Here is a 57,671-nt window from a genome sequence, read left to right as displayed (position 1 = left end):
AGGATTCAGCCAGAGGCAGCTCTTTAAAACCTGCAGCCGCAAGCTTATCCGCAGCCGCCATGATGCAGTGATAGGGAGAGACGGATGCGGCAATCAGTGTTTCCAACTCTTTGATATGGTTCATAAGGTTCCTCTTTTCTGCCCGCATATCCGGGCTCATTGCTTTTGTTAATACCATACCACAGTATACCACAGAAAAAAACGGTTTGGAATACCGGACAGCAGGGGAAATCCTGCGTTGACAGTCTGGGATGATCCGTTGTATAGTAAACGGGCAGAGATTATATGATGGGGAGAATTTGCCATGATCGCATTGAAAATTGAGGACTTAAAGCTCTTTACCTCCAGCTTGTTCGTTGGAGACGTGTTTGACCAGTTTCTTGTTAAAGAAGCTGTTATTACCACATTCAATACTTTTACCATAGATGGAGCCATACGCCCCGGTTACTATTCCGGTGAGGAGCTGGAGGAAATGAAAAACGGCCAGCTTTCCGCCTGGGCCATGGTGAAGCCCTTTTGTTTCTCCTTAATTAAGGGGAAACGGCTTCCTGTCAGCTTTCGGATCATTTTACAGATGTCACAGGAAGGAACCGGACGTTTTCTGGCTTCCCGCCAGCTTTCTTTCACACCGGAACAGGTGAAGGGGCTGTATTTAAACATCCGATATGAGGAGGATAAGCTCACCTGTGTGACAGGGACTTCGGTTTCCGTCTTCACCCTGGACAAGACCCTTGATGAGGAATGGGACCAGGCGGCAAAGGGATTTTTAAAACATCATACCATTCCATTTCTGGAAGAATAGAATTATTAGCACTCAGCTCAAATGAGTGCTGATTTTCTATTGACATTTCCATCACAGCGTATTAAAATACTTTTTACAGGCATCATTTTCTCAATGAAGACGGGTTAACCGGGCTTCATTTATGAATTATATAAATAAGAAAACGTAAGGAGTGTTTTGATATGGCAAAGACAGGAAGCTTGACAATCAACAGCGAAAATATTTTCCCGATTATTAAGAAATGGCTGTATTCTGATCATGATATTTTCTACCGGGAGCTGGTTTCCAATGGCTGTGATGCCATTACAAAGCTGAAAAAGCTGGAAATCATGGGAGAGTGGCAGAAGCCAGACGATCTGGAGTTTAAGATTGAGGTCATTACAGACTCCAATGAAAAATCCATTACATTTAAGGACAACGGCCTTGGCATGACCGCAGAAGAGGTGGAAGAGTACATCAACCAGATCGCTTTTTCCGGCGCCCAGGACTTCATTGAAAAATATAAGGACAAGGCCAATGAAGACCAGATCATCGGCCATTTCGGTCTGGGCTTTTATTCCGCATTCATGGTGGCTGACCGGGTTACTATTGATACTCTTTCCTATAAAGAAGGTGCAGTTCCGGTGCACTGGGAGTCTGACGGCGGAACAGAGTATCAGATGGAGGACGGAGACAAGGCTGAATTTGGAACTTCCATCAAGCTGTATTTAAATGAAGAAAGTCTGGAGTTCTGCAACGAATACCGCGCCAAAGAAGTTCTTGACAAATACTGTTCCTTTATGCCGGTAGCCATTTACTTATCCAGTTCTTCTTCTGAGCCTCAGTATGAGACTATTGAAAAGGAAGAGCTGACTGATAAAGACACTGTGGTGGAAACCATTGTGGAAGAGGCAAAGACCGAAGAGAAAGAGAACGAAAACGGGGAGAAGGAAGTTGTAGAGATATCCCCTGCTAAAGAAAAATATAAGATTAAAAAGCGTCCGGTTCCTGTCAATGATACCAATCCTCTGTGGAATAAGCATCCCAATGAATGCACGGAAGAAGAGTATAAAGCCTTCTACCGCAAGGTATTCCAGGATTACAAGGAGCCCCTGTTCTGGATTCATTTAAATATGGATTATCCCTTTAATCTGAAGGGAATCCTTTACTTCCCCAAGCTGAACATGAATTACGACAGCCTGGAAGGAACTATTAAGCTGTATAACAGCCAGGTGTTTATCGCGGATAACATCAAGGAAGTGATTCCTGAATTCCTGATGCTGTTAAAGGGAGTGATCGACTGTCCGGACCTGCCTCTTAACGTGTCCAGAAGCGCCCTTCAAAATGACGGCTTTGTGAAAAAGATTTCCGATTACATCACAAAGAAGGTGGCTGATAAGCTGAACGGAATGTTTAAGACAGACCGTGAAAATTATGAAAAATACTGGGATGATATCAATCCGTTTATCAAGTTCGGCTGCTTAAAGGATGAGAAGTTCGCTGAGAAGATCAATGATGCCCTCATTTTTAAGAATCTGGAAGGCAAATACTTGACCGTTTCCGACTGCCTGGAGGCGAATAAGGAAAAGCACGAAAATAAAATCTTCTATATCACCGATGAAAAAGAGCAGAGCCAGTACATCAACATGTTTAAAGAGGCAGGCCTTGATGCGGTTTATTTAACCCATAACATTGACAATCCTTTTGTGGGATATTTAGAGCAGAAGAATGAGAATGTGAAGTTCTTATGCATTAATTCCGATTTATCTGATACCTTTAAGGAAGAGGTGAGCCAGGAAGATCAGGAGGCCATGAAGGGCGATGTGGAAGCCCTGACTGAATTGTTCCGCAAGGTTTTGGGCAAGGAGCACCTTGAGGTGAAGGTGGAGAAGCTGAAAAATGAAAGCCTGTCCTCCATGATCACCGTGTCAGAGGAATCCCGCCGTATGCAGGAAATGATGAAGATGTACACCATGCCCGGAATGGACCCATCCATGTTCGGAGCAGGAGGAGAAACCCTCGTGCTCAATTACAACAACAAGCTGGTTCAGTATGTGCTGGCAAACAGAGAGGGAGTTCATACCAATTCCATCTGCGAGCAGCTTTACGATCTGGCTGCTTTAAGCCACGGTTCCCTGACTCCTGAGCGGATGACGAAATTCATCGCCAGAAGCAATGAACTGATGTTAGTGATGGCAGAAGCATAAAATCTGTAATCTTTCTATTTCAGGATATCTTTTTTATGGCTTTTGTGTTATATTAAGTACAAGAATTTGAAATAATGTGATCCCGGTCCGGGATCATGCCTACAGGAGGAAACTGGAATGAAAGAAAAAGGGTTGGGAATAAAAAAGATCATGGCAAGACTTCTTCTGGTCCTGATGGTGACCCTGTTTGCAGGTGCTGCTCCGGGAACCCTGCTGGTATCCCATGCAGAGGTGGCTGCGGCTGCAGAGGCTGCTGTTCCGGCGACACAAGGAGTTTTGGAGCATAATACCGTACTCTTTTTGACCGCCTTTTTCGTTGGACTGATTCTGCTGATCATATTTGTGGTCGTTGCAGTGGTGTCTTCGATCATGGTCACTGATGATGTGTTTTATTCTCAGGAAAACTAATCCCGTCAGAGTGATAAGGACCTGTACCTTGGAAAACTGGTACAGGTCCTTTTTTTGAGGTCATCCAATTATTCTATTGACATCTGAGTCTGGTTTCTCTATAATATATGGTAATGAATACTACATGATAAGTTTCGTGTCAGGAGGAAGAGCGGAGATATGAGCTATAAGATTATTGGGGACAGTTGTCTGGACCTTACGGCAGATTTAAGGAAAGATCCCCACTTTCAGATAATCCCCCTCACTTTACAGGTGGGAAACATTCAGGTTGTCGATGATGAGACCTTTGACCAGAAGAGCTTTTTGGAACTGGTGAAAAGCAGCAGTGAGGCTCCTAAGACAGCATGTCCTTCTCCGGAGCTGTTTAAGGAAGCTTATGAATGCGATGAAGACCAGGTATTTGTCATCACCTTATCCGAGCATTTAAGCGGAACGTATAACAGCGCGGTTCTGGGGAAAAAACTCTATGAGGAAGAACACGGAGATAACGGGAAAAAGATTGCAGTGCTGGGGTCTGATTCCGCTTCATCGGGGCAGTTAAATATTGCCCTTTACGTCCAGTCCCTTTGCCAGGCTTCTTTGCCCTTTGAAGAGATCGAAGAAAAGGCCAGGACCTTCATTAAGAATATGAAGACCTACTTTGTGCTGGAGAGTCTGGATACCCTGAGAAAGAACGGGCGTCTGACAGGGCTTCAGGCATTCTTTGCCACGGCTTTAAATATTAAGCCTGTTATGGGAGCTGACTCCGGCGTGATCGTAAAGCTGGATCAGGCCAGAGGAATCAACAAGGCTTTGGGACGGATGGTGGAGCTGGCTCTTAAGGAAGTCAAAGAAACCAGGGATAAGGTTTTGATCATCGCCCACTGCAACAATCCGGAACGGGCAGAGTATGTAAAACAGGAGATGATCCGGCAGGCTGTATTTAAAGATGTGATCATTACAGAAACCGCAGGAGTGGCGACAGTCTATGCCAATGAAGGCGGAATCATTATGACGCTTTAATGAGATTGATTATATTGATCCTTTGCGCAGGCAGGGGATGAATATAATCAATTTTTTTTGCAGGCACTTTCAAATATGCATAATAAATGCTTTACAACTATGGATAAATATGGTAAAATGTATAAAAATTGAGAGTTGACTGGGTGCAACTGTAATTCATTGTGCAGGCATAACTGGTCGTATTTATACACTTGTTCAGGCGAGGTATAAGTATGGCCAGTTTTTTTATTACAGAAAATGGGGAAGTTTATGGTCGTGAAGCAGGTATTGGGAAATAACATAGTCAGTTCATGGGATTTAAATGGGCAGGAAGTCCTCCTCATGGGAAAAGGAATCGGTTTTTCTGCAAAGCCGGGAAGCCCGGTGGATGAATCGAAGGTATCAAAAACCTTCTTTTTAAGGAACCAGGAAATGAACCAGTTCGCAGAGCTGGTAGCGAAGCTTCCGGAAGCACACATCCGCTGTGCCGGAAGGATCATTTCCCATGCAAAGGAAACCCTGGGCAAAAAACTGAATGACAATATTTATATTACTTTGACCGATCACTTAAACTTTGCCATTGAAAGAAAAAAGCAGGGAATTGAGTTTAAAAATGCATTGCTTTGGGAGATTAAGAAATTTTATCATCAGGAGTATGAGATCGGGCTGGAAGCCTTAAGGATCATAAAGGACAGGCTCAGTGTGGAGCTGTCAGAGGATGAGGCCGGATACATTGCCCTGCATCTGGTGAACGCAGAGCTGGACACCAATATGAAGGAATCCACTGAGATTCCTCAGATAATTCAGGATATCTTAAACATTGTCCGTTACCACTTTGGAATTTCCCTCGATGAAGAGACGCTGTCCTATGAACGGTTTGTGACGCATTTAAAATTTTTTGTTCACCGGGCAGTGAGAAAACGGTATTATGGGACAGAAGATATGGATTTTTGCAATATGATCTACCGGCAGTATTCGGAGGCATACCAATGCGCCTTAAAAGTGAATACATATATGGAAAAAAAGATGGATTACCGGCTCACTGATGAGGAGATCATGTACCTGACGGTCCACATCAAGAGGATTATTCAGGAAAATACAGGTGAGCAGGAATAAGGTGTGAGAAATCATTCGGGAGAAGGCCAATCCTGGAATGCATTTATAAAAGCTGCAGGTTTTATTTTATCCGGATAACGAGGTCTGCGGTAAAAAAGCACAAGGAGAATGAGCTATGGCAAGTAAATATGATGGATTAGCGAGAATTATTATCCAGAATGTAGGGGGGAAGTCCAATGTCATCAGTCTGACCCACTGCATCACCAGACTGCGTTTTAAATTAAAGGATGAATCCAAGGCGAATACAGATATTTTAAAGAGCACCGATGGAATCGTCACCGTCATGAAGAGCGGCGGACAGTACCAGGTGGTCATCGGCAACCACGTTCCCGACGTATATGCAGTGGTATGCCAGATCGGTGGATTTGGAGGAGATCAGGGGGATTCGGAAGAAGGGAAATCAGGCAAGCCTCAAAAGCTGTCAGCCGCATTGCTGGATACCATATCCGGCGTGTTCCAGCCGATTTTAAGTGTGCTTATGGCAACCGGACTGATAAAGGGATTTTTGACAATTCTGACTTTTACGGGGCTTCTCTCTCCCACAGACGGAACTTATCAGCTTCTTTTTGCAGTGGGAGACGGATTTTTTTACTATCTGCCTGTGATTCTTGGATATACGTCTGCAAAGAAATTCGGGTTAAATCCCTTTACCGGCATTACCTTAGGCTGCGCCCTGGTATATCCCAAGGTCGTGGCGCTTACATCAAATGAGGTGCTCGATGTCCTGTTTGCAGGCAGCATTTTTGAGTCCAGTGTCTATGCCACGTTTCTGAAAATGCCAGTCATCATGCCCAAAGCCGGTTATCCGTCTTCCGTAGTGCCCATTGTGCTGTCCGTTTATGTGGCATCGAAGATTGAAAAGATGTGGAAGAAAATCATTCCCGATGTGATAAAGAATTTCATGGTTCCTACCATGACTCTTTTGGTGGCGGTTCCCTTAACATTTGTCGCCGTAGGCCCTATCGCAAATTCCATTGCAGCCATCATCGGTTTTCTTACCCAGGCGGCTTACAATGCCAGCCCCATGCTGGAGGGCCTTATCTTAGGCGCAATCTGGCAGGTGCTCGTCATCTTCGGTCTTCATTGGGGACTCATTCCGGTTTATATTAACAATTTGAGCACCCAGGGCTTTGACAGCTTCCTCCAGCCCTATTTTGCAGCTTCTTTCGCCCAGACCGCGGTGGTTCTTGCCATGATGTTAAAGACAAAGGATAAGAACTTAAAAAGCCTCTGTATTCCGGCTTCCATTTCCGGTCTCTTTGGTGTTACGGAGCCGGCTATTTACGGTATTTCTCTTCCCAAGAAAACGCCGTTCATCATTTCCTGTATCGGAGGAGCCATAGGAGGAGCTATTATTGGATTTGGAAACGTAAAGAAATATTCCTCCGGCGCTCTGGGGATTTTCGGGTTTGTGACCTTTATCAATCCGGAAAATAACGATGCCTCCAGCGTTCCATGGGTAGCAGCAGGTGTTATTGCTGCCTGTGCCATAGCCTTTGTCATATGCTTTATGCTGTATCGCGATACAGAAAAGGAAGAGGTAAAAAGCTTAAAACCTGCCAATGCAGGCGTCAGAAAAATAACACTCGTAAGCCCTTTGAAGGGAAAAATCGTGCAGTTGGGTGAGGTGGAAGACGCCGCCTTTTCCTCCGGTGTATTGGGACAGGGAATTGCTGTTTTGCCGGAAGAAGGCGTTTTATATGCGCCGACAGACGGAACGATCACCGCTCTTTTCCCCACAGGCCATGCAATCGGAATGGTGAGCGAGGAGGGGGCAGAGGTGCTGATCCATGTGGGTATGGATACGGTGCAGTTGGAAGGAAAGGGATTTACAGTATTGACTGCGGTGGGTGACCGCGTGAAAAAGGGTCAGGAACTGCTGAAATTTGATCTGGAACTGATTCAGGAAGCCGGATATTCCCTGGTAACACCTGTGCTGGTCTCCAATTCCGCCGCATATACGGATGTGATCGCCACAGACGATGAGCAGGTTCGTGTGGGGGATACGCTGATTACCATACTTTAAGAACATAAACGGCATTGTGATTGAGAGAAGAAAGGATGAGAAAGATGAGAGAAAACTTTTTGTGGGGAGGGGCAACTGCCGCCAATCAGTGTGAAGGGGGCTGGAAGGAAGGAAACCGCGGGATGGGAAGCGTGGATGTGATTCCGTGGGGAGAAAGCCGTTTTCCTGTTATGCTGGGAAACATGGACTACAGGCAGCTTCCGGAAGATTCCTATTACCCTTCCAGAGAAGCCATTGATATGTACGGCCGTTATAGGGAAGATATCGCCTTATTTGCAGAAATGGGCTTTAAATGCTACCGTTTTTCCTTTTCCTGGTCCCGTATTTTCCCGACAGGTGAGGAAGATACACCGAATGAAGAAGGGCTGAAGTTCTATGAGGACTTCATTGATGAGCTTTTGAAATATGGGATTGAACCGGTTGTAACCATCTGTCATTTCGATGTGCCTCTGGCCCTGGTTGAAAAGTACGGTTCCTGGAAGAACCGGAAGGTCATTGACTGTTTTATGAAGTACTGTGAAGCGATTTTTAACCGTTTCCGGGATAAGGTGACGTACTGGATCACATTTAATGAAATCAATATGCTTCTTCATGCCCCCTTTATGGGAGCCGGAATCCTTTTTGAAGAGGGAGAGGATAAGAGGCAGGTGAAATATCAGGCGGCCCATAATGAGCTGGTGGCCTCTGCCATGGCAACCGGACTGGGTCACCGAATCAATCCGGATTTCAAATTTGGCTGTATGCTGGCTGCGGGAAACTTCTATCCCTATAGCTGCAATCCTGAGGATGTCTGGGAAAGCCTGGGAAAAGACCGGGAAAATTATTTCTTTATCGATGTGCAGGCCAGGGGAGAATATCCCGCTTATGCTAAGAAGATGTTTGAAAGGGAGGGCATAACCCTTGAGACCGGAGCTGATGATGATAAGATTTTAAAGGAAAACACGGTGGACTTCATATCTTTCAGCTATTATTCTTCCCGGTGTGCCAGCACATCAGAGGAAGTCATCGCAAAATCCACATCAGGCAATGTGGTGAAGACCATCCGCAACCCTTATTTAAAGGCGTCGGAATGGGGCTGGCAGATCGATCCTCTTGGGCTTAGAATCACTTTGAATATCTTATATGACCGGTATCAGAAGCCGCTGTTTATCGTGGAAAACGGCCTCGGTGCGGTGGATCAGGTGGAAGAGGATGGAAGCATTTCCGATGACTACCGGATCGCATATCTGGAGGACCATATCAGGGAAATGATGAAAGCCGTGGATGTGGATGGCGTAGACTTACTTGGATATACCCCCTGGGGCTGTATTGACTTAGTCAGCGCTTCCACTGGAGAGATGAAGAAACGGTACGGCTTTATATACGTGGATAAGGACAACCAGGGAGACGGAACCTTAAACCGCAGCAGGAAAAAATCTTTTGAGTGGTATAAAAATGTCATTGCCACCAATGGCGGAATTTTAAAATAAAAGAAATCCAATGGAAGGAATTCTGATTTCTGCAAGAGAATTGATGACGGTTTGACAAATAATGGGAACCATTGTAAGATAAAGAATGAAAACAAATTTCCAGGTATGTGGAAAATGTAATGAAAAATGAAAACCCATGTTAAAGTTATCAACAATCAGGAGAGATTTATGAAGAAAACCGGTGGATTAATGAAAATTCTGGTTTTTCTTCCCCTGTTGCTGCTTATTTTTCTCATCGGATGGGTGGGGAGCAGTGAGTGGAAGGGAAACCAGGGGGGAAAAGAAACGACAGGCCAGGAAATCCCTGGGGAAACCCTGGCAGTGACCAGGGAAGAGACTCAAGGAGAAACAGAGGTTCTCACACTTGATACAGAGACATCTGAGGCGGAAACAGAACAGGCTTTGCCCGTTCAACTGCTTTTTGCAGGGGATGTATTACTTTCTTCTCATGTAACTAATGCCTATGATAAGGCAGGAGGTATGAATGGAGTTCTGGATGACGGTTTTCGGGGAGAAATCAGCCGGGCAGACATCTTTATGGTCAATCAGGAGTTCCCTTTCAGCGACAGGGGATCGGCGGCACCGGATAAACAGTTCACCTTCCGGCTGCCTCCTTCCAGAGTTTCCATGATGAATGAGCTGGAAGTTGATATTGTGACTCTGGCTAATAATCATTCTCTGGACTTTGGAACCGATGCTCTTGTGGATACGTGCAGCGTGTTAGATGCAGCAGGAATCCGGTACGCAGGCGCAGGCCCTGATATGGACCGGGCCAGACAGCTGCAGACCATGGAAGTGAAAGGAAAGACCATAGGATTTCTGGCGGCCTCCAGAGTTTATCCGGACCCGGCGTGGGTGGCTAACAGCAAAAAGCCCGGCATGGTGAGCGGATATGATCCCACCATACTGCTGGAGGAAATTGAGAAAGCAGAGGGGATCTGCGATTATCTCGTTGTTTACCTTCATTGGGGAATTGAGAGGGATGAGAAGCCCCAGGAATACCAGCGAGCCTTGGGAAAGAAGATGATTGACGCAGGCGCAGACCTGGTAATAGGAAGCCATCCCCATGTGCTGCAGGGAATTGAGTATTACAACGGAAAGCCTATTTGCTACAGCCTCGGAAACTTCATATTTGGAAGCAGCATTCCAAAGACAGCTCTTTTGCGGGCTGAAGTGGACTTTGAACAGGGAACCACGGCTTTATCCCTGATTCCCGGAACTTCTGAAAAGGGCTATACCAGAAAGCTGGAACAGCCGGAGGAAATACGGAAGTTCTATCAGTATTTCCAGGGAATATCCTTTGGCATTGAAGTGGATGAAAACGGTATGGTATATCATAGAGAATAAAATCAGACGAGGTATCTGTCACCCTGGCAGATGCCTCGTTCTTTTAAACGCTTTGACAGGGTATTTAAGACCAGTTTTTTGTTGCTGCTCCATAGGGGTGCTAAAAGCATGTTCTTAGGGCCGTCTCCGCTGATCCGGTGAACGACTGTTTCCGGCGCAAGCAGGGCGATGCAGTCAATGACCAGATCTGTGTATTCCTCCAGGGAATAGACGGGAACCAGCCCTTTTTGGTATTCCTCTGCCAGATCGGTGTGCTCCAGAATATGAAGAAGCTGAAGCTTGATCCCATCGATGCCATGTTTCCCCAGATGAGCCAGATATTCCACGGTTTCTAAGACCATGTCTCTGGTTTCTCCGGGAAGGCCCAGGATGACATGGGCGATGACGGTGAGTCCGGCTTCTTTTAAATTTTTATAAGCGTCCTCAAAAACGGAAAGGGGATAGCCCCTGCGGATATAATCAGCGGTGGACTGGTGGATGGTCTGTAAGCCCAGCTCCACCCAGACCGGCTTGATCCGGTTTAACTCTTTTAATAGAAGGAGGACATCAGGAGGAAGGCAGTCCGGGCGGGTGGCAATGGAGAGAATTGCCACGTCAGGCTGGCTGATCACGCCGGTGAACAATTCCTTCAAATAGGAAACCGGGGCATAGGTGTTGGTATAGGATTGGAAGTAAGCGATAAAACGGCAGTTTTCGTCCTTTATCTTGCTTTGAACACGCATTCTTGCGGACTGGAGCTGTTCTGCCACAGAGCGGTCCGGTGACAGGGCTTCGGCAAATTCTCCCGATCCGCCGCCGCTGCAGAAAATACAGCCTCCCTCTCCCAAGGTTCCATCCCGGTTTGGGCAGGTCATGCCTCCGTCAAGAGCCAGCTTATAAACCTTATGTCCGTATTGTTTTTTCATCTCATAGTCAAGAGAGTGGTAAGGCTTCTCGTTCCAGAACATGATTTTCTCCCTGTTTTTTGATTGTTTCATTATACGAAAGCCTTGTCCCGGCTGTCAAATGAAAAATTATATTATATATTGTGGAATCTTCAGAATTTGTGATATACTTCCTATAGCAGTAATGAAAGAAAGAGAAAAGGAGCATGTATCATGAAAGGAAATGACATCATCCGTTTACTGGAATCTGAAAAATCCCTAAGCCTTCTGGCTGCTTTATATGGGGAAGAAGCTGTTAAGGAAAATGTAGAACGTTATCAGAACCTTGTTATAAATTTTCATAAGGAATTTCCTGAGGAAGAGGTGGTATTGTTTTCCTCTCCCGGACGTACGGAAATCAGCGGAAACCATACGGATCACAACCACGGAAAGGTGCTGGCAGGCAGCATCAACCTGGACTGTGTGGGTGCGGCAGCAAAAAATAACAGCAGGAAAGTTAACATCATCAGCGAAACCTTTCATCAGAGCTTTCTCGTGGATTTAGATGATCTGGCTCCAAGTGATAAAAAGTCAGGAACCGTTGATCTGGTAAAAGGGCTTTTAAAGGGCTTTTTGGAAGCCGGTTATGAGATCGGAGGCTTTAACGCATATGTGACCAGCAGCGTGATCAGCGCCGCAGGGGTCAGCTCCTCCGCTTCCTTTGAGATGCTTTTATGCTCCATTTTAAATACATTTTTTAACGGCGGGCGCATGGATACGGTAGCTTATGCCCATATTGGAAAGTATGCTGAAAATATGTACTGGGACAAGGCTTCCGGACTTTTGGACCAGATGGCCTGCGCGGTGGGCGGACTGATCACCATTGACTTTAAGGACCCGGCATCTCCGGTGGTGGAACAGATTGATTTTGATTTCGCTTCCCAGAAACACAGCCTGATCATTGTCAATACAGGAAAGGGCCATGCGGATTTAAGCGCGGATTATTCTTCTGTTCCGGAGGAAATGAAAAAGGTTGCAGAATTTTTTGGAAAAGAGGTCTGCGCCCAGATCACCGAGCAGGAGGTTATTGATAACTTAAGCAAGGTCAGGGAATTTGCAGGGGACCGTTCCGTTCTTCGTGCCCTTCATTTCTTTGAGGAAAATAAAAGGGTGGAGGCAGAAGTGGCTGCCCTAAAGGAAAACCGGTTTGAGGACTTTTTAAAGAACATCACAGCTTCCGGAAATTCTTCCTGGAAATGGCTGCAAAACTGTTTTACCAACACCAGTTATCAGGAACAGGGAATTTCCGTTGCCCTGGCTCTGACGGAATTATTCTTAGAGGAAAAAGGAAAGGGTGCATGCAGAATCCACGGCGGAGGATTTGCAGGCGTTATCATGACGCTGCTGCCGGAGGAACTGACGGGGGAATACATTTCTTACATAGAAAAGGCACTGGGAAAGGGCAATGCTTACCGTATGAGCATCAGGCCTTACGGAGCCATCTGCTTTAGTGAACTGGTGAATCAATAATAATTGTAAAACTGTTCCAAATGGGGTAAAATAAAGATAAGAAATGATGAGCAGAAAAATGCAGAAAAAGGAGAGAAGTATCATGAGCGAGAAGAAAAATCTGGTCATTGCAATTGGACGTCAGTACGGCAGCGGAGGCCGTCTGGTGGGAAAGGCACTTGCTGAAGAATTAGGGATTCATTTTTATGATGAGGAAATTCTGACCATTACCTCAGAGCAGAGCGCAGTTGGGGAGGTATTTTTCCGCCTTGCCGATGAAAAGGCAGGAGGCAATTTGCTTTATAAGATCGTAAGCGGCTTAAAGCCACAGCTTGGAAAGCCTTCCATGGATGCGGACATTGTAAAGCCGGAAAATTTATTCCGGTTTCAGTCCCAGGTCATCCGGGAGCTGGCAGCCCAGGAATCCTGTATCATAGCAGGCAGGTGTGCGGATTATATTTTGAGCCGTGACGATGTGGATTGTCCGGGGCTGATCAAGATATTTGTCTATGCGGACAATGAGACTTTGATCAGACGGACCATGGAAGTTGACAAATTGGATGAAAAAGAGGCTTCCAGGCGGGTAAAGAAGATTAACCGGGAGCGGAAAGAGTACTACCGTTATTACACAGGAAATGACTGGGAGGATTGGGATAATTATGACCTGATCATCAATACCGGAAGCATTGACTTAGAACAGACGGCAAGGCTTATTAAGGATTATGTTAAATTGAGAGGAATTGAGTTTTAGAGGTTAATGAAATCATACCGCCTGCCTTTGGAGCTATTAACCTTGAGAATGGAGATCAATAGATGAGGCAAGGAAAGAAATCCAGGCTGGCATATGTGATTTTGAGTTTAATTGGGCTGTTTATTTTGATTGCCGGTTCCTTCGCCATATTGAGGGAACAGTATAAACGCCTGAATCAGGAGCTCAGCCGGTTTATTTACGAAAGCCTGTCTTCCTATACGGAGGCCAGGCAGTATGGGATCGGCGAGCTGGCAGAAGACATTGACAGAATACTGTCCGGGCTGGCGGAAGCTGCAGAGTCTGCCGGCCTGTCAGCACAAAATGGAAAGGTTCAGGTTTATCTGGATCAGTTCAACAAAAGAAATGACGATTATCAGGTCTACTACCAGGAGATTTCACAGCTTCTGGAATGGGGAGTCATGAAAGATGCCCCTCAATTGCAGGAACGGCTTTTAAAGGGAATGGGAGGCATTTCTGATATACTGGGTTCAGAGGAATCGGGAGAAAAGAAGTTCTTCTTTGCGGCGGAGCCGGTCAGGGAAGAGGGAAACGTGACAGGAGTCTTTTTCCTGAAAGTGGATGCCGAAACCCTTATCAGCAGCCGGATGGAGAGCACGCCTTTTAAGCGGATTCATTCTCTCATTGTAAAGCCGGACGGAAGCATCCTGTACGGAAACAGCAGCTTTTATGAAAGCAGCGGGAACCTCTTTTCTTCCATCGGAACCAATGGGATTGAAGGGCAGTATGCCGAGGAGATAAAAGACAAGTTTGAGAAACAGGAGCCCTTTACAATTTCCTTTCAAGGACAGGAGAATGTCTACTATATATCCTCCTGTCCTTTGGGAATCAACCAGTGGAATCTTGTGAATTTTGTCCGGTCCCCTGACGTATTGATCCAGTCTGAACTGATTTTTGATTCTCTTTTTCGGACAGGTGCCCTGCTGGTTACCCTGACGCTTACGATCTGCACTGCCATTGCCCTTGGTTTTGTCCGGCAGAAGCAGAGGCTTCAAATGGAAGAACAGCGGTATGCGGTCCTTTCCCAGTTCACCGATACAATTCTCTTTGAATACGATTACGTTTCCGATACTGTGGAGTTCACTTCCAATGCCAGGAATAAACTGAAGCTGGACGACCTCACCATAACCGGAGTGATCAATCAGGGGCGGGGCAGCCAGCTCATTCATCCGGATGACTGGAGGAACCGGGGCAGTATTCAACTGGCCTGGAAGGCCTGGGGGAAGGATGAGATGCTCCACCGCCGTATCCGTCTGAAGTCCGTGTCAGGAGAATACCGGTGGTTTAACTGCCAGTTTCGGATTTTAAAGGATTCTTCAGGCCGCCATTGCCGTCTGGTGGGAAAGCTGGAGGATATTATGGAACAGCTTGGAAGAGAGGAACGCCTGAAAAATGAAGCCCGGAGAGACTTGCTGACAGGCATGTATAACCGGTTTGGAAAGCGCCTCATCGAGAAGGAGCTGGCTTCCCGGAAAAAGGGACTGTTCATCATGATTGATCTGGACAATTTTAAGGAGATCAATGACACCTACGGCCATGTGGCGGGGGATACAGCCCTGACCTGTGTGGCCGGAGATTTGAAACGGCTTTTCGGTGAAACCGGAGTGGTTGCCAGAATGGGAGGAGACGAGTTTGTGGTGTTCGTCCCAGAGGAATGGGATACCGAACGGATTGAGAACGCCGCAAAGGCCATTATAGAGGCTTTCCGCAACATCGAGTCAGAGGAATTCCCTGAAATCACGATTTCCGCCAGCATCGGAATTGCGGTTGCACCAAAGGATGGAGTCACCTACGGAGAGCTGTATCACGCTTCTGATAAAGCTATGTACTGGGTAAAGAATAATTCCAAAAAGGGATATGCCTTTTACCAGGATTCCAAGTGATTATCCTATAAAAACAGTAATTTTTATCACACATAAAGGAGGTACTGAATATGTCTGTTTATGATTTTAAGGTAAAGACAATGGAGGGCAGTGAAAAGAATCTGTCCGATTATTCCGGAAAGGTGCTGCTGATCGTAAATACTGCTACAGAATGCGGTTTTACACCTCAGTATGCGGATCTTCAGGCCATATATGAGGCCCACAGAGACGAGGGGCTTGAAATCCTTGATTTCCCCTGCAACCAGTTCGGAGATCAGGCGCCGGGGGCTGACGAGGAGATTCATACCTTCTGCACCGGACGCTTTGGAGTGACCTTCCCTCAGTTTTCCAAGATTGAGGTAAACGGAGGCCAGGCCATCCCGCTGTATCAGTATCTGGTTAAGCAAAAGGGCTTTGCCGGGTTTGATCCGGCCCATAAGATCACCTCTATCCTGGAAGGAATTTTAGAAAAGTCCCATCCGGATTACAAAAATGAACCTGACATCAAATGGAACTTCACCAAATTCCTGGTGGACCGTCAGGGGAATGTGGTGGAACGCTTTGAACCTACTGCGGATATGAAGATGGTGGAAGAAAAAATAAAAGAACTGCTGTAAAATACAACAGGAGGCAGCCGGAACAGCCGGATGCCTCCTGTTTTTTACTTAAATATTTCTCGGTACATAATGCCTATGATTCTATTAATAGCTTCGATAATCTCATCATGGTCAGCCGTCGTTTTATATAGGGGCTTAACTCTAAAGAAAGAATGCGAATGTTTTCGGATAGTCCAATTTGTTCTAAGCTGACAGGGCATTTAACATCTTCCAGCTTCTTCTTAACGGATTCACAGTCTGGCAGCTCTTCCAATATTTTTACGATTTCTCCGCGAAACTGCCGAAAACGGCTTATGACAACCGGAGACAGTATATTTTCGCCGTTTTCAGAAATTATCATGGTATAGAGTCCGGAGGGGCTGAAATATTTTTTTAAAAGATCATATTCAAACTCATAAGTATCTGGCAGCGTAAATGCATTTGCCTTTAAGATGGATTGCAGTGATTTATATTTTTCCAGGCAAAGGATCAGGCCCACCGAAACTTTTTCTCCATGCAGGGCATCGATATGCGGGTTGATTACGTTCATTTCCCATAAGTGAGACAAATGATGTTCTGCTCCGGAAGCTGGCCGTGAATTGCCCAGCATTTGCATGGCCATGCCGGACAGCAATAAGGCATACATCAACTGCTCCAGGCTTTCTTTGCTGCCGTTTCTTATAGCAACGGCAGAATTTTCAGCTTGTTTTACGGCCTCAAAAACCAAATCATGTATTTCCTGACAAAAGGGTTCAGAGGATACCAGGTCTGATATCTTCCAGTCAGCCAGTGCAGTGTATTTTCCTAATAAATCAGCAAACCCCGATGCTGTCAGCCGGTAAGGGGCATTGGCGAATATGTTTGTATCTGCAATTACATAGAGCGGTGACTGAGCCTGGAATGTTTTCTTTAATCCAAACCATGTCATTGCGGCGCCTGTCGATAAAAAACCGTCAACACTGGCAGCAGTGGGATAAGATAGAAACGGTATGGAAAGCTGATTGCTGACATACCGTGTTAAGTCATGAATCGTTCCGCTGCCTACAGCGACTAAAAGATCAGGCTGATTTACTAAAAGATTGTTGATTGTATCTACATTGTTATTATCTGCAATGATACAGTCATCTGTTAATTCGATTACCGGATATAGGTCAAAGAATGGGGCAAGAGCCTGCTCTGTGGCTTTCCTGGTATTTTTATCACAGATGAAAACAGGAGATTCATAATTCTTTAAAATCTTCGGTAAATATTTTGTTGCATTCTCTTCAATATAAATATTTCTCACCTGAACATGGTGCGTCATACCGCAGGAACACGGCTTGGAAAATTGATTCATATCGATTTCCATGGTTTGTTTCCCTTCTTTCAGTTAAATGACGGATTCATGGACAAGCTCAAAAGCTGTGAAATTTCAGTGATTTTTAAATAACAACTGTTTACTTCTCCGTATCCATAGGAAGCATGAATGAAAGGTATACCGGCCTTTGCTGCGGCTTCACAGTCTCCCATGGTATCGCCTATATAAAAGGCGTCTTTAATGTTGTTGCGTTTCATTAAGCTGACAATATTATCTGCTTTACATTTTCCCGTATTACCAAAGCATTCAATATCTGTTACAAGGTCTTTTAAATTATATTTGTCTATAAAAAGTTCGATGTATCCGGATTGGCAGTTGCTTACGATATAAATATTATTTCTTTCACTAAGAGCTCTGAGTGTTTCCAGCACATGAGGATAGATGATACGGTTCGCAGTAAGCTGCAAATCCCGTTCCTGACTGAGAAGGCATTTTTCAATCAGTTCATCCCTGGTGCTTTTTTCGAATTCTGAAAAGATATTATCAGCAATTGTTGAAATTGTTTTGCCAAATTCTTTTTTTAATAAATCAGAGGTGATCTCTTTTGTGTAACGCCCGTCAGCGCTCAATGTTTTATTCCAAGATGTAGCAATTATAGTTGTTGCATCCCATAGAGTGCCGTCTAAATCAAAAATAAAATGTTGATTGTTCATACATTTTCCTTTCCTTTTCCTGATAATGAGATTATAATAAATAAAGATATCCGTTTAGTCAAGAAGTGGCGTTAATGTTGAAAAACAATCACTTATGATCAGAAAAGGAGCATATATGAGCAATTTTAAAAGAGAAAATGAAATATTAGAATTGCTGAAAGAGATTAATTATGCTACGGTAGAATTTCTGGCTTCTAAGCTCTATGCAAGTCCTTCCAGCATAAGGAGAGACCTGACAAATTTAGAGAATCAAGGATATGTGAGACGTTCGCGCGGGGGAGTGACGCTGCTTGCGCAGTCTGCCGGACTTGCACCTTTTGCCCTGCGCAAACAGGAAAGCAAAAAGGAAAAGATGATTATTGCCAGAAAAGCAATCACTTTAATTAAGCCTGATTCTGCGGTTTTTTTCGACAGCTCCACAACAGCTATGAATTTTGCATTTTTAATAAAACCGGAATGGAATATTACAGCGTATACAAATAATCTTCACATGGCCCACTTATTGGCGGCTAAACATATTAAAACTTATGCAGCAGGAGGTCTGGTATCTGACAGGGATTATGTGATTACCACAGGGCCGTATGCCCTTGAGCTGCTTAAAAATATATATGTGGATCAAATGTTTTTTACTTCCTCTTCATTGAATGAAGATGGAAAGATCACTGATGTCAGTGAGAAAGAGACAGAAGTGAGGAAGTTTATGCTAAAACAGGCCAAAAAGCGAGTTTTCCTTTGCCCCTTTGAGCGTTTTGGAAAAATGTCGGAACATTTGGTCACCACTTTGGAATCTGTTGAGTGCATTGTTTCTGACCAAAAACTGCCGCAATCATTCCGGGACCGTTTTTCGCACATTCAGTTTCTTGATGCCGAAAAATAGCCTGAATATTAAAGAACAGATGAGGAGGGCACATCTTGATTAACCAGCGCCAGATAGAAATATTACTTGAATTGTTTAAGAATTCCGATGAATGCCTGACTGCTTCATACTTCGCTAAAAAAATGAATGTGAGCGTTCGGACTGTACAGGGAGATCTTCGTGTTATAAAGGATCTGTTGGCAAAAGAAAAGTGTGCCAGCCTTGAATCGGTGGTGCCAAAGGGAACTTGTCTGCATATTCACAATCAAGAAGAATTTACGGCTTTTATAAACACACTTTATCAGCAGCATGCACACGTTTCCTTAGGTTATCCTTCGGGCAGAGTCAATTATATACTGATGTATTTATTAAATCAGCAAAGAGCAGTATCTATTTCGAAAATTGCTGATGAGTTTTATATATCCACGTCTACTCTGCTGAATGATGTCAGAAAGCTTCAGGAAGTATTGGCTGAGTATGATCTTGATTTACTTAGAAACGACAACCGCATTATGATATTTGGTTCAGAAATAAATAAACGCCGTTATATCGTTGAGAAGAATATGTTTCTTGCACACAGTTCGAGAAAGGCTGGAACGAAATATATTGATGAAAAGCAGATCGCGGTAATTAAAAATATAATAACGGATGTTTTTATCAAATACAAATACATCATGGCTGATACGGATATTCAAAATTCAATTCTTATGCTGAATATCATGATTAAACGCCTTCAACAGGGCTTTTACATAAATCCCAATGAGTTGTCCATCACCGATGCTTTAGATATCGAATTAAATATTTCCGGGGCTTTATTTGACAGGTTAGCAAAACGCTTTTTGATAACTCCAACGGAGTATGAAGTTAAGTATTATGCATTGTACCTTAAAGGGAGATCAAACTGTCAAAATCCTTCGATGATAACTGTTGAAATGGATGAATTTATCGTTGATGCATTCCGGGAGATAAAAAAACGGTTTGATATAGATTTTACCGATAATATTAATCTGCGCATCGCATTGGCTCTTCATTGTGTGCCTTTAAGCATAAGGATTAAATATAATATGCAGTTGAAAAGCAGGATGCTGGACTATATCAGACAGACCTTTCCGCTCGGATATGACATTGGAATATTTTTTTCGCTGCTGCTGGAAGAACGATACGGCAGGAAGATTTCCGAGGCTGAAACATCGCTGATAGCAATACATTTTTATAGCTGCCTGCTGGAAGTAAACAACAAGACGGGTACAAAGCGGGTATTAGTCATCAGTTCTTTGAAAAACAGCATGACATTACTATTGAGGCAGACTCTGATTAAGTGGTTTTCAAATAATATGTCCGTATTGGATTTTAAACATGAGATTGAAATCACAGAGGAAATGATGGATGAATACGACGTTTTCTTAACGACTGACAAGGGGAAAATGTACGAAAAAGGCATTGCCATGTTAATTGATGCCTTTCCATCCAAGCATGATTATATGAATATCAAGCTGATTATGGATGGATTTAAAAATATTGAAGATATACTCCAGATATTCAGTCCAGACCGTTTCTTTGTTGATGCAGGTGATTCTAAATCAAGTGTATTGGAACTTCTTTGCGGTCATTCGGATGAAAAAGACGGCCTGGAGCTGCTTCATTCAGAGGTTATGAAAAGGGAGCATAGGGGGAGTACTTATTTTGGGGAAGGAATCGCTGTTCCCCATCCGATGTACGCTGTTTCCTCTGATACATTTGCGGCTGTTGCCGTGAGCAGAACTCCTTTGGAATGGGATGAGGAAAAGAATCTGGTTAATCTTGTGGTCCTGATATGCATCGGAAGAAATAATCCGCAGGCTTTTCATCTTTGGGATTACATTGCTAAGATTTTTGCGGATAATCTTTTTGCTAAAAAAATAGCAGCCGATCCGAAGTATGAGACATTTGTGGAACTTGTGAGAAATTCGCTAAAAGGCAGTATTTTGAATTAAAATGAGGTGGGGAGAGAATGATTTAATTCTCTCCCCACCTCATTTTACTGCCGTGGTTTATTCATATAGCTTAAGTTCCGCTGTTTTTACTGCTGATTGATTATTTTTGTGATACTCTGCGCTGTTTGGCTCACATTTTCAACGGACTCCAGACTGAGCTCAATCACGCTGGCAGCATTATTATTTTGCACATATGCTTTGCCGAATGTGGTTATAAACGCCTTTCTTAAATCGGAGCCATAGTTGATTTTCAACATTCCATAATTTTTCGTTTCACGAATGATTTCAAATGGTACGCCGGACCCTCCGTGCATAACCAGGGGAACTTTGCAGACAGCAGAGAGTTCTTTTAACAGCGGAATGTCTATTTTGGGTTCCATGTCCAGGCCGTGGACATTTCCTATGGATACAGCAAGCAAATCACACCCGGTGCGCTCTATGAAGTCAGCAACCAGCTTGGGGTCAGTTTTGCAGTCTGCTTCATTGACAATATCTTCTTCTTTTCCCTTTAAAGCACCTAATTCCGCTTCTACAGGTACGCCATAAAAATGGCAGTAGTCAACGGCTTTTTTTGTTGCGGCAATATTCTCTTCATATGGGAGATGGGAAGCATCGATCATAACAGAAGTAAAGCCGGCATCTACACACCTTTTTACATCTTCATAAGATTTGCCATGATCCAGATGCAATGAAATCGGTACATCGGAGTCCTTTAGAGCATCTTTTGTCAGAGCGACGATCGCTTCAGGGCTGGAAAGTCTTAAGTTGTTGGAAGAAATCTGTATGTAACCCGGCAAATTTACTGCATTGAGCCCCTTGGCAATTGCGTACGTCATTTCCAGATTTGTGGTGTTGAAAGAGGGCAGCAGGTAGTTGTGTTTCACTGCATAATCCATTAAATCAAAGCCATTTACAATCTTCATTTCGTTACCTCCTTGAATTTAAATTGGTTGATGGATGAATAATTTCATTATATCAAGGCGGATTTATGGTGAAGATCACTTATTTCCGGGGTTACTATGCAATCGGGAAAATATAAAATCAATAAAAATGCGTGCTTATTACGCAAAAAGTTATCTCAAATGAACAGTTGGCTGTGATATACTCTGTTTAAAGTTGCAACTGAACTGCATTCTAAAATATATAGGCGGAGGTTTGTATATGAAAATTATTTTAGTTTCACATGGAAGCTACTCCAAGGGGTTATTGGATAGTGTTCAAATGGTTTTAGGTCCCCAGGAAAAGCTGGTAGCTTTTGGATTGTTTCCGGAGGAGGGCCCCTCGGATTTAATCCAAAAACTGGAAGAGGAACTTAAAGTGTCAGAAGGTGACAGTATTCTTTTCATGACAGACTTGTTCCACGGCAGTCCCTTTAATTGTGTGGTTTCTCTGATGAGAGATTATGAGTTCCACCACATAACAGGGATTAATCTACCGCTTCTTATCGAAGCTCTCATGTCCAGAAACGGAGGCTTATCTGTTGAAACCGTCTGTGAGAACCTGATTGCCCTGGCACCGGAAACGATTAAGGATGTAGGAAAATTTTTTGACGAGGAGGTTTCAGAGTGAGAAATATTGTATTGGCAAGAGTTGACGATCGATTGATACACGGTGAAGTGGTATCTGTTTGGACTCCAAGCTTAAGTGTAAACCGGATTGTTATCGCAGATGACGGTGTTGCTGCTGATAAGTTTAACAGCAAGGTATTAAAGGTTTTAGCACCAGCCGGTGTGAAAGTGAATGTATACACGGTAGAGGAAGCGGGAGAAAAGATGAAGACAGAGGGCCCTGCAACTGAAAGGGTTATGGTACTCGCAAAAACACCGGTTACTTTTCTAAGAATGGCGGAGAAAGGCCTGGCTATTAAAGAGGTCAATCTTGGCGGGATGGGAATAAGAGAAGAGAGAACACCATTTATCAAAAACGTGGCCTGCAATCCGGAAGAAGTGGATTCCATCAGGAAGATGATGGAAAAAGGCGTTCGTGTGTATTATCAGCTCGTACCGGAACAGCAGATCATTGAAGCATCCGGATATGTGAAATAAATGAAAATAATGGAGGTGTTTTAGTATGTCAATGACGTTAGTTCAAGCTGTTTTTTTGGGAGTGACCTACTGGCTTGCAATTGGTAACCTGCCGTTTGTCGGGTTATGGTCACTGCAAAGGCCGCTGGTTTGCGGTCTGGTTACAGGTATTATCCTTGGTGACCCGGTACAGGGGGCGGTTATTGGAGGAACCATTAACCTGGTTTACTTAGGCTTTATGTCAGCAGGGGGCAGCATGCCGGCAGATATGGGTCTGGCAGGCATTCTGGGAACGGCTTATGCGATTGTCGGCGGACTGGATGCGGAAACAGCACTTGCGCTGGCAGTTCCCATCGGTATTCTTGGAACCATTGTCTGGTATGCGCGTATGACTGTTGACTCCGTATTTGTACATATGGCGGATCAATACATTGAGAAAGGCGAGTATCACAAGATATGGAGGGCAAATGTTCTGTTTCCTCAGATGTTTGCGTTTGTCATAACGGTTATTCCCTGCACCCTGGCAGCATATTTCGGGGCAACTTATATTGAAGGCTTCTTATCATTATTAAGCGGAAGAGTTTTAACTGTGTTTCAGATTATCGGCGGATTAATGCCGGCTCTTGGTATCGGTATTACCCTGATGTACATATTCAAGGGTGAATCAAAGGTATTCTTTTTCCTGGGATTTATTTTAGCGGTTTATTCAGGTCTTGGCTTAATGACTTTAGGCGTAATTGCGCTGATCGTGGCAATTATCTATGTTCAGGTTACTGAATCAAAAGCCCCGGTGCTGGCAGAGGAGGATGATTAATATGGCAGAGGAAAAAAAGACATTAATACCAAGAAAAGCTTTGCTGCGTTCCTGGCTGATTTGGGAATCGTTCCCCCAGACCTGCTACAACTATGAGCGGATGATGGGACAGGCGGTAGCCCATGTATTTGCCCCGATTATCAAATATTTTCACAAGGATAACCCGGAAAAACGGAAAGAAGTGATGAAACGTGAAATTGAATTCTTTAATGTTCATATTGAATTCGGTGCATGTATACTCGGCATGGCAATTGCCATGGAAGAGCAGAAGGCTATGGGAGAAGAAATTCCGCCGGAATTTATAACCAATATCAAAACGTCTCTTATGGGACCGTTAGCCGGTGTCGGTGATACGATTTGGCAGGGCGTTGTCATTCCTATACTTCTGGCAATTTGTATTGATATTACCCGCTCCGGCCAGGGAAATATATGGGGCTCTATTATTTACGCAATATTGATTGTTGCAGGCGCTCATGTTCTCAGTTATATGAACTTTATGTTCGGTTACCGGGCAGGCAGTGATGCGATTATAGATTTCCTCGAAAAAGGCACTTTGAAGAAGTTGTTAAAGGGTGCGTCGGTAATGGGCTGTATGGTTATGGGCGGACTTATCGTAAATTATGTAAAATGCATATGCGGCATTGAAGTAGTTAGTTCGACCTCTGTATTTAATTTCCAGAAAAACTTTTTTGATGTGGTGATGCCGAATATCCTGCCCCTGGGTGCAACCATGGGTGTATATACCCTGCTCAAGAAACGCTGGTCATCTATAAAAATTATTATTTTGATTATTGTGATCGGAATCATTGGAGGTTTGACGGGAATTTTAACGTTCTAGGCAGTCATTAAGAACGGAAAGGAGAAATGATGAAGGCCATTATTTTAAATGAACCCCGAAATGTGACTTATTCAGACATTGAATTGCCGGCATTAAAGGAAGATGAGGTTTTGCTTCGGGTAAAGGCTTCCGGAATCTGTACAAATGATGTGCGTGATTTCAATGGAGACTGTAATTACAGCTTTCCTCGTATTGGCGGCCATGAGTACTGCGGCGTCATTGAAGACATGGGCGCTGGAGTAACGGATCAATACTTTAAAAAGGGCCAGCGGGCGGTTGCTTACATTATTGATGACTGTAAAATGTGCTATTACTGCAAGCATGGTGAAGAAAATATCTGTGAAGGACTTCCCAGGACAAAAACTTTTCAGAATCCCGATGGACTTTCCGGATACGGCGGATTTGCAGAGTTCGTTGTGGTAAAAGCCAATGATGTCTTCGCATTTCCTGAGGAGGTTTCATTTGAGAAGATATCTTTTACAGAGCCCCTGGCTTGTGTGCTCAACAGCATTAACCGTACAGCCATAGAATTTGGAGATGATGTGGTTGTCATTGGCGGAGGCGCTATGGGGCTGCTTCATGTTATGGCTTTGAAGATGAAGGGAGCACGCGTTATTTTAAGTGAGCCATTGGCCCGGCGCCGTGAAAAGGGACTTGAACTGGGCTGTGATGATGCAATCGATCCGATGAATGAAAACGTAATTGAGGCGGTTCGAAAGCTCACCGGAGGCCGTGGAGCAACAGCCGTATTTAATACGACGGCATCTCCTAAGGTGGCAGCAGACACTGTTGAGATGACGGCGCCAGGCGGGATATGTGTAATGTTCAGTTCTCTGCATCCCAATGATCCGGTGCCTGTAAATATGGGAAGAATACATTCATACCAGATCACAATTACAGGTGCTGTCAGTCCGACAATCAAAGCTTATCATCAGTCAGTCCAGTTATTATCAAAAGGCCTTCTTGATCCAAGCCCTCTGATTGAAGCTGTCTATGATTATACTGAATTTGACAAAGCAATTGAATGTGCGGCTAAAACAGAAAGCTATAAAGTGATTATTAAATTTGGAGAACTGTAATGGGATTATATATTGGTATTGATATAGGAACTTCATCGGCCAAGATAACGGCTATTGATACGGCTGGAAAAATTGTATCAGGCTGTGACCGGGAATACCAATATTCAGAACCCCAACCAGGCTGGAAAGAAATCTGGCCAAAAGTCTGGGTGGAAGCTGTCAAATCAGGTCTGAAAGCGCTGCTTTCAGACCTGGATAGACATTCTGTGGAAGCAATTGGTATTACCGGGCAAATGCATACAACTGTTTTTCTTGATGAAAATGGGTGTTGTATTCGGCCTGCCATCATGTGGAATGATATGAGAACAAAAGACGATGTTTCGAATGTGAAAGGGATATTAACGCAGGAGGATACTGCATCGATCTTAAAGATAATTTCCACCGGCAGCCCGGCAATGAATCTTTTGTGGCTGAAAAACAATGAACCGGAAAATTTTAAAAAACTGCATAAGTTTTTAATAGGACCTGACTATCTCGTATATTATTTTACCGGGAAATACAGTACGGATTATTGCGAAGCATCTACGTCATCTCTTTATGATTTGGAAGAGCGATGCTGGTCAGAAAGTATGAGAAAAATAATTGGACTTCATGAATCCGCCTATCCTCCAGTGAAGGGGAGCCAGGAGATCGTCGGAAGTTTGCGGTCTGATTTACAGGAAGAACTGGGCCTGCCTTTTGGCGTGAAGATGATTGCCGGAACTGGTGACAACTCTGCATCGGCAATTGCCACGGGATGCTTACGGTATCAGTACCCGGTTTTATCCATTGGGACCTCAGGAGTGTTAATGGTGTCAAGGAATAAAATCGACAAAAGTATGAAAGGCAAGCGGATTTTATTTTCTTTGGATGGAAAGGAAATAAACAATCTTATTCAAGGCGTTGTTCAGTCCGCAGGCGGGAGCTATGGCTGGTATGTGAAGAAGGTCCTTGGAGTTAACAACTTTAATGACATGACAGATTCCATTGATACTTCAAAATTGGGCGAAAATAATCTTCTGTTTTATCCGCACCTGACTGGCGATAAAACAGTGTATAGTGATCCGACCCTGAGAGGTGCTTTTATAGGACTTGATACAAATCATACGAGAGAAGACCTGGCAATTGCGGTAATGGAGGGAGTTTGTTTTGCGGTAAAACAGCTTTCTGAGGCAATGCAGCTATCTGAAGAGGAGTTACATCAATTAAAGGTAACCGGCGGGGGAGCCAACAGTGAGGTCTGGATGCAGATTTTATCCGATGTGCTGAACGTTGAGATCGTCCAGCTCGACAGCAGTGAAGGGGCAGCCTATGGGGCTGCGATAATGGCTTGCAATGCTGTAAATGGGAATAATAAGAAAGAGGAACTGCAAGGGGCTGCTGAATTTAAAAACAGCATTGTTCCAAGACCGCATCATGTGGATTTATATGCCGGAAAGTATCATAAGTACCTCAGAATATATGATGCAGTAAAGATGATCTATCAGTAAGGGTGAGCGGAGTGAAAACGTGTCGTGTATGCAACAACAGATTAGGGATGATGAGATTTAAATATACGGGCGGCTGTATTTGCAGGGATTGCTATGAAGCGGCCAGCAATAATTGCACAGAAACAATCAGGGGGATGTGCCTGGAAGAAATTCAACAGCGGGTTTCTTCATATGCGGAAGCTTCTAAAGATTTGATGGGATTTGAAGTGACAAAAAGGATTGGCAATTATCTATTGATTGATGATAAGAATAAGAGGTTTTGTATCCTTAATAATCGGTTAAGATCAAAGGAATACAGCCATCCAAAACAGTTTCCCATTGAAGATGTGAAGTATTGCAGGGTAAATTGCAGTCCGGAACTGGTACAGAATAAGGCTGATGGCGATAGCTTCAACGAGGTGCCTGTTATCACCGGGTTAGGAATTGATGTATTTTTTCATTCCTCATCTAACGTTCAGCATATCAGCATTCTTTCCACTCCAGTGCGTAGAAAAAGTTTTGCTTTTAAACGGAGCAGAGCATTTATGCAAGCTATCGTTGAATATTTTGAGGCCAATGGTGTGATTTGCAAAAATATGGATTCCAGAACGTGATTCCATCTTAAAGGAGGTTCTGCATATGAAAATCCTGAATTATGTAGTTCGTACACCAACCGGTATCCATGCAAGGAATGCGTTTCTGCTGAGTAAAATAGCTGTCCGGTTTCAAAGTGAAATTCAAATTCAAAAAGGTGAACGTGCTGAAAATGTTAAAAATGTGATGTCTATCATGTCTCTTCATGTGAGGTTTAAAGACAGCATTTCAATCATTATATCTGGAAGTGATGAGGAAGAGGCATGTAAAGCGTTAACGGTATTTTGTGAGGCTAATTTATAGCTGCAATTTTCCACGCAGTATTTAAACAGGAATAACTTACCGTATTCTTCGTGCCGGGACTGGTACATTTGATAAAAACTGAAAAATAAGAATGAAGAGGCCTTCTGTGATAAAAATCAAATCACAAGGAGGCCTCTTTTTTAAATCCCTTTTCCTGGATTTTAAGGAAGGGTAAATGCATCGAGAGCTTCATTACAGGGGATATATCTTAATCGGTATCTGGCCCCTCCAAGAGTGAGGAGAGGGTGGATGATATACAGGGCTTCTTCGGGCAGTCCGCAGAAGATGCCCTGGGCCAGAATGGAAAGCCCTTCCTCCGCAGAACCGTAAAATCCTGCGTTCATGCGGATTCTTTCATCGGCTTTCTCCAGCCAGTCCTGCCAGACAAGGAGAAAACAGGCCTGCTTTTCCTGGTCCGTCCGGGGATATTTAATTTCAATGAGAGTGACCTTGTCTGCTTTCATAGTGCCAGCCTCCTTTTTGACAGGAGCATTTATTTGATGTCCTAATACATGGTATTAAAAAGGAGGCTGTAAGGTGAATCTGTCCATAGGGCGAAGAGAGGGCCCCTGGGTGATTTTGTTCGGGTTTAAAGATCAGGGTCGTCCAGTTCCAGGAAGACTTCGGCTATATAGGGGTCAAACTGTTTCCCCGCCAGTTTTTTGATTTCTTCTTTTGCCGCCTGGGGTTCCATGGCCTTCCGGTAAGGACGGTCATTTGTCATGGCATCGTAGGAATCGGCGATTGACATAATGCGGCATAAGAGAGGGATATCGGTTCCTTTTAAGCCTCTGGGATAGCCGTTTCCATCCCATCTTTCATGATGGGAAAGTATATATTCGGATACCATGGAAAGCTCAGGTGTGTTCTGTGCGATGCGGTAGCCCAATTCCGGATGGCGCCTGAGCTCCTTCCACTCTTCTTCGTCTAAGGGGCCGGGCTTTGTCAAAAGCTCTGTGCGCACCCCCACGTTTCCAATATCATGGAGCATGGCAAAGAGTGACAGCTCGTCCCTTTCTTCAAGGGTGAGATTTAACTTCTCGGCAATGGAAAGGCAGATGGCCTCCATCCTTAAGGAATGCTCGATGGTTTCTGTGCTTCTCTCATACAGGGTGGATAAGAGGGAATTCATGATGCTGTTGCGGTAAGTCTTTCCCTCCATGAGCTTTTTGTGGTACATCCGTTCTTCCGCTTTTTGAAGAACCTGATGAAAAGGAATATTTTCATCAAATTTCACGTCAATGCCAAGGGCTACGCTGATCTTAAAAGGAAGGCTGTCATTCTTTTTTAAAGTTTCTTCCAACTTCCGCACCAGCTTTTGTGCTTTTCCGGCATCTGTTTTCGGGAGCAGGACTAAAAATTCATCGCCGCCCCATCTGGCGGATACGCCCATTTCTCCTATGGTTTGCTGAAATGCTTCTGCAACTGATTTTAAAAGGAGATCTCCGGTCTTGTGGCCGAACACGTCATTGCTCACCTTTAAGCCGTTCACATCGCCCATGATGACGGCAATGGGCAGATTGTCGGGCCGGTCTATCCGCAGCAGTTCTTCTTCCATGTATCTTCGGTTGAACATTCCTGTCAGGGAATCGTGATAGCTTAAATACAAAATTCGTTCCTGCTGTGTTTTTTCCTGGCTCACATCCCGAAAGACCATGACAACGCCGTACATCTGCCCTTTTTCGTCCCGGATAGGGGCGGCGCTGTCTGCAATGGGGACAATATACCCCTGTTTGTCAAAGAGCACCGTGTGATTGGCAAGGCCTACGGTCTTTCCGGTTCTCAGCACCTCGCTGATGGGACTTGATGCGGATTCTCCGGTGGCTTCATTTCTCAAGTCAAAAATTTCATCAAAAGGCTTTTTAAATGCCTCCTCGTTCTTCCAGCCGGTGATATCGCTGGCCGCTTTATTTAAGGAGGTCACAAGTCCTTCGTTATCAGTGGTAACGACTCCGTCTCCGATGGAGTTAAATGTGACGCTTAACAGTTCCTTTTCTTTTGATAAGTCATCCTTGAATTTTTCCCGGTCTGACACATCAAATATAATGGAAAACAGTTGTTTTTTCCCCTCATAGGTGATGAGACTGGTGTATATATCCACCATTCTGATTTCCCCGCTTTTTAAACGGTGGGGGTAGAGGAAATAGCGGTCTGTTTCCGTGAGAGAGTGGATCTGGCTGTGGTGTATGGTTCCGTTGATGTTCTCCATGTTCATGGCCAGCAGCTCTTCCTTGGTATAACCGTAAAAGGAGCAGGCCTTTGGATTGGCATCCAGAATACGTCCATTCTCCCTGTCAACGATCAGCATAACGGCTGAATGAGAGGTAAACATGGAATTTAAGTTCTCTAAAAGCTGTTCCTTTTCTATTTCCAGGCGCCTTAAGTCTGTAATATCCGTGCGGGAACCTACGATGTAGGAAACCTGGCCATTTTCCTTCACGGGAGTGAGGCGCACCAGCCACCTTCTGCTTTTTCCGTTAAAAGTAGCTGTCTCTTCATAGATCAGGCTTTCGCCGGAGTCCACGCATTTCTGGTATCCGTTCTGGAGCAGGGCTCCCGTCTCGCCAAGGGCCTGGACCGGTGTTTTTCCTCTCAACTGCTGTGCGGTCAGGCCGGTTAAGTTCTGATGAGCCATATTGTTGCGGAGGTAGCGGAATTCTCCGTTCACGTAGTTGACGATAAACAGGCCATCCTGGGTGCTGTTGAAAAAGATGTCAATATCCTCGGCCAGTTTCTCGTTTTTACACTGTTCTGTCTGCAACTGCTGGTAAATGCCAGTGATATCAGTGAAAAAGGCTGTGATTTCCTTTGACCGGCCGCTGCGCCGGAGGGTTACCTGAAAGCTGCATTCACCAATATTTATGATAAAAGGCTTTTCCTTTTTAGCGTGATTCAGATTTTCATAAAAATTTTCCCAGGCAGAAGTATCGGAGACATCGTTAAGGAGCTGGGATATTTCCTGATTCAGTGACGTTTCTCTGTTCAAACCCCAGCAGTGAAAAAATGTATCATTGGCGTCCATGAGAATATATTGACGTCTGGGAGCGGTCTTTTCAACAGAAGACGCCAGGCGGGCATATCCTATGGGCATTTGCATGAAAATGCTTTCCATTCCTTCATTTTTCATGGTGAGTCCCCCTTCAAGTAAATAAGTGTGTGAAATGTAGAAATAAAAAGTTATTAATATGGAAATGATATCAAAAAATCTTTCATTATGCAATTGATCATTTTCGTTTTCTGTAAATAATTTCCAGTTTTTTGCAAGGTATATAGGTAAATTGTATTTTGTCTGCGGTTGACAGGTACTTTCCTGTTTCTGAAATCATAAAATAATGCAAATTGTTTAATTGAAAGGCAGTAAAATTATGACTCCTTGTTCAGAAGGAATGTATTCTTATACTGTTCAGGCTGGTGATACCCTATGGTTTATCTCACGGCGTTTCAATGTATCCCCAGAGGACATTGTGGCTGCCAATCCGAGCGTGAATTTAAATAGTATGTACATTGGACAAATGATCTGTGTTCCGCGGGAAGATATGATTCAGCCGACTCCCTCACGGGAAGGGCAGCCTCAGCCCCAGGTTCCATCGCAGGGACAGCCGCAGATGCCGTCGCAGGGTCAGCCGCAGATGCCGTCGCAGGGGCAGCCGCAGACTCCATCTCAGAGCCAGCCGTGGACTCCATCGCAGAGTCAGCCGCAGATGCCGTCGCAGACTCAACCGCGGACTCCATCGCAGACTCAGCCTCAGACTCCATCTCAGAGCCAGCCGTGGACTCCATCGCAGACTCAACCACAAACACAACCGTGGATGCAGCCCCAGCCATTTACATCTCCCCAGTCCCAATCCCAACGTTCCCAAATCCAGTCTCAAGCTCAGCAGCAGACACCGCCCATGGTCCGCAGAGAATCGAACAGCATCGGCATGGTCAATGCCTGTCCGGATGGAACGTATTCTTATGTGATTCAGGCAGGAGACACATTGTGGCTGCTATCACAGCGGTTTAGCACAACCGTGGATGCGATTATGTCTGCAAATCCGGGAATCAATCCTGTTAACCTGTTTATCGGGCAGGTGATCTGCATTCCTTACGGAGGCAGATATCCCTCGCGCCCCCGTCCCCAGCCAGCCCCTCAGCCCCAGCCTCAAACTCAGCCCGGACTTCAGCCTATTCCCCGATGGGTCAGCAGTGCGGAGCAGACTTTAAATAATTACTTAAGGCTTTTATGGATGCAGCATGTTTACTGGAGAAGGATGCTCATTCAAAGCATTGCGTTTTCCGCTCCTAATGAAGATGCGGTTACGAGCCGTCTTTTGAAAAACCTGGAAGATTTCGAAACCGCCCTTCGCCCATTTTACGGAGAAGAGAGCGGGGAACGGTTTGAAGACCTTTTGACAGACCGCCTTACAATCGGAAGAGAGCTTTTCAGAGACATAAAGGCAGGCGACACAAGCGCAGCAGATGCTGCGGAAAGGCGCTGGTATCAGAATGCGGATCAGATCGCAGAATTCCTGGGCAGTCTGAACCCCAACTGGTCCGTCCAGGACTGGAAGAAGATGCTCTATGATGACCTTGCGATGCTGAAAGTGGAAGCTTCCGATATGATATCCGGTGATTACAATGACGAAATCCGGGTTTTTGAAGACATTGAGCATGGAGCCATGAAAATGGCAGATGCCATGGCATGGGGAATTGTAAGACAGTTCCAGCAGTACTTTGGATTATAGCTCTAAAACAGGCGGCCCGGTCAAAGAGACATGGGCCGCCTGTTTTTGCAGGCTGTCAAATGTGCTGAGGTGGAGAAAACAGCCGTTTCGTGATAAGATAGAGGAAAGGAACGGAGGAGAACATATGGAAATAAGGGAGTACAGGGAATGTGATATACAGGAAATAACGGAGTTATTTTTCAATACAGTCCATGGGGTATGCAGCAAGGACTATACCCAGGAACAGCTTAATGCATGGGCCGGGCCGGTAAATGCAGACCAGTGGAACCGCGTGTTCCTGGAGCATTATACCCTGGTGGCGTCAGAAAACGGCACCATTGCAGGCTTTGGTGACATTGACCATACAGGATATCTGGACCACCTTTTCGTTCACAAGGACTATCAGGGCCAGGGGATTGCGACGGCTCTCTGTGACAGCCTGGAAACGCAGTTTTTGGTACATGCCATTACAACCCATGCCTCCATTACGGCAAAGCCATTTTTTGAAGCCCGCGGATACAGAGTGGTCAAAGAGCAGCAGGTCATGAGAAACGGTGTTGTGCTCACCAACTATGTGATGGAAAAACTGCTGAAAAGATAGAAAAAACGGTGTTACTATGCAGGAAATCGTAATTTTATTAATAATATTTTTTAATTTACCTTCCCTGGAAAAGGATTTTATATTATAATGTAAGTGAAAAATCCTAAAGTTTGGAGATGATACAATGGAACGTAAAGTAGGTACTGTAGTAAGAGGCATTCGCTGCCCTATTGTCAGGGAAGGAGACGATTTGTCTCAAATTGTTGTAGATAGTGTATTGGAGGCGGCTGAGCAGGAAGGCTTTTCTCTGCGTGACCGGGATATTGTTTCAGTGACAGAATCCGTGGTAGCCCGCGCTCAGGGAAATTATGCTTCGATTGATGCAATCGCAGCAGATGTAAAGCAAAAGCTTGGCGGCGAGACAATCGGTGTCATTTTCCCCATCCTTTCCCGCAACCGTTTTTCTGTCTGCTTAAAGGGTATTGCCCGCGGTGCAAAAAAGGTGATTCTTATGCTCAGCTATCCCAGCGATGAGGTGGGAAATGAACTGGTTTCTTTGGATCAGATCGATGCTGCCGGAATCAACCCTTACAGCGATGTGCTCACCCTGGAAAAATACCGGGAATTGTTCGGCGAGAACAAGCACACCTTTACAGGCGTGGATTATGTGCAGTATTATGGAGACCTTGTCCGTGCGGAAGGTGCAGAATGCGATATTATTTTTGCCAATGATTCCAGAGTGATTCTGGATTACACCAAAAATGTGCTCTGCTGCGATATCCATACCCGTGCCCGTACGAAAAAGATTCTTAAGGCTGGCGGTGCAGAGAGAGTATGCGGACTTGACGACATCCTCAACGCTTCCGTAGACGGCAGCGGCTATAATGAGCGCTTCGGACTCCTTGGCTCCAACAAATCCACCGAAGATAAGGTCAAGCTTTTCCCGCGTGAATGTACACCTCTTGTGGAGGACATCCAGAAAAAACTGCTGGAGGCAACAGGAAAGCATGTGGAAGCCATGGTTTACGGCGACGGCGCATTTAAGGACCCGGTAGGAAAGATCTGGGAGCTGGCTGATCCCTGCGTTTCTGTGGCTAATACTCCCGGACTCAATGGAACTCCTAATGAGATCAAGCTTAAATACCTGGCGGATAATGATTTTGCAGACCTTTCCGGTGAAGCGCTGCAAAAGGCTATCGAGGGACGCATCAAAGACAAGAAAGAAAATCTGGTGGGAGATATGGCATCCCAGGGGACAACCCCCCGCCGCTTAACCGACTTGATCGGCTCTCTGTGCGACTTAACCAGCGGCTCCGGTGATAAGGGAACTCCTATCATTCACATCCAGGGTTATTTTGACAACTTTACAAATTAAGCTCCTTTTATCCGGAAGCTTTTATAACTACAAAATAAAGCGCCTCTGTAAAAGGTGCTGACATAACGAAACAATAAAACGGCGGGGATATTTCCCGCCGTTTTATGCTTTCTGCTGCAAGAGCAGATGATACACAAACAAATTCATTTTTTCTTCCGGACCGGTGTCCAGACTTCACTGTAAGCGTAATCTTTTTTATGTTCATCCATTTTTGAAAAGGAAAAAGCGGGCATGTCGATGACCTCATAATCGGAATTGGGAAGCCATTCGGAATAGATTCGCGCCATGGTGTTTTGCAGCGTGAAGGGAAATGGGCCTTCATTGGGAAAAACGGCCCAGGAGCAGGCTTCTACCGGAACTTTCACCAGTTGGCCGCTTACTTCTTCTTTGGTGGTCAGCACGCCGATCAAATGGGTCAGTTCACCTTCTTCTTTCAAAAAGCCGGCGTCTGCTTCATAAGAAGCGTTGATGATCTGATGAGGTTCCATGTCTTGCAGCGCGTGCATTTCCTCTCTTTGTTCTTTTGTAATGCTCATTGCAAGCTCCACAATCGCATTGTTGACACCCTCAAACTGCATGGGAACCCGCTTGCTTACACCGGCCAGATAAAACGCCGGTTTTTCTTCAATTCTGCATTCCATCGTATTTCCTCCTTTGGTTGTGATGACAAATGAAAGCTTGGGGAAGGGCTTACTGATCCTTTTTTTGACTGCATCTGAGGGCAAAAAGCCGCTCCATTTTTTGAATGCACGGGCAAAGCCATCCATGGACCCGTAGCCGTACTTATAAGCGACGTCTGTGACCTTTTCTCCCATCAGCAAATCTTCATTGGCTTTTGACAACCGCCTGCTTTTTATATATTCACTCAATGTCATTCCTGCAAGATAAAAGAATACTGTCCGAAAATGATAATCGGAGATTCCAACATATTCAGATACTTTTTCCAGATACAGTTCGTCAGTCAAATGTTCTTCGATATACTCAATAGCCCGGTTTAGTTCCTGCAGCATATCCTTCCCTCCCTTCGCTTCTACATCATACCAAATCTGCTTTATCAATACTCGACTTTTGTATGTAAAAAATATCGGACTCCCATGGAAGCAAATGATCTTTACGGTGAGCATTTTTTGTTCAATTCATATTATCAGCATACTTTCACCAATTATATCCATAGAGAAATAACAAAAACCTGCTGTTCAGTTTCTTTAAATAACAAACACCGATACCGCCTGAAAACGGCGGAACCGGTGCTTATTACTTTATCTTATGTCACCGCCCTTGATTATTTAGGCGCTCTTTTTATAAATTCCCTATGTCCCAAACATCTAAAGCGCTTTTTTATGAATTCCCTATGCCCCAAACATCTGAGCCGCTTTTTCCATGTTATCCATGGCGGGCACATCAAAGGGACACCGTTTGTCACAGGCTTTACAGCGGATACATTCTCCTGCCTTGTGGGGCAGGACTTCATAGTGTTCCCGGACTGTTTCCGGTATATCGTTCTGGGCGATTGCCAGATTTAAAAACTTGGTGACAGCGGCGATATCGATTCCCACAGGACATGGGGCGCAGTGGCCGCAGTACATGCAGTGGCCCTTCCAACTGATCTTGGGCAGCGCAGCAAAGGCGGCTGCATAATCCTTTTCACTGTCAGGCGCATCCACATAGGAAATACTGAGCTTTAATTCTTCTAAAGTCCTGGCTCCCGACATGACCGTGGCTACGGCAGGCCGGGTCAGGGCATAATGGAGGCACTGGTAAGGTGTCAATGCCATTCCGGCAGGAGACAGTTCGGCGCTTAGAAGATCGCCGCCTCCAAATGCTTTCATCACCGTGATGGCCACTCCCAGCCTTTGACACGTCTCATACAGGGCCTGGCGGTCCGGGTCCATATTGACCAGCGGTTTTTCATAGCTTTTCGTATCCCATAGCTCTTCTATGTTTTCGCTGGCAGGCTGGAGATCGTAGCAGGGGTTGATACTGAACATGAGGACATCGATCAGACCGCTGTTTACGGCAGCCAGGGCAGCTTCCGGATTGTGGCTGGAAAGGCCGATGGAGCCGATTCTGCCCGATTCCTTCAACTTTCGGGCGTACTCCATAACAGCCCCTTCCTTGACGGATTCCCAATCAGACAGGGAATCAACATAGTGAATCATGCCGATTTCCACATGGTCGGTTTCCAACCGCTCCAACTGGTCTTCAAAGCCTTCCTTAACTTCTTTAATATCCCTGGTCCGCTTATACTGGCCGTTTTTCCAGACTGTGCAGAGATGGGCCTGGAGCAAAAATTTTTCCCTGCGGCCCCGCAAGGCCCGGCCAAGCATGGAACGCAGTACCGGGTCCGGGGTATATAAGTCAATGCAGTTGACTCCCCCTGCCTCCATGGCATCTACAAATTCTTTTATCTGCTGGTAAGGCTTATCTACAAAGCCTTCACACCCCATGCCGATTTCACTGACCTTTAGGCCCGTATTGCCCAGTTCGCGATAATTCATGAATCCATATCCTCCTCTTATTTAAACGCTTATTTCTAATCCTCAAAAAGGCTGTCTAAAAATTCTTTCACCTGTTCTTTTGTAACGCCTACTCCTGCCGCAGCATCCAGGCGGTGAGGACCGCTGATGAAAGTCGGGACTACTTCAATTCCAGTTTCTTCATAAGCGTAAGATAAGGACTGCTGCTGTTTTTCAGAATAAGTTCCGTCTTTTAAAGCGGTTTCCAGATCGGCTGGGTTGATACCGCAATTTTGTGCGCAGGAGAGAATAACAGAGATATCTTCCACGTCTTTTTGCTCCACAAACATGGCTCTGAACATATTTTTGTGGTATTCTTCCACATTTCCCTGATGCTCAATGATATAGTGCATCGCCTCAAAAGCTTTGTCGCTTCTGGGAACAGGGGAAACAGGGGAATTCAGCTTCAGACCGGCCTGAAGAACGAGAGGTCTGACTTTACGCTCCCAGGCTTCCTGGTGGTCGGAAATATCGTGGGGAGGTTCCGATTTGGGATGAGCCTCAACGGCCCTCCATTCTATTTCTATGTCATATTCCGGAATTAAATCCTCCAAATGCTTTAGCCCTGCATAGCAAAAAGGGCATATATAATCGAAAAATACTTCCACTTTCTTTTTCTCATTTTTATCCATAAGCTGGCTCCTTTCTCTTTTCCCGCAGGAAAAACAAACCTCGTTATAGTTCCGAAGATTGACGGAACTTATGCTTATTATATTATAATTTTACTTTATATACAAGCTGGCATGGAAATTCTGACAAAATAGGCAGGGGTGAAAGTATTATAAATAATAAGAAAGAAAATGCTGAAAAAATAATGGGAATTTCGTGGATATCATTTGATCCCGGCACGATAGATACATCAAAGTAAAAAAATGGAAGGTTTTATGTATAACGCTTTGTTCAGCGGGAAACCTTTGTTATTGGTTCAGTATATATTTTCTTCGGCATATAAATAAGGAGAAGGGAATAAGTACATACAGTACGAAAAAAGGGGCTTGTTCTTGGCGTCTGAATATACCTTATGAATTTTAAAATAATTTATGGAAAGGAGAGTTGATATGAAGCAGGGAAGAAGAAAATTCCGGCAGGGTCTTGCAGGTTTCCTCGCGCTTTGTCTGACTATGACATCATTTAATATGGTATCATGGGCAGATGTAGAGAGAGCATTTGATCATGAAAATGCTGTTTTTATGATAAGCGGAGAAGAACTGCGAAGTTCTGCACAGGCTGCCATCGATTCGGGCGAAACTTTTCATGCGGCTGATTTGGGCCTCGGAGATGAGGACCCATCTCTGAAACGGGAATATGAAAAGTTATTTGGCAATGGCCTTGTGTATGAATTCAATCCGGGTTACTACATGGAGGAGGAAGCCGGCGCTGACGGGGCAGAGCTTCGCATGTTTATCCGGACAGCAGACACTGATGGAGGGTATTTGCTGACAGGTGAGGAAGAGATCATTTTCCTTTATGTGAATGAATCTGACGGCAGAATCACATTCCGCTCCAATATTGACGGCTATTTGACCCAGAAAGTCAGTGTGAAGGCCTTCTCGGAAAGTGCAGCAGCCATTCCCGGAGGTCCGCAGACACAGCCGGAGACAGCACTGCCTGATGGAAATGCCGTAAATCCGGGTGAGCCGGAAGCTGGGTCTGAGACGGGGACAGGAGCTGCGGAAGAAACAAAGAATACGAATGAAACAGGAAGCGCAAAAGAGACAAAGGGTTCGGATGAAACGGGAAGTGCGGAAGGGACAAAGGGTTCGGAAGAAACCAAAGGTCCCGATGAAACAGGAAGTGTCAAAGAAACAAAGGATTCAGATGAAGCAGAAACAGGAAATGGCACTGGAACTGCCGGTGAAACAGAGGACAGCACAGAGGCAGAAGGCGGAGCAGAAACAGGGTCTGGAGGGACATCTGGTGATGAAAGTCAGACAAGCTCCCAGGAGCCTTCCGGGAATGCTGATGCGGGAAGTGATCCTTCTGATACCGGTTCGTCCAATGAAGCTGAATCAGAAGCGGATAACAGCCAGTCGGGAGATGAAGGTGCGAAAGTTCAGGCATCTATTTCAAGACATATGCTTTCCGTGCTCACTTCATCAGATACTTCCATTTTAAAAACGGCCACCCCTTCTGATTCGGAATCTGAAAACAGGGAAGAACCGGCAGGCGGTACAGTTGGGGATTCGGCAGTATCAGGAACTTCTAAAGGGAAAACCTATGGTGCGGTTTTGCTAGATGAGTCCTATTATGCAAAAGCTTATGTTACGACGTTAAACCAGCTCCATGTGGACACATCAGCGGAAGGATACCGGGTGACGTATTCTGTAGAGCCGGTTGGAACAGCATATGCACAAGGGCCGGGATTGGTAGAAGAGAATGGAACCCTTTCCTTTGGTGTAACCCCTCAGGTTGGATATGAGATCAATGCGGTGACAATTAACGGTGAGTCCGCCGTTGCAGATGAAGTGAAAGACCCGTCAGAAAATGACAAAACCCTTCACTATACCGTAACAGATGTGACAGAGGACCAGGAAATTGTAATCACCACAACGGCCACCGGAGAGCATCCGGAATTTAAGTTTGAACAGACCATGAACGGAGTCACTGTCAGTCTTTACGCTGCACCTGGAATCCTTCCGGCAGGAACGGAAGCCAGGATTACAGAGGTGACTCAAAAGGTTGAAGAAGCGGTGAAAGAAAAGGCAGCAGAAGATGGGGTCAATGATGTATTGGCATATGACATCAAGCTGTACGCTGACGGGGAAGAGCTGGATAATGGCTGGAGCAGCCACGGTTATGTCAACGTAACCTTTTCAGGAGCACCTATTGAAGAGAAGAGCCAGCATGCAGAACGCGTTGGAATCATGTATGTGGATTTGACGGTGGATGTGGCCTCTGAAGCGGTTCAGAAGATTTCTGTAAAAGATGTCAGCAGCCTGGAGGATGTCGTTGAAACCATTGCCGTAGAGGAAGGAACCCAGATCGGTCAGGTGTCCTTTGATGCGGAGCATTTCTCCGTGTATACCGTTACATTTGCTTCAAAAGCTGAATTGAAGGTACATGTAATGGACGCGAAGACGAAGCAGGAAATCGGAAAGACTGTTGGAAACTTTACACAAAGTGCGTCCAATGGGCAGCAATACACTTCTTCCAGTTTCGCCGATACAATCCTCAATAAAATGGGTGAAGATATCAAGAAGCAGTATTATTTTTCAAAGGCCACCAAAGGAAGTGACTTCAAAGGAAGTTCATTGGAAAGCTTTTATTATAATAAAGGTAAAATATATTCTGACTATTACTGGCCTTGGATATATTCAAATGAATTGACCGATATATACCTTTGGTATAATTCATACGAAGTCACTTTCAACCCCAACGGCGGAACAGGCGATACGCAGACGTTAAAAGTAAACGGAAGCTTTTCACTGCCGCAGCCATCTGCCCTGGGAATATCCAGAGACGGGCATTTGTTCGCAGGCTGGTCCACCAATCAAAAGGGCCAGGGAGAACAGGGCAATGAAGCGGAGAGAGTTTATGTGCCGGGAGTTCAGCGTTCAGTAAGTAACAGCACCACCACCTATTATGCCATTTGGATCGATGTAAATGGCCAGGACTCTGACAATACGGCATACTTCTTCATTAAAGAAGGAACTGACTTTGCCATAGAACCTGCCAGCTACGGCACAACCGGATATTATCCGAAAGAATCGGCTGAAATTCTGAAAGGAAAGCTTAGGTCTCCGGTATCCGTTAACAATAACCTGGACAATGTCAGGGCAAACTTACGGGAAGTACCGGGAAATGACGAAATCAGTGAGGTTTTAAAGGGAACCCGTATTTCCTTTAATCCCAATACCCAGCACATCCTCTGGTATGTAATCAAACTCCGAAAAACAGGCAACGGCAAGACCTACTGGAATGTAGACGGCGTTGTCCGGGATAATGGCAAATATAATCTGGTATATCTTCCAAACGGCGGCGAGGCTTCCAATCTTCCTGAGAGCAAGCCTTATACACAAGGAGAAAGTGTAACGATCCGCTATGATAAAATACCTCCTAGACTGGGGTATATGTTCCTTGGATGGGATGAAAATCCTGATGCAGGCACACCGGCATACGTGAAAGGGAATGGAAAGAAACTCAGGATGCCTGGAAATAATGTGACGTTATACGCCATATGGAAGCCCGATGATACGACGGAATTTAAAGTCAATCACTGGCTGCAGATTCCAGGAACATCAGGAACGTTACAGGAGCATTTTACAAAATCAAAAGAATCTCCTGAAACAAAATTCTCAGCAACTGAGAGCACAGTGAGTGATGAAACTTATATAAAAGAGTTTTCCGGGTACTGGTATAAAGAAGGAATTATTGATCATAAGACCAGCGAGATCGTAAGCGGAGACAGAACCACGGTATTAAATCTCTATTATCTTAAAAAGAATGCAGTCACAGTAACTGCAAAGTCCTTGTCCAGAGCTTATAATGGCCAGCCTTTAACCGGTGAATCCGTTGGATACGAGGTGACAGGAATAGGCAGTGAAGAGCAGATAGAAGTGGCACTGTCCGGGTCTGTTCAGGATGTTGGAACAACGCCCAATGCAATAGAAAATATTGTAATCCGGGATAAGAGCGGAAACGATATTACCGGCAGATATGAAGTGGCACGCAATAACGGAACATTATCCGTAACGCCTGCTACGGTCACCATAACAGCAAATGACCAGCAAAGGCCCTATGGAACAGGAAACAGCGCGCTGACCTTCCAGCCCCCTTCCGGTTTTATAGGACCGGACACACTGGAAACCTTAGGCGTTGCAGTGAGTCTGACAACAGAAGCTGATGAGACCAGCAAAGTGGATGTATATCCAATCAACTTTGTATCCCCTGTTTATTCAAAAGGAAATTATGTGTTTGACTATAAGCCGGGAAACTTGACGGTAAATAAGGCGGCGGCCAAGGTCATTGCCAATGATGTGACTAAGGAATATGGAAAAGGCATTCCGCCTCTGATTTACCGCATAGAAGGCTTTAAGAATGATGAAAGACCGGATAATCTGGGACTTGGCATAATGCTTCTAACGAATGCAAACAAGACCAGCCCCCCAGGCGGAGATTATTCTATCACATTTGAAAGCCAGCCGCAAGCGGTCAACTACAGCATTGAATACGTCCCTGGAAAGCTGACCGTAACCTCCAGCAAAGCCAGAATCACCATTGCAGCATCAGGAGCAGTTAAGGTATACGATGGAAACGAACTGACCAATTCAGACTTTAAGTACAGCGGAACTCTGGCAGAAGGTGACCGCATTGTGAGCGTCACCATGACAGAAGATTCCAGAATCACAGATGCAGGAACGAAGAAGAACCGCATTGCCTCCTACCAGATTGTAAATACCGCAGGTGAGAACGTAACAGAACATTACGAAAATGTGAGAACCATTGACGGACTTCTGGTCGTAACAAAGGCTCCCGCAGTCATCATGGCCAAATCCACCTCCAGGGTATACGGAGCCTCCAACCCTGAGCTGGGATATACTGCCGCAGGTTTTGCAAAAGAAGAACGCTTATCCGATCTGGGAATTGAGCCAAGGCTGAAAACAACAGCTAAGAAAGACAGCCCGGCCGGCTTCTATCCCATTACGTTTGATAAGCCTGTATTGATCACAAAAAATTATGTGATTGCCTATATTCCCGGAACCCTGGTTGTAACGAAGAACGACTCGGAAGTTGTGATCATGGCTGGAAGCGAAAGCAGGATATATGACGGAACAGCCTTGACAAATAATGAGTTTCAGGTCATGGGAAGCCTTGCAGAAGAAGACTACGTCGACAGCGTGGAGATGACAGAAGATTCTGTCATAACAAATGCAGGAACCCAGAAAAACAAAATCAAGTCAGTGATCATCAAAAATAAAGCAGGCAAAGATGTGACGAAAAATTACAGCCGTCTGACTCTTGTGCCTGGAAATCTGGCTGTGAGCAAAGCTCAGTTGACAGTGACGGCTATTGACAAGGCGAAAGCCTATGGGGAGGAAAATCCGACTCTGAAATATGAGGTAACAGGATATCCTGAACACGGAGTTCCCCTTGAGGAAAAGATAACGCTTGACACAGCAGCCACCAGAAACAGCCCTCCGGGAACGTATGATATCACATTCATAGACCCTCCGTCAGTGACAGATAACTATACGATCGCCTATGTAAAGGGAATACTGACTGTTGGAATGGCCGAAGAAGAAATCGTATTCACGGCTTCTGATGCAGAAAAGGTCTATGACGGAACAGAGCTCAGTAAAGCTGAATACAGCGTAACAGGAAGCCTTAAGCCCAAAGACCGCATCGTTAAGGTGGTTATGACTGAGGATTCCAAGATAACGAATGCAGGGACCCAGCCCAACAGGATATCCTACGTTGTCATTGAAAATGAAAATGGCGACAACGTGACAGAGGGTTACCGGATGGCTGTAAAAGACGGAACTTTGACCGTCAGCAAAGCGTCCATCACAGTAACCGCCGCTGACAAATCAAAGACTCAGGGAAATGCCAATCCTGCACTGACCTATGTCATCGAAGGGCTGGTAAATGGAGAGACAGCAGAAGCGCTTGGATTAAAACCGCAGTTGATGACCGGCGCTGACCGGACCAGTGTGGCAGGAAACTATGCCATCACGTTTATGGACCCCGTTTTATCCCTGGATAATTATCAGGTTATTTATAAAGACGGAGTATTGACAGTAAACCGAAGGCCTTCTGGCGGAAGCACCGGAGGGTCGGGAGGAGGCGGAAGCTCACCTGCATCAGACAGACCATTTGTACCGGGAGGCCCCGGCGCTCTGGTAGTCATAGAACCCAACCAGATTCCGCTGGCCACCTTGCCGGAGGAAGGAGAGGCCGAATATCAGACCCCGCTGGCAGGCCTTCCAAAAACCGGTGATAGAAATGTGATGCCAAATCTTGCGGCAATTATAACCGGAGTTTTATTAGCGGCGTACGCAATGATTACCGGAAAGAGAAAAGAAGAAAAGTGATGACCTGACAAGAAACGGCCCTGTTGAAACAGTATCAGCAGAGCCGTTTTTCTCGTTTTCGGATCACATCTGCGGCAGTGTCAGACAGACATTACTCCATATAGGGGATTATTGAGGATTATTATGAACTTATACAATAAAATAAGGAGAAAAGTTCGGCGCCATATGATATAATAACTGAAAATGGACTTCTATGAGAGAAGCCGGAATCAGGAGGTGTTGAATTTGGAACACATCACAATTCATATGTTCCGCAAGTTTTCCATTTACTATCAGGGAAGGGAAATAACCCGTCCGCTTTCCAAGTCGCCGAAAAGCATTTCTCTGCTTAAGTATTTGATTTTAAATAAGGACACTCCTGTATCCATCAACAAGCTGATCGAGGTGTTTTGGAATGAGGAAAGCGGTTCTAACCCGGAGAATGCCTTAAAAACCCTGATCAGCCGGACCCGCAAGGCTCTTTCCAGGGAAGACCCCAAGCTGAGGGACTGCATTGTTACAGAACAGGGCACATACCAGTGGAAGCCGCCGGTTTCCTGCGAAATTGATGTATTCGCTTTTGAGGAGCTGTGCCAGGGGCTTTTGACACACTCCTGCGAAGGGCCGGAATGCAGAAACAAGTTCGGGCAGATTCTCCAGTTATACCGGGGGAACCTGGAAACTTCCTCTTCGGAAGAATGGCTGAGAGGATGGAGCATGTATTACCAGGAGATGTATTTGAAGCTGGTATTCCGTTTTATCGATTATCTCAAAGCCGGAGGAAATTATGAAGGGGTCATTAACATCTGCCGGAGCGCCTTAAATGTCGATCCCTTTGATGAAAACCTGAATCTGGAGCTGATGTATGCCTTAAAGGAGACCAGCCAGAACAATGCTGCCATGATCCACTACCGCCATGCAGCCAATATGTATGATAAGTATTTAGGGCTTGAGCCGACTGAAAAAATGCTGGAATTCTACGCCCTCCTGACCAAGTCCGATGCAGGCCTTAAGGACAATATGGATACCATCAAAAGCAACCTGCTGGCCCAAAACCCCGATGACAAGGCTTTTGTCTGCGATTATTACATATTTAAGGACATTTACCAGATTCAGATACGGAATGCAGAGCGCTGGGGCATGCAGATGTTTCTGGCTATGGCCATGGTGGAACACACGGAGCTTGGAGAGTCGTTCTCCCCTCTGGTTCTGGACCATATCATGCAGGATTTGCTCAAGGTCCTCATTTCCAACTTGAGAAAAGGCGATATTATCACCCGTTACAGCCCTTCCCAATTTGCCGTTCTTTTGCAGATGTCTTCTGAACTGGACGGAGATATGGTCACAGAACGCATCCGTAAGAAGTTCCAGGAGATCAATTCCAACCTCTGTGCCAGGCTGGTTTTCCAGATAGACCCTGTCATAGAAGAGAAGCTGATGCAGTCTCATTGGCCTTGAATATATGAAAATAAAACATCAATACAAACACCGGAATAACGGTGAAATAAATTGACAAATTATTCCAAATGAGATAAATTTATAGTATAGAAACACGTTTGTGATCCGATTGTTTCTCATATCCAGGCACCTTTTTAGCCGGAAAAATAACTGCATGAGGTGATTGACATGAATATTCGTACCATTCTGCTGACCGGAGCAGGTTTACTTTTGCTGGGTTTGGGAGCTGTCGGCGTTTTCCTGCCGGTGCTGCCGACCACCCCTTTTGTGCTGGCCGGAGTAGGCTGTCTCAGCGGTACGCCCAAGCTTCGGGCCAGGGTTTTGCAGATTTCCTTTTTTCGCGAATATTTTGAAAACTATCAGAAACGGCAGGGATTGTCTGCCAAGACAGTGGTGAAAAGCCTGGTCTATCTGTGGGGGATGCTGATTATCTCCATGGCCGTGTCCGGAAAGATATGGGTGATCTGCCTGCTTCCGGTAATCGGCATTTGTGTGACCTGGCATATCCTGTACATGGCAAAGCCCAGGAAAAAAGAGAAAAAATAGGCTCTGGATAAGTTGGTGTGTGTATCTGCAAACGGTTTACATATGAAAATATGAAGCCCGCAAATCAAAAAGAAGGGAGAGTAACGATGGAAGAGTACAAGAAATTGACAAATGAGGTTGGGGCTCCTGTTGCTGACAATGAGAATGCTATTACTGCCGGTCCCCGCGGTCCGGTGGTGATGCAGGATGTCTGGATGATGGAAAAGATGGCTCATTTTAACCGTGAAGTCATTCCGGAGCGGCGTATGCATGCCAAGGGATGGGGGGCTTACGGAAACTTCACTGTTACCGGCGATATTTCACAGTATACCAGGGCAAAGGTGCTGCAGCCCGGCAATAAGACGGATGTGTTTGTCCGCTTCTCCACAGTTGCAGGAGAGAGGGGAGCGGCTGACTGTGAACGTGATATCCGCGGCTTTGCCTGCAAGTTTTACACCGAAGAAGGAAACTGGGACTTAGTAGGCAACAACACCCCCACCTTTTTCATCCGTGACGTACATAACTTCGCTGATTTAAACCGTGCTGTTAAGAGAGACCCCCGCACCGGACGCCGCAGCGCCCAGAATAACTGGGATTACTGGACCTTGCTGCCGGAGACATTCCATCAGCGCACCATCGTTATGTCTGACCGGGGAATTCCGGCATCCTTCCGGAACATGCACGTTTTCGGCGAGCATACTTTCAGCTTTTACAACGATAAAAATGAACGGGTATGGTGTAAATTCCACTTCCACACCCAGCAGGGAATCAAGTGCCTGACAAATGATGAGGCTGCCAGGATCAACGGAATGGACCGTGAGTATCATGGAAAGGATTTATTTGACGCCATTGAAAAGGGAGATTACCCGCGCTGGACCTTGTATGTACAGATCATGACTGAGGAACAGGCCAGAAATCACTATGAGAACCCCTTTGATATCACCAAGATCTGGCGTCACAAGGAGTTCCCGTTGATCGAGGTAGGTGTTTTGGAGCTCAACCGGAACCCGGAAAACTATTTTGCAGAGGTAGAGCAGTCCGCCTTTACGCCGGCCCATGTGGTTCCCGGCATCGGCTTTTCACCGGACCGCTTCCTTCAGGGAAGACTCTTTTCCTACGGCGATGCACAGCGCTACCGTCTGGGCGTGAACCATAACCATATCCCGGTAAACCGTGCCCGTGTGGAAGTCAATGAGTATCACCGTGACGGAGCCATGCGCACAGACGGAAACTATGGCGGCGCACCGGCCTATTCACCCAACAGCTACGGCTACTGGACGGCACAGCCTGAGGTGGCGGAGCCCCCGTTGGAGATCGAAGGCGCCATGTGGCGCTATGATCCAAAGGATGATCCCACTGATGACAACTTCCGCGCAGGAGGCGATTTATGGAGGATTCTGACCGAGGATAAGAAAGAGCTTCTCATCGGAAACACGGCGGCAGATATCGCCCCGGTTACGGACAACATCAAGTACCGTCATGCAGTGCACTGCTATCTGGCGGACCCGGAATACGGAGAGAGAATCACTGCGGCCATAGGACTTGATATGGAAAAGGTAAAAGAGCTTTCCAAACTGGACAACAGAGGATTGATTGAAGCAACCCTTTCCGAGACCATGTAAACAGAGAAACAATGAAATAAATCTGCAGTAAATAAGGCCGCTGTCCATGGGATGAATGATCTGATGGGCAGCGGCCCATATTATAAGGAGAGGATTTTAAAATTATGTCAAATAATGTTGCATCCGCAACATAAATTTTACTCCCCATCGTGTACAATAGGACTTACAACAAGTAAGAAATTCCTTTTATGGATAAAGAAAAGGCGGTGAATGATATGAATGGTTCAACGAATCAAAACACAGGCCGGCTGGCGGATATTCTGGAGGCCCATATTGCGGGGAATTTATCCGTGGAAGAGGCCAGACAGAAGGTGCAGCAGGAATTTACAGAGGTGACGGCAGATGAGCTGGCCCTGGCTGAACAGGAACTGACAAAGAGGGGAGTGAAAGATTCCGTTGTTTACGACAGCATGGAATCATTTCTGCTCATATTCCAGGATGTGCTGAAGGCGCCGGACCTGCATTTGGCAGACTGGCACCCCATTCGCACGTATCAGAGAGAGAATGAGGCGGTAGAGGAACTCCTTAAAAAAGCGGAAGGCCTCTCCCGCAGCCGGTTTGTATTAAACCAGTGGGCAGAGGTTATAGAGGGACTTTTGCAGTATGAAATCCACCTTTCCCGCAAGCAAAATCAGTTATACCCGGCTTTTGAACAGCAGGGCTTTGACAGGCCTTCCAAGATCATGTGGACTCTGGATGATGCGGTCCGCAGCGCTTTGCGCACGGCTGCCACTCTGTTAAGGGATGGGCAGGAGGAAGAATTTTTATCCCAGTATGACCGGGCTGCAGCCTTGTTAAAAGAGCTGATTGAAAAAGAAAGTATAGTACTGTTCCCTGCGGCGATGGAAATGATACGGACCAAAGAATTTCTTGCCATCAGGCGGGGCGATGATGAAATCGGTTACTGCCTCATCGATCCTCCGCCCCAGGCTCCCATGCCATCAGGAACGGCAAAAACAGATGAGGAGGAGACCGGGGAAGACGGATTTATGAAAGACTTGCAGCAATTGCTTCAAAAGCATGGAATGGGTGCTGCAGCAGGGGAAATGGATGTGCGCCAGGGAAAGCTGACCCTGGAACAGATCAACCTGATTTTCCGCCATTTGCCCATCGATCTTTCTTATGTGGATGAAAATGAGCTGGTGAGGTTTTACAGCGATACGAAGCACAGGGTATTTCCCCGCAGTCCGGGAGTGATCGGACGTAATGTGAAAAACTGCCATCCCCGTGAAAGCGTTCATACGGTGGAGGAAATCATCAAGGCGTTCCGGGAAGGCCGGGAGGATGAAGCGGAATTCTGGCTGGAGATGGGCGGGAAGTTCATCTACATCTATTATACCGCAGTCCGGGATGATAAGGGAGCCTTTAAGGGCGTGCTGGAGATGATGCAGGATGCCACTCATATCAGGAGCTTGGAGGGAAGCCAGCGGCTTCTGACCTGGGATTCTAAGGACCATGGACAGGCAAAGGCCCATACAGGCTCTGAGGCTTCCTATGAGAGTTCTCACGGCTTTACTCCTGAGACAACTATTGGAGACGCCATAAAGAGGTATCCGGCGCTTCGCAGTTGGCTTCCTACCTTATCTCCCCAGTATAAAAAGTTGACCAATCCTCTTGCTTTTAAGGCGATGGCTCATATCGCAACCTTGGACATGGTGGCCCAGAGGGGCGGATTTACTGTGAATGAACTGATACGGGAACTGGATCAGTGGGCGGATTCCCAGGCAGAAGAAGAGACGTAAAGGATCAGAAAGAATCTGTAAAGCTTTGATCATAAAAAATTAGCCGGTGCTGATATGAAACTCAGCACCGGCAGTTTTTTATATGGATTTTAATGTATTGATGTCTTACTTTTAATAAAAACAAAGTTGTTTTCAGTGGAATGCTCCTTTGAAAAACCATACCCAAGCTGATCAAAGGACTTTATTTCTTCCGGAACCGTGATGCCGTGTTCCGCCATAAAACGTACCATCTGCCCCCTGGCCATCTTGCAGAGAGTTCCTTTTTCCACCACCTTTCCTTCTTTTAATTCCCCAAAGGTGCAGGTGAGAAAGCGGGTGGTTTTGGGCAGATAGGGTGTTATTGCCTTACTGTACTCTTTGGAGGCCAGATTGAGGATGAAGTCGGTCTCTTTTAAAAGCTGTCTGGCCGGTTTATCTCCCCAGTAGCCGTATAAGTCCTTGGAGCCGTCTATGGACAGGCGTGCCTGCATTTCCAGACGGTAGGGAGTCACGCCGTCAAAGGGGCGGAGAAGGCCGTAGAATCCGGACAGAATGCGCAGATGTTGGCTGATAAAATCAAAGTGGCCGTCTTCAAACACGCCGGGGGCCATGTACTGGTATTGGATGCCCTCGTAAGCCAGAAGTGCAGGAGTCAAGCCGTTATGTAAATCCATTTTTTTCAGACGTTTTACGTTCTGTGAAGCGATGGAATCATTGCAGCCCCATAAGTTCTGGAGCGCTTCACGGTCCATTTCCTGAAGCCGTTTTTTGATGATCTCTGCTTCCGGCAGAAACTGGGGCAGGCTGTCCGCTTCCAGGATGTCGGTGTCTGTGTTCATTTTCTTTGCGGGAGATATGATAATTCTCATGGTATCCTCCTGTTTCTCTCTCAGGCGTAAAAAAGAGCCTGCTGCGGATTGTGACCGTAAGCAGGCTTTAAAGCATCAATGGTGTTAAGAATTCTTCATGACAATGGTTTCCATTGCGTCAGCCACGTCTTCACAGGCATCGCAGCAGTCTTCCAGGCGGTCAAATAATTCACTCCAGACAGCCACGGTGATGGGATCGCTTTCTTCCTCGTAAAGCTTGCGGACAGCGCTTATATAGATGGAATCGCCTTCTTCCTCCATGGTGTTCACTCCGATAATATTCTGGATCAGGGTGGTGGATTTGTGGAAGTTGGGGAACTCCTCAACTGTCTTTTGCAGTGACTGGCAGCAGCGAAGGATCACGTCGGAAAATGCCAGGGTTTCCGGGCGGATTTCCTTGATGTTGTACATGTACATGCGGATTAAAATATCATCGATTTTATCTGTTACGTTGTCAAGCTGGTTGGCAATGAGAATGATGTCCTCTCTGTCAATGGGGGTTACGAATTCCTTGGACAAACGCTGCATCATGTTGTGCTTTAATTCGTCCTCTGCATGCTCAATATTGTGCATTGCCATTCTCTGATCAGACAGTGTCTCAGGATTGTAGTTTTTTAATACTGCCTGCAGATGCTCTGCGGCCTGGCAGGAAAAGCTTACCATATCAATGAAATCATTGAAATAAGGGTTCTGTTTCTTCTTTATCATGTTGTCTTCGTCCTTTACAAATTCGTTGTTACAGCACAGCTATAAAAAGCTTTGCCATAATAAATCCGATGAAACCGCAGCCTGGGAAGGTCAGCACCCAGGTAAGAATCATCTCGCCAACCACGCTCCAGTCCACGCTGCGCAGACGGTGAGCAGCTCCCACGCCCATGATAGCAGTGGTTTTTGTGTGTGTGGTAGATACAGGTACGCCGGAAAGAGAGGAAATCAAAAGACAGCCTGCTCCGGCAATGTCAGCGGAAAATCCCTGATATGTTTCCAGCTTTACCATGTCCATGCCAACGGCTTTGATGATGCGGTAGCCGCCGATAGAGGTGCCAAGTCCCATGGTGACAGAGCACAGCAGGATGAGCCAGAAGGGGATTTCAAAAGAGGTGGCATTGGCTTGTCCCTTTGCAAGAGCCATACCGAGCAAAAACACGCCCATAAACTTCTGTCCATCCTGGGCGCCGTGCATGAAAGCCATGGCAGCAGCTCCCCCTACCTGAGCCTTTTGGAAAAAGGAGGTGGTTTTTCGCCGGTCCTTTTGGCGGAAAAAGGCTTCAATCAGTCTGACTACTGCAAAGCCCATGCCGAAACCGAGAAAAGTGGAAAGCACAAGCCCGTACAGGACCTTGATCCATTCAGCGCCGTTGACGCCGGAAAGTCCGCCGTGCATGGCGATGGCTGCGCCCGTAAGTCCTGCAATTAAGGCATGGCTTTCGCTGGTGGGAATGCCAAAGAGCCAGGCGGCCACGGCCCAGAGCACAATCGCTACCATGGCAGCGCATAAGGCAATGAGGGCATCGTGGGCATTGCTGCCGAAGTCAACCATATTGTATATGGTTTGAGCCACGGTCTTGTTAACAGCAGTCATGACCAGAATTCCAAGGAAATTAAAAACCGCAGCCATAAGAATGGCGGGGCGGGGTTTCATGGCCCTTGTGGAAATGGCTGTTGCTATGGCATTTGGCGCATCGGTCCAGCCGTTTACCAGAACAACTGCCAGGGTCAGAATCACCGTAATCAGCAGAGCCGGATTTTCCATAAGTTGGGATATAAAACTCGTAAAGTCGATCATCCATCGTTCTCCTCTGTATTTTATTGAGTTCGACAAACAGCATTGTGTAAAATGCATATTCTATAGCATTATACATGATTTACAGAACAAATTCAACACTTGACTTTTTGAAAAAATGTTTTGCATTTTAAGCGGGTAAAAGCTATACTGTAAATAAGAAAGCAAAGGCGTTTTTCCAGAGGGGGAGAATGCCTTTTTATATAGGAAGAAGGAGGATAAATATGCCTATTAACAATCGTGCCAGTACGGGGATTTCCGGTCTGGACCAGGTGATTGACATGCTGCGGCTGGGAGACAACGTGGTCTGGCAGGTGAGCACCTTATCCGAATATCAAAGAGTTGTAACCCCCTATGTCCGCCAGGCCAGACAGGATAACCGGCGTCTCGTCTATCTCCGTTTCGGCAGCCATCTGCCCCTGTTAGAGGAAGATGAGACAGACTGCTTATATGTCCTTGATGCATCAAAGGGATTTGAGGTCTTTGCCACAAGGGTGCATCAGATCATTGAACAGGAAGGAACCCAGGTTTTTTATGTGTTTGACTGCCTGAGTGATCTTTTGGAGCACTGGTATTCCGACTTAATGGTGGGGAATTTTTTCCGTGTCACCTGCCCCCTTCTCTACCAGCTCGATACCGTGGCGTACTTTGCCCTGATGCGGGGGACTCACACCTACAATACCATTGCGCGGATCAGGGAGACAACCCAGCTTCTGCTGGATTTATACCGCATTGCAGGAAAGACTTATATCCATCCCTTAAAGGTGTGGGAACGGTATTCGCCCACCATGTTTTTCCCCCACCTCATTGACGGGGACAGCGCGGTTTCTGTTACGGCCAGCGCAGAGGCGGCCACCCTGTTTTCCGGCCAGTGGAGGCCCAAGCAGGCCCAGGATTTCTGGGAGAGCACTTTAGACCGGGCCAGAGCCGCTTTGATGGGAGGGCCCAGGGAACAGGAGCAGATGAAAAATCTCCTGATCAGCCTGATTATGGGAAGGGAAGATGCCATCGCAAAGCTGGCAATCCGGTATTTCACTTTGACAGACCTTTTGTATGTGGCCTCCAGGCAAATCGGAACCGGATACATCGGCGGCAAGAGCGTGGGATTTCTTCTGGCCCGCCGCATCCTGGAAAACGATGCCCATGATACGCTTCATGAGCAGATGGAGCCTCATGATTCCTATTATCTGGGTTCAGATGTTTTTTATACTTATATCGTGCAGAATAAGTGCTGGAGCCTCCGTATGAAGCAGAAAACGCCGGAAGGCTATTTCTCTTTAGCCGGCGCTCTCCAGGAAAAGCTGCTCCAGGGAAAATTTCCGGAAAACATCCGGGAACAGTTTATGCAGATGCTGGAGTATTTCGGCCAATCGCCTATTATTGTGCGTTCCAGTTCTTTGCAGGAGGACAACTACGGCAACGCCTTTGCAGGAAAATACGAGAGCGTTTTCTGTGCCAACCAGGGTTCACCGGAGGAGAGGTGCCAGGAATTTGAACAGGCCGTGCGCCGGGTCTATGCCAGCACCATGAATGAAAACGCCCTCCGTTACCGTCTGGACCGGGGGCTGGTGGATAAGGATGAGCAGATGGCTGTTTTGGTGCAGAGAGTTTCCGGGGATCACTACGGGGATTTATTCTTCCCCCATGCTGCGGGAGTTGCCAATTCCGTCAATTTATATCTTTGGGAGCAGGGGATGGACCCTTCTGCCGGGATGCTGCGTCTCGTGTTCGGCTTGGGCACCCGTGCGGTGGACCGGGTTTCCGGGGACTATGCCAGAATCGTGGCTCTTGACAGGCCTGAGAAAAATCCGCCGGTCAATTACGGGGATGAGGCGAAATTTTCCCAGCATAAGGCGGATGTGCTGAATTTAAGGGAAAACCGGATGCAGGTGGTTCCTGTCAACCGGATCGCTGCCGGGGATATAAAGACGGACAAGACCCTGTTTTTCAGCCCGGACCAGGAGCTCATAGGCCGCATGAGGGAGATGGGACAGACTCTTTTAGCGCCTCCGGTGATCACCGACTTTTCAGGTCTCCTTGGAAAAAGCACATTTCCAGAGGTCATGCGCAAGATGTTATCCAAGCTGCAGCAGGCTTACGCCTATCCGGTGGATCTGGAATTTGCCGTTAATTTTAACAGGGACGGACAGTATAAGATCAATCTTTTGCAGTGCCGCCCCCTCCAGACAAGAGGCCTTGGCGCAGCAGTTTCCCTGCCTTCGCCGGACAATGACCGGATTATTTTGCAGACTTCAGGAAATTTCATGGGCGGGAATGTCCGCGTTTCCATCGACTATGTGATCTGGGTCAAGCCAGAGGAATACCTGGCTTTGACGGAGAGGGAAAAGTATCAGGCCGCCAGAACCATCGGCTGCCTCAACCGGAAGCTGGGCCGGCACCAGGTGCTTCTCATCGGCCCCGGACGCTGGGGGACGACCACCCCTTCTTTAGGTGTGCCCGTTCACTTTACGGAGCTGAGCCGCATGACGGCCATCTGCGAGGTGGCTTACCAGGATATGACGCCGGAGCTGTCCTTTGGCAGTCATTTCTTTCAGGACCTGGTGGAATCAGGCATCTTTTATGCGGCTGTCCAGGGGGGAAGAGAGGAAGGAGAGTTCCATCCGGAACGGCTTCCTGCCGGGCAGGAGGAGGGTGACTTATGGGAAGGCTGTGATTCCTCCGTGCGCCAGGCTTTGTATCTGGCAGCGACTCCTGGACTCTGCCTCCATTCTGACATTGTAAGCCAGTCTGTGCTCTGTTATTTTGAGGATGAGCAGAAAAAATAGACTTGTCATGATAAATGTGGTATATTATGAAACAAGAAGATGTTTCCAAAATTGGAAGGACGGTGCAAAAAGCCGCGCCTTTGCTGTAACCGTGAGTCAGCAAAGGTCTAAAAGAGTGCGGCAAAAAGAAAATGGAGAAGTCAGGAGGAATAAATTAAATGTTCAGGGAGATGCGTAGGAAAAAGCAGGAACTGGCTCAGGAGGAATGTGTAAAAATACTGGATAAGGGGACTTCAGGAGTGCTGGCTGTATCAGGCGACGAGGATTACCCTTATGCCGTTCCTCTCAGTTATGTGTACCATGATTCTAAGATTTATTTTCACTGTGCCAAAGAAGGTCACAAGCTGGATGCCATTGAACGAAATGACAAGGTGTCTTTTTGTGTGATCGATCAGGACCGTGTGATTCCGGAGGAATATACCACTTATTTTCGCAGTGTGATCGCCTTTGGGAAAGCCCGCAAAATCGAGGACGAAGAAGAAAAAAGAAAAACCCTTGGAATACTGGCTGTCAAATACTCTCCTGACCAGGAGGGACTTACAAAGGAAGTTGACGGACAGCTTAAACGGGTCACTATGGTGGAACTGACCATAGAGCATATGACCGGGAAAGAGGCCATTGAACTGGTGAGGAAACGCACCGGAGAAAAGTAATACGGGGTTTTTTACGTCAGATGCGGAGGAAAGTACGGATGAATAAACAGGATTTGAATTATAAGGAGTATGTGGAGATTGCGGAAGGAGTCTATTGGGTGGGCTTTTTTGATGAACGCGCAGGACTTCACTGCAATCCTTATTTGATTGTTGACGGCGGGGAGGCAGTTCTCATTGACAGCGGAAGCCGTGAGGATTTCAGCACGGTTATGCTGAAGGTCATGCGGACAGGAATCAGCCCAGGACAGATCAAGCGCCTGATTTACCAGCATTATGACCCGGATTTGTGCGGGAATATCCCTCATATAGAAACCCTTATTAACAGCAGGGATTTGAAGATCATTTCCCATTATGAAAATAATATTTTTATCAATTATTATTCCATGCATTCTCCCAAGCTTTGCATTGAACAAATGGGCTTTCACTATGAGTTTGGAAGCGGCAGGCGCCTGGAATTTATCAGGACGCCTCATTCCCATGCGCCGGGCAGCTTTGTTACATACGATACGAAGACAAAAATACTGTTCAGCAGCGATATTTTCGGAAGCTACGATCATGACTGGGATTTGTATACCTTGATTGGCAGCCCGTGTATGGAGTGTGCTCCTGAAGAGCTCTGTCCTGTCACACACAGGCTCTGCCAGATCAAAGGGATCATGAATTTTCATCAGCGGACCATGCCGTCAAAGAGAGCGCTGCGGTATGCCCTGGAAAGGATCGAAGAGCTGGATATTTCCATGATCGCTCCCCAGCACGGCAGCCTCCTTGACACTCCGGAAGCTCAAAAGGCCGTAATCAAGAGGCTGAAGGAACTGGAACACGTGGGAATCGACTATTTTCTCAAGGAGGAAAGGTCATGAAACGGGCGGATGCCATTATGCTGGGAAGCCAGATCATACTGGAGGAGCCCGGTACGGATGAACACGTCCAGATTTTGCTGGAAAATTTTGCAAAACAGGTGGATAACCACATTCAGGCTGCACTGGTTTCCGAGATCATGGAGCGGTATGTGGAGGTGTCAAGGGAGCTTGAGATAAAGAGCCGGGAACTGGAAGAACGTGATAAAAGACTGAAGGAATATAACCATCACTTAGAGGACCTGGTCCGGGAAAAGGTGGATGAGGTGTCTACCTCCCAGATGGCTACCATTCATGCCCTGATCAAGCTTTCAGAATCCAGGGATGACGAGACCGGAGAGCATATCGTCAGGACCGCCGAGTACTGCCGGTTTATGGCGGAAAAGCTTTTGGAAATGGGAGCCCATGAAGGGGAAATCGATTCCGGGTTTATCAACAGCATCACCCAGGCCAGCCCCCTTCATGATATCGGAAAGGTGGGAATCCCGGATGCCATTCTCTTAAAACCGGGCAAGCTGACACCTGAGGAATTTGAAGTCATGAAAACCCATACCACAATCGGGCACCGGACTCTTTTCAGCATTGATAAAAAGGATTCCGGAAGCACTTTTATTAAGGTGGGTATGGAAATTACGCTCTGCCACCATGAAAAGTGGGATGGAAGCGGTTATCCAAGGGGCTTAAAGGGGGAGGAGATTCCCATATCAGCCAGGATCATGGCCTTATCGGATGTGTATGACGCCCTGCGGTCAAAGCGGGTGTATAAGGAAGGCTACAGCCATGAAAAGAGCATGGAGATCATCTCTCAGGGCAGGGGCAGTCACTTTGATCCTCTTTTGGTGGATGTCTTTTTGGAGAATCACTGTGAATTCCGGGATATATTTGATGAAACGTAAAAAACACGTGTTTTCTGGTTTGTTCCGGAAAACACGTGTTTTTGTGTAAATGAGATTATAAGATGCCGAAGAATTTCAGGATAATGGTGATGACCATCATGCTGATAATGATGAGGGCCGCATGGCTGCCGTTTGTTTTTTTTAGGACACGGTAGACCACGATTGTGACCAGAAGGCTTAAGAATGAGGGCATGATGATGTCCAGCATTTCCTGAAGCTTGATGACGTTTCCGCCGATTTCTCCGGTGACTGTGGAATTTACGGCGATTTCCAAAGGCGTTTTGACTTTGATTACCGTTGCGATCAAAGACCCCACGACCATCAGCCCCACCACGTTTGCCATGGTTGATATCCGCTGGATCATATTGTTTTCTCTGTTGTTATTTAAGAACTCAATCCCCTTTTTGTAGCCGTAGACCACAGCATAATACCGCCCGATCATGTTGACGATGTTATATAAGATGAACATTAAAACCGGTCCCAGAACGCTTCCGCTGAGAG

General features: G+C 46.0%; 48 protein-coding genes (2 of these 48 running past the window's edge). 34 read left to right on the top strand and 14 right to left on the bottom strand.

Going from position 1 to position 57,671, the window contains the following annotated elements:
* On the bottom strand, positions 1 to 124 hold the beginning of the coding sequence (locus tag QM657_RS05880) for a M18 family aminopeptidase (RefSeq protein WP_415065646.1). Its footprint begins 1,163 nt before the window's first position; only the first 124 of its 1,287 coding nucleotides appear in the window; it begins with the start codon at positions 122 to 124; its stop codon lies off the left edge, out of view.
* Positions 125 to 304: 180 nt separating this feature from the next.
* Between QM657_RS05880 and QM657_RS05875 the strand changes: the two genes are divergently transcribed.
* The 8 genes from QM657_RS05875 (at position 305) to QM657_RS05840 (ending at position 10,314) form a co-directional block, all read left to right on the top strand.
* Complete coding sequence (locus QM657_RS05875; protein ID WP_415065645.1) at positions 305 to 802, top strand: DUF5721 family protein; 498 nt, start codon at positions 305 to 307, stop codon at positions 800 to 802.
* A 161-nt stretch (positions 803 to 963) separates the two neighbouring features.
* Positions 964 to 2,967, top strand: coding sequence for a molecular chaperone HtpG (gene htpG / locus QM657_RS05870; protein ID WP_415065644.1), 2,004 nt, complete (start codon positions 964 to 966; stop codon positions 2,965 to 2,967).
* Between the two features lie 117 nt (positions 2,968 to 3,084).
* Positions 3,085 to 3,375 (top strand): sulfate transporter, encoded by a 291-nt coding sequence (locus QM657_RS05865; protein ID WP_415065643.1) that lies wholly within the window; start codon positions 3,085 to 3,087, stop codon positions 3,373 to 3,375.
* A 159-nt stretch (positions 3,376 to 3,534) separates the two neighbouring features.
* Positions 3,535 to 4,377 (top strand): DegV family protein, encoded by an 843-nt coding sequence (locus QM657_RS05860; protein ID WP_415065642.1) that lies wholly within the window; start codon positions 3,535 to 3,537, stop codon positions 4,375 to 4,377.
* 249 nt (positions 4,378 to 4,626) lie between these two features.
* A complete protein-coding gene (gene licT, locus QM657_RS05855; RefSeq protein WP_415065641.1) occupies positions 4,627 to 5,472 on the top strand; it encodes a BglG family transcription antiterminator LicT in 846 nt (281 codons plus the stop codon).
* A 115-nt stretch (positions 5,473 to 5,587) separates the two neighbouring features.
* Positions 5,588 to 7,498 (top strand): beta-glucoside-specific PTS transporter subunit IIABC, encoded by a 1,911-nt coding sequence (locus tag QM657_RS05850; protein ID WP_415065640.1) that lies wholly within the window; start codon positions 5,588 to 5,590, stop codon positions 7,496 to 7,498.
* A gap of 35 nt (positions 7,499 to 7,533) precedes the next feature.
* Positions 7,534 to 8,967: a 6-phospho-beta-glucosidase gene (locus QM657_RS05845; RefSeq protein ID WP_415065639.1), complete on the top strand. Its 1,434-nt coding sequence runs from the start codon at positions 7,534 to 7,536 to the stop codon at positions 8,965 to 8,967.
* Positions 8,968 to 9,135: 168 nt separating this feature from the next.
* On the top strand, positions 9,136 to 10,314 hold the full coding sequence (locus QM657_RS05840) for a CapA family protein (protein WP_415065638.1): 1,179 nt from the start codon (positions 9,136 to 9,138) through the stop codon (positions 10,312 to 10,314).
* Between the two features lie 2 nt (positions 10,315 to 10,316).
* On the opposite strand, the gene QM657_RS05835 is transcribed toward QM657_RS05840, so the two are convergent.
* Complete coding sequence (locus QM657_RS05835) at positions 10,317 to 11,261, bottom strand: TIGR01212 family radical SAM protein (protein WP_415065678.1); 945 nt, start codon at positions 11,259 to 11,261, stop codon at positions 10,317 to 10,319.
* 150 nt (positions 11,262 to 11,411) lie between these two features.
* Between QM657_RS05835 and QM657_RS05830 the strand changes: the two genes are divergently transcribed.
* The 4 genes from QM657_RS05830 (at position 11,412) to QM657_RS05815 (ending at position 15,934) form a co-directional block, all read left to right on the top strand.
* Positions 11,412 to 12,707 (top strand): galactokinase, encoded by a 1,296-nt coding sequence (locus QM657_RS05830; protein ID WP_415065637.1) that lies wholly within the window; start codon positions 11,412 to 11,414, stop codon positions 12,705 to 12,707.
* An 82-nt stretch (positions 12,708 to 12,789) separates the two neighbouring features.
* Complete coding sequence (locus QM657_RS05825) at positions 12,790 to 13,437, top strand: AAA family ATPase (protein ID WP_415065636.1); 648 nt, start codon at positions 12,790 to 12,792, stop codon at positions 13,435 to 13,437.
* A gap of 62 nt (positions 13,438 to 13,499) precedes the next feature.
* Positions 13,500 to 15,338 (top strand): diguanylate cyclase domain-containing protein, encoded by a 1,839-nt coding sequence (locus QM657_RS05820; protein WP_415065635.1) that lies wholly within the window; start codon positions 13,500 to 13,502, stop codon positions 15,336 to 15,338.
* A gap of 50 nt (positions 15,339 to 15,388) precedes the next feature.
* Positions 15,389 to 15,934 (top strand): glutathione peroxidase, encoded by a 546-nt coding sequence (locus QM657_RS05815; RefSeq protein WP_415065634.1) that lies wholly within the window; start codon positions 15,389 to 15,391, stop codon positions 15,932 to 15,934.
* 73 nt (positions 15,935 to 16,007) lie between these two features.
* On the opposite strand, the gene QM657_RS05810 is transcribed toward QM657_RS05815, so the two are convergent.
* Both QM657_RS05810 and QM657_RS05805 read right to left on the bottom strand, forming a co-directional pair.
* Positions 16,008 to 17,261 (bottom strand): sn-glycerol-1-phosphate dehydrogenase, encoded by a 1,254-nt coding sequence (locus QM657_RS05810; protein ID WP_415065633.1) that lies wholly within the window; start codon positions 17,259 to 17,261, stop codon positions 16,008 to 16,010.
* 17 nt (positions 17,262 to 17,278) lie between these two features.
* On the bottom strand, positions 17,279 to 17,923 hold the full coding sequence (locus tag QM657_RS05805) for an HAD family hydrolase (RefSeq protein WP_415065632.1): 645 nt from the start codon (positions 17,921 to 17,923) through the stop codon (positions 17,279 to 17,281).
* A 115-nt stretch (positions 17,924 to 18,038) separates the two neighbouring features.
* Between QM657_RS05805 and QM657_RS05800 the strand changes: the two genes are divergently transcribed.
* Positions 18,039 to 18,800, top strand: a complete 762-nt coding sequence (locus QM657_RS05800) for a DeoR/GlpR family DNA-binding transcription regulator (protein WP_415065631.1) — start codon at positions 18,039 to 18,041, stop codon at positions 18,798 to 18,800.
* Positions 18,801 to 18,835: 35 nt separating this feature from the next.
* A complete protein-coding gene (locus tag QM657_RS05795; RefSeq protein ID WP_415065630.1) occupies positions 18,836 to 20,752 on the top strand; it encodes a BglG family transcription antiterminator in 1,917 nt (638 codons plus the stop codon).
* A gap of 86 nt (positions 20,753 to 20,838) precedes the next feature.
* Here the strand turns inward: QM657_RS05795 and QM657_RS05790 are convergent, their stop codons facing one another.
* Positions 20,839 to 21,675 (bottom strand): class II aldolase, encoded by an 837-nt coding sequence (locus tag QM657_RS05790; protein ID WP_415065629.1) that lies wholly within the window; start codon positions 21,673 to 21,675, stop codon positions 20,839 to 20,841.
* 238 nt (positions 21,676 to 21,913) lie between these two features.
* Between QM657_RS05790 and QM657_RS05785 the strand changes: the two genes are divergently transcribed.
* The 8 genes from QM657_RS05785 to QM657_RS05750 all read left to right on the top strand — a co-directional run bounded on the left by QM657_RS05785 (position 21,914) and on the right by QM657_RS05750 (position 27,852).
* The gene (locus tag QM657_RS05785; protein ID WP_415065628.1) at positions 21,914 to 22,321 is read left to right on the top strand and encodes a PTS sugar transporter subunit IIA; all 408 of its coding nucleotides are present in this window, start codon (positions 21,914 to 21,916) and stop codon (positions 22,319 to 22,321) included.
* Positions 22,318 to 22,797 (top strand): PTS sugar transporter subunit IIB, encoded by a 480-nt coding sequence (locus QM657_RS05780; protein WP_415065627.1) that lies wholly within the window; start codon positions 22,318 to 22,320, stop codon positions 22,795 to 22,797. The genes QM657_RS05785 and QM657_RS05780 overlap by 4 nt, the downstream gene beginning before the upstream one ends.
* A gap of 25 nt (positions 22,798 to 22,822) precedes the next feature.
* Positions 22,823 to 23,590 carry a PTS mannose/fructose/sorbose/N-acetylgalactosamine transporter subunit IIC gene (locus tag QM657_RS05775; protein ID WP_415065626.1) on the top strand — a complete coding sequence of 256 codons (768 nt, stop codon included), beginning with the start codon at positions 22,823 to 22,825 and terminating at the stop codon, positions 23,588 to 23,590.
* Position 23,591: 1 nt separating this feature from the next.
* Complete coding sequence (locus tag QM657_RS05770; protein ID WP_415065625.1) at positions 23,592 to 24,428, top strand: PTS system mannose/fructose/sorbose family transporter subunit IID; 837 nt, start codon at positions 23,592 to 23,594, stop codon at positions 24,426 to 24,428.
* 26 nt (positions 24,429 to 24,454) lie between these two features.
* On the top strand, positions 24,455 to 25,507 hold the full coding sequence (locus QM657_RS05765; protein ID WP_415065624.1) for a zinc-dependent alcohol dehydrogenase: 1,053 nt from the start codon (positions 24,455 to 24,457) through the stop codon (positions 25,505 to 25,507).
* Positions 25,507 to 26,976 (top strand): xylulokinase, encoded by a 1,470-nt coding sequence (xylB, locus tag QM657_RS05760; protein ID WP_415065623.1) that lies wholly within the window; start codon positions 25,507 to 25,509, stop codon positions 26,974 to 26,976. Before QM657_RS05765 ends, xylB begins: the two co-directional genes overlap by 1 nt.
* A 134-nt stretch (positions 26,977 to 27,110) precedes the next feature.
* The gene (locus QM657_RS05755; protein WP_415065622.1) at positions 27,111 to 27,569 is read left to right on the top strand and encodes a hypothetical protein; all 459 of its coding nucleotides are present in this window, start codon (positions 27,111 to 27,113) and stop codon (positions 27,567 to 27,569) included.
* A gap of 25 nt (positions 27,570 to 27,594) precedes the next feature.
* A complete protein-coding gene (locus tag QM657_RS05750) occupies positions 27,595 to 27,852 on the top strand; it encodes an HPr family phosphocarrier protein (protein WP_415065621.1) in 258 nt (85 codons plus the stop codon).
* Between the two features lie 161 nt (positions 27,853 to 28,013).
* On the opposite strand, the gene QM657_RS05745 is transcribed toward QM657_RS05750, so the two are convergent.
* A complete protein-coding gene (locus QM657_RS05745; protein ID WP_415065620.1) occupies positions 28,014 to 28,316 on the bottom strand; it encodes a hypothetical protein in 303 nt (100 codons plus the stop codon).
* A gap of 125 nt (positions 28,317 to 28,441) precedes the next feature.
* Entirely contained in the window at positions 28,442 to 30,979 is a 2,538-nt protein-coding gene (locus QM657_RS05740; RefSeq protein WP_415065619.1) for a PAS domain S-box protein, read from the bottom strand.
* Between the two features lie 766 nt (positions 30,980 to 31,745).
* Here QM657_RS05740 and QM657_RS05735 point away from each other — a divergent pair.
* From QM657_RS05735 to QM657_RS05725, 3 genes are all read left to right on the top strand, one after another.
* Positions 31,746 to 32,579, top strand: a complete 834-nt coding sequence (locus tag QM657_RS05735; RefSeq protein ID WP_415065618.1) for a LysM peptidoglycan-binding domain-containing protein — start codon at positions 31,746 to 31,748, stop codon at positions 32,577 to 32,579.
* A gap of 124 nt (positions 32,580 to 32,703) precedes the next feature.
* Entirely contained in the window at positions 32,704 to 33,159 is a 456-nt protein-coding gene (locus QM657_RS05730) for a GNAT family N-acetyltransferase (RefSeq protein ID WP_415065617.1), read from the top strand.
* A gap of 124 nt (positions 33,160 to 33,283) precedes the next feature.
* Entirely contained in the window at positions 33,284 to 34,474 is a 1,191-nt protein-coding gene (locus tag QM657_RS05725) for a coenzyme F420-0:L-glutamate ligase (RefSeq protein ID WP_415065616.1), read from the top strand.
* 143 nt (positions 34,475 to 34,617) lie between these two features.
* On the opposite strand, the gene QM657_RS05720 is transcribed toward QM657_RS05725, so the two are convergent.
* From QM657_RS05720 to QM657_RS05710, 3 genes are all read right to left on the bottom strand, one after another.
* Positions 34,618 to 35,484, bottom strand: a complete 867-nt coding sequence (locus QM657_RS05720; RefSeq protein WP_415065615.1) for an AraC family transcriptional regulator — start codon at positions 35,482 to 35,484, stop codon at positions 34,618 to 34,620.
* A 339-nt stretch (positions 35,485 to 35,823) separates the two neighbouring features.
* On the bottom strand, positions 35,824 to 36,972 hold the full coding sequence (locus QM657_RS05715; protein WP_415065614.1) for an aldo/keto reductase: 1,149 nt from the start codon (positions 36,970 to 36,972) through the stop codon (positions 35,824 to 35,826).
* A gap of 35 nt (positions 36,973 to 37,007) precedes the next feature.
* Positions 37,008 to 37,622, bottom strand: a complete 615-nt coding sequence (locus tag QM657_RS05710; RefSeq protein WP_415065613.1) for a DsbA family oxidoreductase — start codon at positions 37,620 to 37,622, stop codon at positions 37,008 to 37,010.
* Positions 37,623 to 38,048: 426 nt separating this feature from the next.
* Between QM657_RS05710 and QM657_RS05705 the strand changes: the two genes are divergently transcribed.
* The 5 genes from QM657_RS05705 (at position 38,049) to QM657_RS05685 (ending at position 49,347) form a co-directional block, all read left to right on the top strand.
* Positions 38,049 to 44,021 carry an MBG domain-containing protein gene (locus tag QM657_RS05705; RefSeq protein WP_415065612.1) on the top strand — a complete coding sequence of 1,991 codons (5,973 nt, stop codon included), beginning with the start codon at positions 38,049 to 38,051 and terminating at the stop codon, positions 44,019 to 44,021.
* A 225-nt stretch (positions 44,022 to 44,246) separates the two neighbouring features.
* Positions 44,247 to 45,458: a BTAD domain-containing putative transcriptional regulator gene (locus tag QM657_RS05700; RefSeq protein ID WP_415065611.1), complete on the top strand. Its 1,212-nt coding sequence runs from the start codon at positions 44,247 to 44,249 to the stop codon at positions 45,456 to 45,458.
* 168 nt (positions 45,459 to 45,626) lie between these two features.
* The gene (locus tag QM657_RS05695; RefSeq protein ID WP_415065610.1) at positions 45,627 to 46,004 is read left to right on the top strand and encodes a YbaN family protein; all 378 of its coding nucleotides are present in this window, start codon (positions 45,627 to 45,629) and stop codon (positions 46,002 to 46,004) included.
* Positions 46,005 to 46,090: 86 nt separating this feature from the next.
* Positions 46,091 to 47,605: a catalase gene (locus tag QM657_RS05690; RefSeq protein WP_415065609.1), complete on the top strand. Its 1,515-nt coding sequence runs from the start codon at positions 46,091 to 46,093 to the stop codon at positions 47,603 to 47,605.
* Between the two features lie 215 nt (positions 47,606 to 47,820).
* Positions 47,821 to 49,347, top strand: a complete 1,527-nt coding sequence (locus tag QM657_RS05685; protein ID WP_415065608.1) for a PAS domain-containing protein — start codon at positions 47,821 to 47,823, stop codon at positions 49,345 to 49,347.
* Positions 49,348 to 49,436: 89 nt separating this feature from the next.
* Here QM657_RS05685 and yaaA read toward each other — a convergent pair whose 3' ends face one another.
* The 3 genes from yaaA to QM657_RS05670 all read right to left on the bottom strand — a co-directional run bounded on the left by yaaA (position 49,437) and on the right by QM657_RS05670 (position 51,981).
* Positions 49,437 to 50,195, bottom strand: a complete 759-nt coding sequence (yaaA, locus tag QM657_RS05680; RefSeq protein WP_415065607.1) for a peroxide stress protein YaaA — start codon at positions 50,193 to 50,195, stop codon at positions 49,437 to 49,439.
* Positions 50,196 to 50,279: 84 nt separating this feature from the next.
* A complete protein-coding gene (locus tag QM657_RS05675) occupies positions 50,280 to 50,903 on the bottom strand; it encodes a DUF47 domain-containing protein (protein ID WP_415065606.1) in 624 nt (207 codons plus the stop codon).
* Positions 50,904 to 50,931: 28 nt separating this feature from the next.
* A complete protein-coding gene (locus tag QM657_RS05670) occupies positions 50,932 to 51,981 on the bottom strand; it encodes an inorganic phosphate transporter (RefSeq protein ID WP_415065605.1) in 1,050 nt (349 codons plus the stop codon).
* A 221-nt stretch (positions 51,982 to 52,202) separates the two neighbouring features.
* On the opposite strand from QM657_RS05670, the gene QM657_RS05665 reads away from it, so the two are divergent.
* The 4 genes from QM657_RS05665 (at position 52,203) to QM657_RS05650 (ending at position 57,170) form a co-directional block, all read left to right on the top strand.
* Positions 52,203 to 54,764 (top strand): PEP/pyruvate-binding domain-containing protein, encoded by a 2,562-nt coding sequence (locus QM657_RS05665; protein WP_415065604.1) that lies wholly within the window; start codon positions 52,203 to 52,205, stop codon positions 54,762 to 54,764.
* Between the two features lie 158 nt (positions 54,765 to 54,922).
* Positions 54,923 to 55,417, top strand: a complete 495-nt coding sequence (locus tag QM657_RS05660; RefSeq protein ID WP_415065603.1) for a pyridoxamine 5'-phosphate oxidase family protein — start codon at positions 54,923 to 54,925, stop codon at positions 55,415 to 55,417.
* A 38-nt stretch (positions 55,418 to 55,455) separates the two neighbouring features.
* A complete protein-coding gene (locus QM657_RS05655) occupies positions 55,456 to 56,277 on the top strand; it encodes an MBL fold metallo-hydrolase (protein ID WP_415065602.1) in 822 nt (273 codons plus the stop codon).
* The gene (locus QM657_RS05650) at positions 56,274 to 57,170 is read left to right on the top strand and encodes an HD-GYP domain-containing protein (protein ID WP_415065601.1); all 897 of its coding nucleotides are present in this window, start codon (positions 56,274 to 56,276) and stop codon (positions 57,168 to 57,170) included. Before QM657_RS05655 ends, QM657_RS05650 begins: the two co-directional genes overlap by 4 nt.
* Positions 57,171 to 57,225: 55 nt before the next feature.
* On the opposite strand, the gene QM657_RS05645 is transcribed toward QM657_RS05650, so the two are convergent.
* Positions 57,226 to 57,671: the 3' portion of a PTS system mannose/fructose/sorbose family transporter subunit IID gene (locus tag QM657_RS05645; protein WP_415065600.1), read on the bottom strand. Its footprint extends 379 nt past the window's final position; only the last 446 of its 825 coding nucleotides appear in the window; its start codon lies off the right edge, out of view; the stop codon is at positions 57,226 to 57,228.

This window comes from Lacrimispora sp. (assembly GCF_047605665.1).
Lineage (GTDB): Bacteria > Bacillota > Clostridia > Lachnospirales > Lachnospiraceae > Lacrimispora.
This window is presented reverse-complemented; position numbering and strand designations above follow the sequence as displayed.

Excerpts from the sequence above, each read along its gene's own strand:
- QM657_RS05875 (WP_415065645.1), top strand. The coding sequence starts at position 305 with ATGATCGCATTGAAAATTGAGGACTTAAAGCTCTTTACCTCCAGCTTG.
- htpG (WP_415065644.1), top strand. The coding sequence starts at position 964 with ATGGCAAAGACAGGAAGCTTGACAATCAACAGCGAAAATATTTTCCCG.
- QM657_RS05865 (WP_415065643.1), top strand. The coding sequence starts at position 3,085 with ATGAAAGAAAAAGGGTTGGGAATAAAAAAGATCATGGCAAGACTTCTT.
- QM657_RS05860 (WP_415065642.1), top strand. The coding sequence starts at position 3,535 with ATGAGCTATAAGATTATTGGGGACAGTTGTCTGGACCTTACGGCAGAT.
- licT (WP_415065641.1), top strand. The coding sequence starts at position 4,627 with ATGGTCGTGAAGCAGGTATTGGGAAATAACATAGTCAGTTCATGGGAT.
- QM657_RS05850 (WP_415065640.1), top strand. The coding sequence starts at position 5,588 with ATGGCAAGTAAATATGATGGATTAGCGAGAATTATTATCCAGAATGTA.
- QM657_RS05845 (WP_415065639.1), top strand. The coding sequence starts at position 7,534 with ATGAGAAAGATGAGAGAAAACTTTTTGTGGGGAGGGGCAACTGCCGCC.
- QM657_RS05840 (WP_415065638.1), top strand. The coding sequence starts at position 9,136 with ATGAAGAAAACCGGTGGATTAATGAAAATTCTGGTTTTTCTTCCCCTG.
- QM657_RS05835 (WP_415065678.1), bottom strand. The coding sequence starts at position 11,261 with ATGTTCTGGAACGAGAAGCCTTACCACTCTCTTGACTATGAGATGAAA.
- QM657_RS05830 (WP_415065637.1), top strand. The coding sequence starts at position 11,412 with ATGAAAGGAAATGACATCATCCGTTTACTGGAATCTGAAAAATCCCTA.
- QM657_RS05825 (WP_415065636.1), top strand. The coding sequence starts at position 12,790 with ATGAGCGAGAAGAAAAATCTGGTCATTGCAATTGGACGTCAGTACGGC.
- QM657_RS05820 (WP_415065635.1), top strand. The coding sequence starts at position 13,500 with ATGAGGCAAGGAAAGAAATCCAGGCTGGCATATGTGATTTTGAGTTTA.
- QM657_RS05815 (WP_415065634.1), top strand. The coding sequence starts at position 15,389 with ATGTCTGTTTATGATTTTAAGGTAAAGACAATGGAGGGCAGTGAAAAG.
- QM657_RS05810 (WP_415065633.1), bottom strand. The coding sequence starts at position 17,261 with ATGGAAATCGATATGAATCAATTTTCCAAGCCGTGTTCCTGCGGTATG.
- QM657_RS05805 (WP_415065632.1), bottom strand. The coding sequence starts at position 17,923 with ATGAACAATCAACATTTTATTTTTGATTTAGACGGCACTCTATGGGAT.
- QM657_RS05800 (WP_415065631.1), top strand. The coding sequence starts at position 18,039 with ATGAGCAATTTTAAAAGAGAAAATGAAATATTAGAATTGCTGAAAGAG.
- QM657_RS05790 (WP_415065629.1), bottom strand. The coding sequence starts at position 21,675 with ATGAAGATTGTAAATGGCTTTGATTTAATGGATTATGCAGTGAAACAC.
- QM657_RS05785 (WP_415065628.1), top strand. The coding sequence starts at position 21,914 with ATGAAAATTATTTTAGTTTCACATGGAAGCTACTCCAAGGGGTTATTG.
- QM657_RS05775 (WP_415065626.1), top strand. The coding sequence starts at position 22,823 with ATGTCAATGACGTTAGTTCAAGCTGTTTTTTTGGGAGTGACCTACTGG.
- QM657_RS05770 (WP_415065625.1), top strand. The coding sequence starts at position 23,592 with ATGGCAGAGGAAAAAAAGACATTAATACCAAGAAAAGCTTTGCTGCGT.
- QM657_RS05765 (WP_415065624.1), top strand. The coding sequence starts at position 24,455 with ATGATGAAGGCCATTATTTTAAATGAACCCCGAAATGTGACTTATTCA.
- xylB (WP_415065623.1), top strand. The coding sequence starts at position 25,507 with ATGGGATTATATATTGGTATTGATATAGGAACTTCATCGGCCAAGATA.
- QM657_RS05755 (WP_415065622.1), top strand. The coding sequence starts at position 27,111 with ATGTGCCTGGAAGAAATTCAACAGCGGGTTTCTTCATATGCGGAAGCT.
- QM657_RS05750 (WP_415065621.1), top strand. The coding sequence starts at position 27,595 with ATGAAAATCCTGAATTATGTAGTTCGTACACCAACCGGTATCCATGCA.
- QM657_RS05745 (WP_415065620.1), bottom strand. The coding sequence starts at position 28,316 with ATGAAAGCAGACAAGGTCACTCTCATTGAAATTAAATATCCCCGGACG.
- QM657_RS05740 (WP_415065619.1), bottom strand. The coding sequence starts at position 30,979 with ATGAAAAATGAAGGAATGGAAAGCATTTTCATGCAAATGCCCATAGGA.
- QM657_RS05735 (WP_415065618.1), top strand. The coding sequence starts at position 31,746 with ATGGTCCGCAGAGAATCGAACAGCATCGGCATGGTCAATGCCTGTCCG.
- QM657_RS05730 (WP_415065617.1), top strand. The coding sequence starts at position 32,704 with ATGGAAATAAGGGAGTACAGGGAATGTGATATACAGGAAATAACGGAG.
- QM657_RS05725 (WP_415065616.1), top strand. The coding sequence starts at position 33,284 with ATGGAACGTAAAGTAGGTACTGTAGTAAGAGGCATTCGCTGCCCTATT.
- QM657_RS05720 (WP_415065615.1), bottom strand. The coding sequence starts at position 35,484 with ATGCTGCAGGAACTAAACCGGGCTATTGAGTATATCGAAGAACATTTG.
- QM657_RS05715 (WP_415065614.1), bottom strand. The coding sequence starts at position 36,972 with ATGAATTATCGCGAACTGGGCAATACGGGCCTAAAGGTCAGTGAAATC.
- QM657_RS05710 (WP_415065613.1), bottom strand. The coding sequence starts at position 37,622 with ATGGATAAAAATGAGAAAAAGAAAGTGGAAGTATTTTTCGATTATATA.
- QM657_RS05705 (WP_415065612.1), top strand. The coding sequence starts at position 38,049 with ATGAAGCAGGGAAGAAGAAAATTCCGGCAGGGTCTTGCAGGTTTCCTC.
- QM657_RS05695 (WP_415065610.1), top strand. The coding sequence starts at position 45,627 with ATGAATATTCGTACCATTCTGCTGACCGGAGCAGGTTTACTTTTGCTG.
- QM657_RS05690 (WP_415065609.1), top strand. The coding sequence starts at position 46,091 with ATGGAAGAGTACAAGAAATTGACAAATGAGGTTGGGGCTCCTGTTGCT.
- QM657_RS05685 (WP_415065608.1), top strand. The coding sequence starts at position 47,821 with ATGAATGGTTCAACGAATCAAAACACAGGCCGGCTGGCGGATATTCTG.
- yaaA (WP_415065607.1), bottom strand. The coding sequence starts at position 50,195 with ATGAGAATTATCATATCTCCCGCAAAGAAAATGAACACAGACACCGAC.
- QM657_RS05675 (WP_415065606.1), bottom strand. The coding sequence starts at position 50,903 with ATGATAAAGAAGAAACAGAACCCTTATTTCAATGATTTCATTGATATG.
- QM657_RS05670 (WP_415065605.1), bottom strand. The coding sequence starts at position 51,981 with ATGATCGACTTTACGAGTTTTATATCCCAACTTATGGAAAATCCGGCT.
- QM657_RS05665 (WP_415065604.1), top strand. The coding sequence starts at position 52,203 with ATGCCTATTAACAATCGTGCCAGTACGGGGATTTCCGGTCTGGACCAG.
- QM657_RS05660 (WP_415065603.1), top strand. The coding sequence starts at position 54,923 with ATGTTCAGGGAGATGCGTAGGAAAAAGCAGGAACTGGCTCAGGAGGAA.
- QM657_RS05655 (WP_415065602.1), top strand. The coding sequence starts at position 55,456 with ATGAATAAACAGGATTTGAATTATAAGGAGTATGTGGAGATTGCGGAA.
- QM657_RS05650 (WP_415065601.1), top strand. The coding sequence starts at position 56,274 with ATGAAACGGGCGGATGCCATTATGCTGGGAAGCCAGATCATACTGGAG.